This window comes from Rhizobium sp. 01T444 (assembly GCF_056398305.1).
In genome coordinates, this window is record NZ_JBFTPD010000008.1 from 57,672 (window position 1) to 115,342 (window position 57,671).

46 protein-coding genes (2 of these 46 cut by a window edge) are annotated in these 57,671 nt (G+C 61.0%); 23 read left to right on the forward strand and 23 right to left on the reverse strand.

Going from position 1 to position 57,671, the window contains the following annotated elements; all coding sequences use genetic code 11:
- Window positions 1–108, forward strand: partial view of a DUF4139 domain-containing protein gene (locus tag AC1DTN_RS13890; RefSeq protein WP_477921455.1) — the end only. It extends 1,776 nt beyond the left edge of the window; 108 of the gene's 1,884 nt are visible here — the last part of the coding sequence; its start codon lies beyond the left edge, outside the window; it ends in the stop codon at window positions 106–108.
- A 46-nt stretch (window positions 109–154) separates the two neighbouring features.
- On the opposite strand, the gene AC1DTN_RS13895 is transcribed toward AC1DTN_RS13890, so the two are convergent.
- The 11 genes from AC1DTN_RS13895 to AC1DTN_RS13945 form a co-directional block, all read right to left on the reverse strand.
- Window positions 155–1,192: an endonuclease/exonuclease/phosphatase family protein gene (locus AC1DTN_RS13895; RefSeq protein ID WP_477921456.1), complete on the reverse strand. Its 1,038-nt coding sequence runs from the start codon at window positions 1,190–1,192 to the stop codon at window positions 155–157.
- A 10-nt stretch (window positions 1,193–1,202) separates the two neighbouring features.
- Complete coding sequence (gene ugpC, locus AC1DTN_RS13900) at window positions 1,203–2,312, reverse strand: sn-glycerol-3-phosphate ABC transporter ATP-binding protein UgpC (RefSeq protein ID WP_310382296.1); 1,110 nt, start codon at window positions 2,310–2,312, stop codon at window positions 1,203–1,205.
- A gap of 13 nt (window positions 2,313–2,325) precedes the next feature.
- A complete protein-coding gene (locus tag AC1DTN_RS13905; protein WP_310382297.1) occupies window positions 2,326–3,240 on the reverse strand; it encodes an ABC transporter permease subunit in 915 nt (304 codons plus the stop codon).
- Between the two features lie 10 nt (window positions 3,241–3,250).
- Complete coding sequence (locus tag AC1DTN_RS13910; protein ID WP_439017464.1) at window positions 3,251–4,135, reverse strand: carbohydrate ABC transporter permease; 885 nt, start codon at window positions 4,133–4,135, stop codon at window positions 3,251–3,253.
- A 127-nt stretch (window positions 4,136–4,262) separates the two neighbouring features.
- Window positions 4,263–5,621, reverse strand: coding sequence for an extracellular solute-binding protein (locus AC1DTN_RS13915; RefSeq protein ID WP_477921458.1), 1,359 nt, complete (start codon window positions 5,619–5,621; stop codon window positions 4,263–4,265).
- A 523-nt stretch (window positions 5,622–6,144) separates the two neighbouring features.
- Entirely contained in the window at window positions 6,145–6,993 is an 849-nt protein-coding gene (locus AC1DTN_RS13920) for an HpcH/HpaI aldolase/citrate lyase family protein (RefSeq protein ID WP_477921459.1), read from the reverse strand.
- On the reverse strand, window positions 6,990–7,442 hold the full coding sequence (locus AC1DTN_RS13925) for a MaoC family dehydratase (protein ID WP_113320683.1): 453 nt from the start codon (window positions 7,440–7,442) through the stop codon (window positions 6,990–6,992). The genes AC1DTN_RS13920 and AC1DTN_RS13925 overlap by 4 nt, the downstream gene beginning before the upstream one ends.
- Window positions 7,442–9,307 carry an acetyl/propionyl/methylcrotonyl-CoA carboxylase subunit alpha gene (locus AC1DTN_RS13930; protein ID WP_477921461.1) on the reverse strand — a complete coding sequence of 622 codons (1,866 nt, stop codon included), beginning with the start codon at window positions 9,305–9,307 and terminating at the stop codon, window positions 7,442–7,444. Before AC1DTN_RS13930 ends, AC1DTN_RS13925 begins: the two co-directional genes overlap by 1 nt.
- Window positions 9,308–9,316: 9 nt before the next feature.
- Window positions 9,317–10,927, reverse strand: coding sequence for a carboxyl transferase domain-containing protein (locus AC1DTN_RS13935; protein ID WP_477921462.1), 1,611 nt, complete (start codon window positions 10,925–10,927; stop codon window positions 9,317–9,319).
- On the reverse strand, window positions 10,924–12,069 hold the full coding sequence (locus tag AC1DTN_RS13940; protein ID WP_477921464.1) for an isovaleryl-CoA dehydrogenase: 1,146 nt from the start codon (window positions 12,067–12,069) through the stop codon (window positions 10,924–10,926). The genes AC1DTN_RS13935 and AC1DTN_RS13940 overlap by 4 nt, the downstream gene beginning before the upstream one ends.
- Window positions 12,070–12,134: 65 nt before the next feature.
- Window positions 12,135–13,211, reverse strand: coding sequence for an AraC family transcriptional regulator (locus AC1DTN_RS13945; protein WP_477921465.1), 1,077 nt, complete (start codon window positions 13,209–13,211; stop codon window positions 12,135–12,137).
- Window positions 13,212–13,293: 82 nt separating this feature from the next.
- On the opposite strand from AC1DTN_RS13945, the gene AC1DTN_RS13950 reads away from it, so the two are divergent.
- Genes AC1DTN_RS13950 through lpdA form a run of 7 tightly spaced genes read left to right on the forward strand, consistent with a single transcriptional unit; the run spans window position 13,294 to window position 21,358 of the window.
- Complete coding sequence (locus tag AC1DTN_RS13950; RefSeq protein ID WP_439017470.1) at window positions 13,294–14,061, forward strand: 3-hydroxyacyl-CoA dehydrogenase; 768 nt, start codon at window positions 13,294–13,296, stop codon at window positions 14,059–14,061.
- A 23-nt stretch (window positions 14,062–14,084) separates the two neighbouring features.
- A complete protein-coding gene (locus AC1DTN_RS13955; protein WP_477921467.1) occupies window positions 14,085–15,272 on the forward strand; it encodes an acetyl-CoA C-acyltransferase in 1,188 nt (395 codons plus the stop codon).
- A gap of 16 nt (window positions 15,273–15,288) precedes the next feature.
- Entirely contained in the window at window positions 15,289–16,416 is a 1,128-nt protein-coding gene (locus AC1DTN_RS13960) for an acyl-CoA dehydrogenase family protein (RefSeq protein WP_439017472.1), read from the forward strand.
- Window positions 16,417–16,476: 60 nt separating this feature from the next.
- Complete coding sequence (locus tag AC1DTN_RS13965; RefSeq protein WP_439017473.1) at window positions 16,477–17,709, forward strand: thiamine pyrophosphate-dependent enzyme; 1,233 nt, start codon at window positions 16,477–16,479, stop codon at window positions 17,707–17,709.
- 1 nt (window position 17,710) lies between these two features.
- A complete protein-coding gene (locus AC1DTN_RS13970) occupies window positions 17,711–18,724 on the forward strand; it encodes an alpha-ketoacid dehydrogenase subunit beta (protein WP_439017474.1) in 1,014 nt (337 codons plus the stop codon).
- A gap of 3 nt (window positions 18,725–18,727) precedes the next feature.
- Window positions 18,728–19,957 (forward strand): dihydrolipoamide acetyltransferase family protein, encoded by a 1,230-nt coding sequence (locus AC1DTN_RS13975; protein WP_439017475.1) that lies wholly within the window; start codon window positions 18,728–18,730, stop codon window positions 19,955–19,957.
- Window positions 19,958–19,960: 3 nt separating this feature from the next.
- A complete protein-coding gene (gene lpdA / locus AC1DTN_RS13980) occupies window positions 19,961–21,358 on the forward strand; it encodes a dihydrolipoyl dehydrogenase (protein ID WP_439017476.1) in 1,398 nt (465 codons plus the stop codon).
- 28 nt (window positions 21,359–21,386) lie between these two features.
- Here lpdA and AC1DTN_RS13985 read toward each other — a convergent pair whose 3' ends face one another.
- Entirely contained in the window at window positions 21,387–22,454 is a 1,068-nt protein-coding gene (locus AC1DTN_RS13985) for a LacI family DNA-binding transcriptional regulator (protein WP_439017477.1), read from the reverse strand.
- A 342-nt stretch (window positions 22,455–22,796) separates the two neighbouring features.
- Here AC1DTN_RS13985 and AC1DTN_RS13990 point away from each other — a divergent pair, with 342 nt between their 5' ends.
- From AC1DTN_RS13990 to AC1DTN_RS14015, 6 genes are read left to right on the forward strand one after another with little or no spacing between them, the layout of a single operon-like run.
- A complete protein-coding gene (locus AC1DTN_RS13990; RefSeq protein ID WP_162747925.1) occupies window positions 22,797–23,903 on the forward strand; it encodes a mandelate racemase/muconate lactonizing enzyme family protein in 1,107 nt (368 codons plus the stop codon).
- 27 nt (window positions 23,904–23,930) lie between these two features.
- Complete coding sequence (locus tag AC1DTN_RS13995; protein ID WP_477921470.1) at window positions 23,931–25,529, forward strand: ABC transporter substrate-binding protein; 1,599 nt, start codon at window positions 23,931–23,933, stop codon at window positions 25,527–25,529.
- Window positions 25,530–25,562: 33 nt separating this feature from the next.
- Complete coding sequence (locus tag AC1DTN_RS14000) at window positions 25,563–26,498, forward strand: ABC transporter permease (RefSeq protein WP_477921472.1); 936 nt, start codon at window positions 25,563–25,565, stop codon at window positions 26,496–26,498.
- Window positions 26,498–27,406, forward strand: coding sequence for an ABC transporter permease (locus AC1DTN_RS14005; RefSeq protein ID WP_477921474.1), 909 nt, complete (start codon window positions 26,498–26,500; stop codon window positions 27,404–27,406). The genes AC1DTN_RS14000 and AC1DTN_RS14005 overlap by 1 nt, the downstream gene beginning before the upstream one ends.
- Complete coding sequence (locus AC1DTN_RS14010) at window positions 27,403–28,425, forward strand: ABC transporter ATP-binding protein (protein WP_477921476.1); 1,023 nt, start codon at window positions 27,403–27,405, stop codon at window positions 28,423–28,425. The genes AC1DTN_RS14005 and AC1DTN_RS14010 overlap by 4 nt, the downstream gene beginning before the upstream one ends.
- The gene (locus tag AC1DTN_RS14015; protein ID WP_477921478.1) at window positions 28,422–29,432 is read left to right on the forward strand and encodes an ABC transporter ATP-binding protein; all 1,011 of its coding nucleotides are present in this window, start codon (window positions 28,422–28,424) and stop codon (window positions 29,430–29,432) included. Before AC1DTN_RS14010 ends, AC1DTN_RS14015 begins: the two co-directional genes overlap by 4 nt.
- Here AC1DTN_RS14015 and AC1DTN_RS14020 read toward each other — a convergent pair.
- On the reverse strand, window positions 29,429–32,710 hold the full coding sequence (locus AC1DTN_RS14020; protein WP_477921480.1) for a GH36-type glycosyl hydrolase domain-containing protein: 3,282 nt from the start codon (window positions 32,708–32,710) through the stop codon (window positions 29,429–29,431). The two genes, AC1DTN_RS14015 and AC1DTN_RS14020, sit on opposite strands and share 4 nt — an antisense overlap.
- 1,440 nt (window positions 32,711–34,150) lie before the next feature.
- Here AC1DTN_RS14020 and AC1DTN_RS14025 point away from each other — a divergent pair.
- Window positions 34,151–35,161, forward strand: coding sequence for a ketopantoate reductase family protein (locus tag AC1DTN_RS14025; RefSeq protein WP_442207509.1), 1,011 nt, complete (start codon window positions 34,151–34,153; stop codon window positions 35,159–35,161).
- Window positions 35,162–35,282: 121 nt separating this feature from the next.
- Window positions 35,283–35,624, forward strand: a complete 342-nt coding sequence (locus AC1DTN_RS14030) for a hypothetical protein (protein ID WP_442207510.1) — start codon at window positions 35,283–35,285, stop codon at window positions 35,622–35,624.
- A 219-nt stretch (window positions 35,625–35,843) separates the two neighbouring features.
- Here AC1DTN_RS14030 and cysG read toward each other — a convergent pair whose 3' ends face one another.
- The 9 genes from cysG to AC1DTN_RS14075 form a co-directional block, all read right to left on the reverse strand.
- On the reverse strand, window positions 35,844–37,319 hold the full coding sequence (gene cysG / locus AC1DTN_RS14035; protein ID WP_442207511.1) for a siroheme synthase CysG: 1,476 nt from the start codon (window positions 37,317–37,319) through the stop codon (window positions 35,844–35,846).
- Window positions 37,291–39,945, reverse strand: coding sequence for a nitrate reductase (locus tag AC1DTN_RS14040; protein ID WP_442207572.1), 2,655 nt, complete (start codon window positions 39,943–39,945; stop codon window positions 37,291–37,293). The genes cysG and AC1DTN_RS14040 overlap by 29 nt, the downstream gene beginning before the upstream one ends.
- Window positions 39,945–40,274 (reverse strand): nitrite reductase small subunit NirD, encoded by a 330-nt coding sequence (gene nirD / locus AC1DTN_RS14045; RefSeq protein WP_007816845.1) that lies wholly within the window; start codon window positions 40,272–40,274, stop codon window positions 39,945–39,947. The genes AC1DTN_RS14040 and nirD overlap by 1 nt, the downstream gene beginning before the upstream one ends.
- 11 nt (window positions 40,275–40,285) lie before the next feature.
- Window positions 40,286–42,736: a nitrite reductase large subunit NirB gene (nirB, locus tag AC1DTN_RS14050; protein WP_442207512.1), complete on the reverse strand. Its 2,451-nt coding sequence runs from the start codon at window positions 42,734–42,736 to the stop codon at window positions 40,286–40,288.
- A 3-nt stretch (window positions 42,737–42,739) separates the two neighbouring features.
- On the reverse strand, window positions 42,740–43,537 hold the full coding sequence (locus tag AC1DTN_RS14055) for an ABC transporter ATP-binding protein (protein ID WP_113320400.1): 798 nt from the start codon (window positions 43,535–43,537) through the stop codon (window positions 42,740–42,742).
- Window positions 43,538–43,557: 20 nt separating this feature from the next.
- Window positions 43,558–44,439: a nitrate ABC transporter permease gene (gene ntrB / locus AC1DTN_RS14060; RefSeq protein WP_439018109.1), complete on the reverse strand. Its 882-nt coding sequence runs from the start codon at window positions 44,437–44,439 to the stop codon at window positions 43,558–43,560.
- A 59-nt stretch (window positions 44,440–44,498) separates the two neighbouring features.
- Entirely contained in the window at window positions 44,499–45,797 is a 1,299-nt protein-coding gene (locus tag AC1DTN_RS14065; protein WP_442207513.1) for a CmpA/NrtA family ABC transporter substrate-binding protein, read from the reverse strand.
- A gap of 360 nt (window positions 45,798–46,157) precedes the next feature.
- Window positions 46,158–47,435 (reverse strand): CmpA/NrtA family ABC transporter substrate-binding protein, encoded by a 1,278-nt coding sequence (locus tag AC1DTN_RS14070; RefSeq protein WP_442207514.1) that lies wholly within the window; start codon window positions 47,433–47,435, stop codon window positions 46,158–46,160.
- A gap of 43 nt (window positions 47,436–47,478) precedes the next feature.
- Window positions 47,479–48,066 carry an ANTAR domain-containing response regulator gene (locus tag AC1DTN_RS14075; protein ID WP_007816832.1) on the reverse strand — a complete coding sequence of 196 codons (588 nt, stop codon included), beginning with the start codon at window positions 48,064–48,066 and terminating at the stop codon, window positions 47,479–47,481.
- Between the two features lie 250 nt (window positions 48,067–48,316).
- Here AC1DTN_RS14075 and AC1DTN_RS14080 point away from each other — a divergent pair, with 250 nt between their 5' ends.
- Entirely contained in the window at window positions 48,317–50,620 is a 2,304-nt protein-coding gene (locus AC1DTN_RS14080) for an FdhF/YdeP family oxidoreductase (RefSeq protein WP_442207515.1), read from the forward strand.
- Here the strand turns inward: AC1DTN_RS14080 and AC1DTN_RS14085 are convergent.
- The gene (locus AC1DTN_RS14085) at window positions 50,583–51,626 is read right to left on the reverse strand and encodes a LacI family DNA-binding transcriptional regulator (protein WP_442207516.1); all 1,044 of its coding nucleotides are present in this window, start codon (window positions 51,624–51,626) and stop codon (window positions 50,583–50,585) included. The two genes, AC1DTN_RS14080 and AC1DTN_RS14085, sit on opposite strands and share 38 nt — an antisense overlap.
- Before the next feature lie 235 nt (window positions 51,627–51,861).
- Here AC1DTN_RS14085 and AC1DTN_RS14090 point away from each other — a divergent pair, with 235 nt between their 5' ends.
- The 6 genes from AC1DTN_RS14090 to AC1DTN_RS14115 all read left to right on the forward strand — a co-directional run.
- Complete coding sequence (locus tag AC1DTN_RS14090) at window positions 51,862–53,001, forward strand: sugar ABC transporter substrate-binding protein (protein WP_442207517.1); 1,140 nt, start codon at window positions 51,862–51,864, stop codon at window positions 52,999–53,001.
- Between the two features lie 78 nt (window positions 53,002–53,079).
- Window positions 53,080–54,618: a sugar ABC transporter ATP-binding protein gene (locus tag AC1DTN_RS14095; protein ID WP_442207518.1), complete on the forward strand. Its 1,539-nt coding sequence runs from the start codon at window positions 53,080–53,082 to the stop codon at window positions 54,616–54,618.
- Complete coding sequence (locus AC1DTN_RS14100) at window positions 54,615–55,610, forward strand: ABC transporter permease (protein ID WP_439018103.1); 996 nt, start codon at window positions 54,615–54,617, stop codon at window positions 55,608–55,610. Before AC1DTN_RS14095 ends, AC1DTN_RS14100 begins: the two co-directional genes overlap by 4 nt.
- Window positions 55,607–56,590 (forward strand): ABC transporter permease, encoded by a 984-nt coding sequence (locus AC1DTN_RS14105; RefSeq protein WP_113296602.1) that lies wholly within the window; start codon window positions 55,607–55,609, stop codon window positions 56,588–56,590. Before AC1DTN_RS14100 ends, AC1DTN_RS14105 begins: the two co-directional genes overlap by 4 nt.
- Before the next feature lie 260 nt (window positions 56,591–56,850).
- The gene (locus AC1DTN_RS14110) at window positions 56,851–57,024 is read left to right on the forward strand and encodes a hypothetical protein (protein ID WP_442207519.1); all 174 of its coding nucleotides are present in this window, start codon (window positions 56,851–56,853) and stop codon (window positions 57,022–57,024) included.
- A gap of 100 nt (window positions 57,025–57,124) precedes the next feature.
- Window positions 57,125–57,671: the 5' portion of a sugar ABC transporter ATP-binding protein gene (locus AC1DTN_RS14115; protein WP_439018102.1), read on the forward strand. Its footprint extends 932 nt past the window's final position; the window shows 547 of its 1,479 coding nt (coding positions 1–547); the start codon lies at window positions 57,125–57,127; the stop codon falls past the right edge of the window.

Genomic DNA, 57,671 nt, shown 5'->3' on the forward strand with positions numbered 1-57,671 from the left:
ACAGAGCAGGAGAAATCGATCAAGACGCTACGCGCACAGAGGGACGAGGCGCGCGTTCGACTTGAGAAGCTTCGCAAGGAGCTCGGGGAAGCGATAGCCCGCCTTTAGGCGGGCTGGGGCCACGCTGCTGCCGCGCCTCTTTGCCAGGGGCTGATCAGAGCGCGGAAAACCGCGCCTTGACCAGTTCGTGGTCCGAGATTGCAGCACCATCGGCATCGACAGCCGGAACGGTCACTGCTTCGCTTGCCGTAAGGCCGCGGGTAAACAGCCAGTCGAGCCGGGCGAAAGGCGGCTCAGGCGTGCCGTCCGGGCGCGTGCCCTGCGTGAGCGCGAAGTCGTTGGCAGCTTCCCAGTGATAGCCGGCCTCGGCAAGCAGGCCGAACAGCGGCTCGTGCGCTTCCGGTTGGTGCGTTCCGGCGGGAAGGGCATTGGTATTGAAGTCGCCGCCTATCACGACGGGCAGATCGCCGGCGAGCTTTTCTACCACCGCGATCAGCCGGCTTGTCTGCCTGGCGCGATCCTCGGCATCGGTCTTGCTTTCCAGATGCACGCTGACGGCGAGGATTGGGCCGACTGCAGTTTCGACCCGCGCAGCAATTGCCATGCGTCCGCCGATCCGGCCTTGACCATCCTTCGCATCCGTCCACCATGTGCCGCCCTCGTCGAGGCGGATCAGTGCGGCATCCGTGAGCGGCAGGCGGGAGAGCAGCGCATTGCCGTGGAAACCAACCGAATTCGTTTCGCCCTTGTGCCATTCGCGCTCGCGGGAATCCCCGAGGCCGAGCTCGATGAATTCCACGCCGAAGACATAGGACATACCGAGATCGCGGGCGAGATCGGCAACGGTATGGCGGTTGCCGGCGCGTGCCGTGCCGAGATCGGCCTCGGCCAGCAACAGGATATCGGCGCCGCTCTGGCGAACGAGTTCGACGGAGGGCGCTGGATACTTTAGCCGTTCGGCATTCCATGCGGCGACGACGAGGTCGTTGCCTATATGAGCGCCGCTCTCGATATGGACCACTTCGATCGTCGAAAGGGCGGGCTGGGTTGCCGCCAGCCGGTCATGTTCCGCCTGCGTCAGCAGTGCAGCCCGTGCCTCGGCGAAGAAGTCGGTTGACGGGGCGGTAAGCGCCTCCACGGAGACCGCAACGAGGTTGCGGTCTCCGGCGGCGAGATCGGAAAAGCTGTTCATGGCTGCAGGCTCAGGCGTCGACGGTCTTGGCGCCAGTGCGAGCCGGGGCGACGAGACCTGCGCCGGTATCGGCCGAATAGAGATGGATCGAATCCTGATCGATCGCGATGCCGATCCGGTCGCCGGTCTTCAGCGAGACCGAACCGGTCATGGCGACGGCGAAGGGCAGGCCATCGAAATCGGCATGCACGACGCGGCTTGCGCCCAGTTCTTCGATGAAGTCGGCCGTCGCAACGAGGGCACCCGGTGCATCCGGAGAGACGAGGCGGGCAGCTTCGGCGCGTACGCCGAGAACGACACGTTGGCCGGCGAGCTGCTTGCCACGCTCGGCCGGAAGGGCGACGGTACGGCCTTCATCATAGATGAAGGTGCCGTTTTCGTTGACGCGGCCTTCCAGCAGGTTCATCGCCGGCGTGCCGACGAAACCGGCTACGAAACGGCTTGCGGGAAAGTGATAGACCTCTTCCGGCGTGCCGACCTGTTCGACATATCCGGAGTTCATGACGATGATGCGGTCGGCAAGCGTCATGGCCTCGTTCTGGTCGTGCGTGACGAAGATCGAGGTGGCGCCGAGGCGGCGATGCAGGCGGCGGATTTCCGCACGCATGGCGATACGCAGCTTGGCGTCGAGGTTCGACAGCGGCTCGTCGAAGAGGAAAACCTTCGGTTCGCGGATCATCGCACGGCCCATGGCGACGCGCTGGCGCTGGCCACCCGAAAGGGCGGCCGGGCGGCGCTCAAGGAAGGGCTCGAGGCTGAGTGCTTTGGCGACGTCGGCGATGCGACGATCGCGTTCGGCCTTCGGCACGCCGGCGACCTTGAGCGCATAGCCGATATTTTCGGCAACGCTCATATGCGGATAGAGCGCGTAGTTCTGGAAGACCATGGCGCAGCCACGTTCACGCGGCTCGAGTTGGTTGACCACGCGGCCGTCGATCGCAATTTCGCCCCCGGTGATTTCTTCCAGGCCGGCGACCATGCGTAACAGCGTGGACTTGCCGCAGCCGGACGGGCCGAGGATGACGATGAATTCGCCCGACTGGATTTCGAGATCGACGCCATGAACGACGGCGTTCTTGCCATAGCTCTTTTTCACGCCACGGATGGAGATCGGTGCCAAGGGTCTGTTCCTTTCACTTCTCGGTGGAGATAAGGCCGCGCACGAACCAACGCTGCATCAGGATGACGAGGATCAGTGGTGGCGACATGATGATCAATGTTCCGGCCATTGCGACGTTCCAGTCAGGCAGGCCGAATTCGGAGGGGATGAGTGTCTTGAGCTGAGTGACGGCGATGCCGAACTTCGGATCGGTCGTGATCAGCAGCGGCCAGAGATACTGGTTCCAGGCCCAGACGAACATGATAGTGAAAAGTGCAATCATGTTCGGGCGCGACAGAGGCAACAGCACGTCCCAGAAGAATCGAACCGCACCTGAGCCATCCATCTTCGATGCTTCGGCAAGCTCATCGGGAACCGTCAGGTAGAATTGGCGGTAGAGGAAGGTACCGGTCGCGGTGGCGACCATCGGCAGCACGAGACCCGGATAGGAGTTCAGAAGACCCCATTCAAGCTTGATCTGGATGCCGGTGACCTGGGCGACAAGCCAGCTGATGCCGGTGACATCAAGGATCGCCTGGAAGGGCTGAAGCGCATTGGCGGCGATCGAATAGGTCGGCACGATGCGCACTTCCAGCGGCAGCATGAGCGTGATGAAGATGATCCAGAAGATCAGATAGCGGCCCCGGAAGCGGAAATAGACGATCGAGAAGGCGGCCATGGCCGAGAGGATGACCTTGCCGGCGCCGACCGTGGCAGCGAAGATGACGCTGTGAAACAGCTTGTTGCCGAGATCGGCGCGAACCCAGGCAGTCTGCACGTTCTCCCAGAAATGGCTGCTCGGGACCAGCGGCAGCGGCACGCGGTTGACTGTCTCGAGATCAAGCGTCGATGCGACGATGACGATCAGGAAAGGCAGGAGTGCGATCACCAGACCGAGTGCGAGTAGGGTGTAGCAGACGAAATTGAATATTGGCGTGCGTTCGATCATGTTTGCGACCTCACTTGTAGTGCACGCGCCGCTCGATGAAGCGGAACTGGAAAATGGTGAGCAGGATGACGAGCCCCATCAGGATCATGGATTGCGCTGCAGCGCCGGAATAATCGAGGCCCCTGAAGCCGTCGAAATAGATCTTGTAGACCATGAGATCCGTGGCGCGCGCCGGACCGCCCTGGGTCATCACGTCGACGATACCGAAGGAATCCTGGAAGCTTTCAGTGATGTTAATGACGAGCAGGAAGAACAGCGTCGGTGTAAGCAGCGGCAGCTGGATATCCCGCATGCGGCGCAGCGGCCCTGAACCGTCCATGGCGGCCGCCTCGATCAGCGAGCGTGGAATGCCCTGCAACGCCGAAAGGAAGAAGATAAAGTTGTAGCCGATATATTTCCAGGAAAAGGCGACAACGACGGCGATCATGGCATCCTTACCGTCGAGCGCCGGGTTCCAGAGGCCGGGCCAGACCTGGTTGATGACCGACAGAAGACCAGCCTCCGGCGCCAGAATGAATCGGAAGGCAAGGCCGAGAGCGGGAGCGGCAATCGCATAGGGCCAGATGAAGACCGACCGGTAGATTTTATGGCCGCGCAGTTCACGATCCGTCAGGAGCGCCAGGATGAGTGCCAGCCCCATGGCGATAACAGTCGAACTGAAACCGAAGATCATGCTGCGCGTGACGGAGTCCCAATAGATCGGGTCGCTCAGCAGCAGTTTGAAATTGTCGAAACCGACCCAGGCGTTACCGCCGCCCCATGGCTGCTCGAGCGTGAACGCCCAATACAGCGCCTGCGCGCTCGGCCAGTAGAAGAAGACGAAGATCAGCAGCAGCATCGGAAATGCGAAGAGAAGGCCGATCGTCGTCGAGGAGAAAGTGACGCGCTTTTCCATGAGTGGTCGTTTTCGTCCCGGTTTGGTTCTGGCGCGGGCGGCGATGTCGCTCCCGCGGCCGGTAGGGGAATGTGCAAAGACGCACCCGGCACGCCAAAGCGGTCCGGGTGCGTCTCATGTCAGTCGATTAGGGGAGCTGAACGCCCTTGTAGGTCTGCTGGAAGCGACGCAGGAGCTGGTTGCCGCGATCGGCAGCAGTGTCGAGCGAAGCCTGGACATCGGCATTGTTGACGAAGATTGCCTGCAGGCCGTTAGCGATTTCGGTGCGGACCTGGAGCAGGCCACCGAGACGGATGCCCTTTGCAGAGGTGTCGCCAGCCGGGGAAGCGGTCAGGCTCTGAATGGCGAGTTCGCGACCGGCATAGGGAGCCTTGTCGTAGAAGCCCTGCTTCTTCAGGTATTCGAAGCCGGAGTTACGAACCGGGATGTAGCCGGTAACGGTTGACCAGGTGAGGGCTTCTTCCGGCTTTGCGATGAAGTTGAAGAAGGCAGCAGCAGCCTTGTATTCGGCGTCCGAATGACCCTTCAGAACCCAGAGCGAAGCGCCGCCGACGTAGGAGCTGTGACGGGTCGCATCGCCATAGGTCGGGAGCATCGAAACGCCCCAGTTCATGCCCTGCTTGGCGGTACGGCCGACGTTGCCGTGGTCGCCAACCGAGGTCAGGATGACCTGGCAATCGCCAGCAGCGAAGGCTTCAACGAAGGTCTGGCCGACAGCCTTGTTCTTGATGACGGCGAGCTTATTGTCGTACCAGGACTTCAGGTCCTTGACGTAGCTGACGAGCATCGGGTTCTTGTTGAACACCAGCTCGGCGTCGAGGCCTTCAAAGCCGTTCTTCTTCGTAGCGATCGCTTCGCCGTTGACGGCTTCGAACTGCTCAACGTACTGCCAGACTTCGTTGTTGGAGATGTCGAAGCCGAGCGGGCAAGCATAGCCTGCGTCCTTGAGAGCCTTGAAGTCTTCGCCTGCTTCCTTCCAGGTTGCCGGAGCATGGTCCTTGCCGATCTTGGCGAAGGCGTCCTTGTTCCAATAGAGCAGAGCCGTCGAGGAGTTGAAGGGGAAGGAGTACATCTCGCCCTTCGACGTTGCGTAGTAGCCGGCGATACCGGAGAAATAGTCCTTCCAGTCAACATTGTAGCCCATGTCGCTCATGAGCTTGTTAGCCGGGTAGTAGGCGCCCGAAAGCATGATGTCGAGTGTGCCGGCATCCGAAACCTGAGCGATGGTCGGCTGCTTGCCGGCGCGGAATGCAGCGATCGTATTCTGCAGCGAGGCGTCGTAGGAGCCCTGGCTGGTGCAGACGACTTCGTAGTCGCCCTGGGACTGGTTGAAACGGTCGCACTGTTCCTGAACGCGCTTTGCGATGTCGCCCGAGTTACCGAACCAGAAATCAATCTTGGTCTTTTCGGCGGCGGCGGCAGGACCAGCAGCAAGGAAGGCTGTAGCGAGAAGGGCGCCTACGGCGCCGAGAAGCTTGGCTTGCATGAGAACCCTCGAAAAATAGGACGCGCCCCCTCTTGAGCGCACGCCCTATTAACTGGTTCAATTTGCGGTAACCAATGAAGTTTCTATGACATGAATAGAGTAGAAAGTTTCTGTCACAAAATATTCATGTGCAAATTTTGTGAACTTTTCATCGAACATCGATGCCTTACGTTCCCACTGTCCGCTGATGTGATCGCCTATATTCCATTTATATATGAAATATAGCTCGAACGATGAAAGCTGCCGTGCCTATTCAATTCTATTAATAGCCATTATTATTAGGCCGATTTCAAAAATCTCTCGAATGCTCGACCAGAAACAACCTGCTGTCGGGAGAATTCGACCTCGGAAATAGCTTTGCACAGCTGTGCGTTGAGCTGCAAAAATACGACATATGATATTCATTTTGCGACATTTTGATCATTTTGCCTATTTCTTGGGCGCTTTCGGTGTCGGTGAACCGCGTATCCAAGTTCCTGCGCCTGCCAGTTTCTCGCTATCGTCTGACTGGGCCAGAGGCCAGTCATCTTGCATGCGATAGTTTTCCGGCCTCCAGAATGCGTTTTGCGAGTTTCAGATGCGGCAGATCGAGCATGCGCCCGTCGATCTGAATGACGCCGGTGTCCGGTGAAGCGGCGAAGGCGCTCACGACTTTTTCTGCCCAGGCAATCTCCGCCGCGTCCGGTGTAAAGGCGCGGTTGATCGGTTCGACCTGGCTCGGATGGATTGCCATCATCCCCGAGAAACCGTCGCGCCGTGCGCGTGCAGCATAGGCCGCGAGACCGTCGAGATCGCGGAAGTCGGGATAGATGGTCTCGATGGCAGGAACCGCGGCGGCGTGCGCGCCAAACAGCACCAGGGATCGGGCCAGCTCATAGGGGGCGGTATAACGTCCGTCTACCTCACGGGCGGTCGCAGCGCCGATCGTGGCAGGCAGATCTTCCGCGCCCCAGGTCAGCCCGAAGAGATGAGAGGCGACATCTCTGTAGCTGCCGATCTCGAAGATGGCGGCCGGTGTCTCCGTCGCGATCGGCAGGATAGGGACAGCGGATGACAGGCGGCCTGCGAGCTGGCGTACCGAAGCTGCGCCTTCGGACTTCGGCAACATGATCGCGAAGGGATTGATATCGCCGAGCGCAACGAGATCGTCTTCACAGGCTGAGGTAGTGAGGGGATTGATGCGAATAATAAGCGTCGCATCAGTTGCGCGGCGTGCGACGAAGTCGTGTACGGCGTCTCGCGCCAACGGCTTGTTCCGCGCGGAAACCGAATCTTCCAAATCGAGGACGACGGCATCGACGCCGCAGGCGAGGGCCTTGTCAAAACGCTCCGGCCTATCGCCGGGCACGAACAGCAGCGAGCGCAGCCTCATGACGGCTTCACCTGCAGCATGGCCGTGCGCAGGCACTGGCAGACGATCTCGTTTCGCTGGTTCAGCGTGATATGCTTGAACGTGACGATCCCGGCATCGGGTCGCGAGTTGGAGCGCCTGAGCTCCGTCACTTCGGTTTCCACACGAAGCGTATCACCAATGAAAACCGGCTTCGGCATCGTCACCTTGTCGTAGCCGAGATTGGCGACCAGCGTGCCGAGTGTAGTGTCACCGACTGAGAGGCCGACGGTGAGCGCGAAGGTGAAGGTGCCGTTGACCACGATGCGGCCGAATTCCGTACCCGCCGCATAATCGGCGTCGAGATGCAGTGGTTGCGGATTATGGGAGAGCGTCGTGAAGAGCAGGTTGTCGGTTTCCGTGACCGTGCGGCGGATCTCGTGGGCAACCCGGTCGCCGACCGTCCATTCGTCGAAGTAGCGGCCGGCCATCAGTGCTCTTCCTTCATGACGTTGACCACGAGCTGGTTTTCCGAGACCCGGGCGCCCACGGAGACTGGCAGCTTGCCGACCAGGCCGTCAAAGGGTGCGCGCAGCGTATGTTCCATCTTCATCGCCTCAACCGTCAGCAGCCTGTCGCCTTTGACAACGTGATCGCCCTCCGCGACATCGACGGAAATGACGAGCCCCGGCATTGGCGAAAGGATTGCGCCATCGCCGGCGCCCTGATGCGCTTCGACTTCACTGGCGAGGGGAAGGCCGATCGGCCAGGCATTGCCGCCATTGAAGAGGACCGTCATATCGCCGGACTTGATGGCATTGGTGTCGAGACCGGAGCGGACATGCCCCCAATAGAGATGGTCGTCGATGCGAACACGCGCGCGGCTATCGCTTGCTCCCGATATGCGCAGGCCGGCGAGGGCCGACCAGGGATCGGTCCCTTCCTTTGCTGCCAAGGCCGTCGCCGCCCTGTCGATAGTCGTCTCGTCGGGCTCCTTCGGCAGCAAGGTCTCTCCGTGACGGTCGAGAAAGCCCGTATCGATCTTTGCCACGCGGAAATCCGCGTCGGCGGCAATGCGGGCGAGCAGGCCGGCATTGGATTTCACCGGCCAGACTTCGATGCTTTCGCAGGCCCTGGTGAGCCTGGCGAGGGCTGCGTCACGATTTGGGCCGTGAGCGATGATCTTGGCGATCATCGGATCGTAGAAGGCGGTGATCTCGTTGCCTTCCTCGACGCCGCTGTCGACCCGGACATTTTGGGGCAAGCGCAGATGATCCAGGCGGCCGATCGAGGGCAGGTAGCCGGCAGCAGGGTTTTCGGCGTAAAGGCGAGCCTCGAAAGCCCAGCCGTTCATGAGGATATCGTCTTGCTCCTTCGGCAGCCGCTCGCCGGCGGCGACCTTCAATTGCCAGAGTACCAGATCCTCACCGGTGATGGTTTCGGTGACGGGATGCTCCACCTGCAGCCTCGTGTTCATCTCCATGAACCAGATACGGTCCGGGCGCAGGCCCTCCGAGGCATCGGCAATGAATTCGATGGTGCCTGCCCCGATATAGTTCACCGCCTTCGCAGCCCTGACCGCCGCCTCACAGATTGAGGCGCGGGTGGCGGCGTCGAGGCCGGGAGCGGGGGCCTCCTCGATCACCTTCTGGTGCCGGCGCTGCAGCGAGCAGTCGCGTTCGAAGAGGTGGACGCAATTGCCGAAGCGGTCGGCGAAGACCTGCACCTCGATATGGCGCGGATTGGCGATATAGCGCTCGATCAGCACGCGGTCGTCGCCGAAGGACGAGGCCGCCTCGCGACGGCAGGAGGCGAGCAGTTCGGCAAAGTCTTGCCGCCGATCGACGCGGCGCATACCCTTGCCACCGCCGCCGGCGACAGCTTTGATGAGCACGGGATAGCCCGTCGCATCCGCCTCCGCAGCAAGCCTTTCTCCGCTCTGATCCGCTCCCATATAGCCAGGTGTGACCGGCACGCCGGCGGCCTGCATCATCTGCTTGGCAGCATCCTTCAGCCCCATGGCACGGATCGCGGCAGGTGGCGCACCAACCCAGATAATGCCGGCATTCTCGACGGCTTCGGCAAATTCGGCATTTTCCGACAGGAAGCCGTAACCGGGATGGATTGCGGCCGCGCTCGTCCTGCGGGCGGCCTCCAGAATACGCTTCTGTGAAAGATAACTCTCGCGAGCAGGCGCTGGGCCGATGGCAAGAGCCTCGTCCGCCTCTGCCACGAAGGGCAGGCCGGCATCGGCCTCTGAATAAACGGCAATGGTGCGGATGCCGAGGGCTTTCGCCGTGCGGATGATCCGACGAGCGATTTCACCCCTGTTGGCTATGAGCAAGCTTTCCATCATCGCGCCACCTCACATCCGGAAGACGCCGAAGCGCGGCCCTTTGGGGATCGGCGCGTTCAGGCAGGCGGAAAAGGCAAGGCCCAGCACATCGCGCGTCTGGCGCGGATCGATGATGCCGTCGTCCCAGAGACGTGCGGTGGCGTAGTAGGGATTGCCCTCGGCCTCGTAACCGGCGCGGATCGGCGCCTTGAAAGCTTCTTCATCTTCCACCGGCCAGCTTTCGCCGCGCGCCTCCATCGCATCACGGCGGATGGTGGCAAGCACGGAGGCCGCCTGCTCGCCGCCCATCACGCTGATACGGCTATTCGGCCACGTGAAGAGAAAACGTGGGCGATAGGCGCGGCCGCACATGCCGTAATTACCGGCGCCGAAACTGCCGCCGATGATGACGGTGACCTTGGGTACGGTGGCAGTCGCAACCGCGGTGACGAGTTTTGCCCCGTCCTTGGCGATGCCGCCTGCCTCATAACGGCCGCCGACCATGAAGCCCGATATGTTCTGCAGGAACAGCAGTGGCACGCGGCGCTGGCAGGCAAGCTCGATGAAATGCGCGCCCTTCAACGCGCTTTCGGAAAACAGCACGCCGTTATTGGCGATGATGGCGACCGGCATGCCCCAGATACGGGCAAAACCGCAGACCAGTGTCGCGCCGTAGAGCGGCTTGAATTCATGCAGTTCGGAACCATCGACGATGCGGCCGATAACCTCACGAACGTCATAAGGCGAGCGCACATCCTCCGGGATGATACCGTTGAGATCTTCCGGATCGAGTTTTGGCGGACGCGGTGCCCGAATGTCGATGTCGACTGATTTCACGCTGTTGAGGCTGGCGACGATATCGCGCACGAGAAGCAGCGCATGCTCGTCATTTTCGGCGACGTGATCGACGACACCGGAGCGGCGGCCATGGGTTTCGGCGCCGCCGAGCTCTTCGGCCGAGATGATCTCGCCCGTCGCGGCCTTCACCAGCGGCGGGCCGGCGAGGAAGATCGTACCCTGATTGCGAACGATGACTGTCTCGTCGGACATGGCAGGCACATAGGCGCCGCCCGCCGTGCAGCTTCCCATGACGCAGGCAATCTGCGGAATGCCTTCGGCCGACATCTGTGCCTGATTGTAGAAGATCGCCCCGAAATGATCGCGGTCGGGAAAGACCTCGGCCTGATGCGGGAGATTGGCGCCGCCGCTGTCGACAAGGTAGATACAGGGCAGCCGGTTCTGCATGGCGATCTCCTGCGCCCGCAGATGTTTCTTCACCGTGACAGGGAAATAGGCACCACCCTTCACCGTCGCATCATTGGCGACGATCATCACCTCGCGGCCGGAAACGCGGCCTATGCCGGTAATGATGCCGGCACCCGGCGCCTCGTCATTATACATGCCGTTCGCCGCCAGCGTGCCGATCTCCAGGAAGGGGCTGCCGGCATCGAGCAGCAACTGGATGCGATCGCGCGGCAGGAGTTTACCTTTGCCGGTGTGGCGCTCGCGCGCTGCCTGCGAGCCGCCTTCACGGGTCTTTGCTGAGCGGTCGTAGAGCTCGTCGATCAGTCCTTTATTGTTGATTGTGTTGGTCTTGAAGGTCTCGCTGCCGCGATCAATGTCAGAGGAAATCACCGTCATGATGCGATGAGCTCCCGGCCGATCAGATAGCGGCGGATCTCGTTGGTTCCGGCGCCGATATCGTAAAGCTTGGCATCGCGCAGGAAACGTTCGACCGGCCACTCCTTGGTATATCCGGCGCCGCCGAGCGCCTGGATCGCCTCCAGCGACACTTTCACGGCATTCTCGCTGGCAAAGAGGATCGCGGCCGCCGCATCTGTGCGGGTCGTGCGGCCGGCATCGCAGGCGCGGGCGACGGAATAGACGTAGGCGCGCGATGAATTCAGCGCGACATACATATCGGCGATCTTGCCCTGCATCAGCTGGAAGTCGCCGATCGCCTTGCCGAACTGCTTGCGCTCCCGCACATAGGGCAGCACCACGTCGAGGCAGGCCTGCATGATGCCAAGCGGACCGGCGGCGAGCACTGCACGCTCATAATCGAGGCCGGACATCAGGATCTTCACGCCGTCGCCTTCCCGGCCCATCAGTGCTTCTGCCGGCACCTCGCAATCCTGAAAGACCAATTCCGCCGTATCGCTGCCGCGCATGCCGAGCTTGGAAAGCTTTTTTGAAACGCTGAAACCGGGCATCCCTTTCTCGATGATGAAAGCTGAAATACCTTTCGGTCCAGCGGCCGGTTCGGTCTTTGCGTAGACGACGAGCACATCGGCATGCGGCGCATTGGTGATCCAGTACTTCGTCCCGTTAAGGAGGTAGCGATCACCCTTGCGTTCCGCCTTGAGCCGCATTGAAACGACATCCGAGCCGGAGCTGGCTTCTGACATGGCAAGCGAGCCGACATGTTCGCCGGAAATCAGCTTTGGCAAATAGCGTTGCTTCTGCTCCGGTGTGGCCCAGCGGCGGATCTGGTTGACGCAGAGATTGGAATGGGCGCCGTAGCTCAAGCCGACGGAGGCCGAGGCACGCGAGACTTCCTCCATAGCAACGACATGTTCGAGATAGCCGAGACCGGCACCGCCGAATTCTTCTTCCACGGTGATACCGTGCAGGCCGAGCGCACCCATCTGCGGCCAGAGCTGGCGTGGAAATGTGTTGCTTTCATCGATCTCCGCTGCGAGCGGAGTAATCGTATCGGCGGCAAATCGCGCCGTCGCCTCGCGGATCGCGTCCGCGGTTTCGCCCAGCGAAAAATCAAACATGGCATTCCTCCCGCTATAATATGTAGCGCGGGTTGCTGCCGCTTCAAAGCTCCCTCGAACGAAGCCTATTCCCACGGCGCCGATTTCGCCTCCTCGCGGCGGAAGGCGTCGGGGCTCTTGCCCATCCATTTCCGGAAGGCGCGAAAGAAGGCGCTGGGTTCGGAATAGCCGAGCTGCACGGCGATTTCGCCGATGGTCTTCGACGTGTTCAATAGCGCGTCGATGGCAAGGTCTCGGCGGATATCGTCCTTGATGCCGGCATAGCTCTGGCCCTCGTCATGCAGGCGATGGCGGAGCGTCGAGGATGGCAGGCGCATCTCGGCAGCGAGCGTCTGGAAGCTCGACCAGGCGGCGGGAGAGGTTTGCGAGAGACGACGGCGCACGGCAGCAGCAATGCCGGCATCATAGCGATAGCGCACGAGGATATTGGCGGGCGCGCCTCGCAGAAATTGCTTCAATGCCTGTTCGCTGCGCGAAATCGGCAGATCGAGCAAAGTGCTGTCGAAACCGAGCCGGCTGATCGGTTGCGAGAAACGTACCGGCGCACCGAAAAAGAGCCGATAGTCGGCACCCTGGTTTGGCTCTTCGCATCGGAAATCGACAAGGCGGATCGGGATACGTCGGCCGACAAGCCAGCAGATGATGCCATGCAGGATGATCCAGTAGGTACGATAGGCGAAGGCCGAGCGCGGCTCGCCTGCGTCGCGAAGCTCAATCTGAGCCAGCCCGTCGCGGATAACGAGCGTACCACGCGGATCGTCCAGCACCACGTCGAGGAAACGCAAGGCCCGCCGCAGGGCATGGCCGAGCGTGGGCGCGTGCAGCACGCAATGACAGAGCAGGGTGAAGCTGCCGCTACGCATCGGTCGGGCGCCCATGCCGAAGAATTCGTCGTCGAGTTCGGCGGCGATCGCTAGCCACAATGCACCATAGGCCTCAGCTGAAACCGGTTGATCGATCCGCTGCGGCAGGCCGAGCTTGGTCAGAAGAGACGCCGTCGGCTTCCCAAGGCGGCGCAGGCTGTCGAGAGCTTCCTCGACGAAGCCCGGTGCGATCATGCGTCGCTCGATTTCGGCCATCGCTGCTTCACTCCGGCAAACCATATGGCAAAACTGGCCGAAATAATGGGGCAATTCTGTCATCGCTTGCAATAGGGCGAGGGAATAGAATCTCTGTTCAGGCGGACTCTGGAGGAGATGTCCGCCGAGCAGGGAGGAGCGATCCGTGCAAATCCGCGGCGCAAGTTTCATTGTTACCGGTGGCGGCTCAGGGCTCGGGGCGGCAACGGCACGCATGCTCGTCGAAGCCGGCGGGCGCGTGACGATTGCCGATCTCAATCTCGATGCAGGCGAGGCGATCGCTCGCGAACTGGGACAGGATGCGCGCTTCATCAAGGCCGACGTGACCGATGAAGAGGACGGTGCGGCGGTGATTGCCGCGGCCGTGGATGCTTTCGGCCCGCTTCGCGGGCTTATCAACTGCGCCGGCGTAGCGCCGGCCGAGAAAGTTGTCGGCCGCGAGGGACCGCACCGGCTGGAGAGCTTTGCCCGTACGATCGGCATCAATCTCATCGGTACCTTCAACATGATCCGGCTTGCCGCCGCCGCTATCGAGGCTGTGCAACCGGATGCGGAGGGCGAACGGGGCGTGATCGTCAATACGGCCTCGGCCGCCGCCTTCGACGGACAGGTCGGTCAGGCAGCCTACGCCGCCTCCAAGGGCGGTGTCGCCGCGATGACGCTGCCGATCGCCCGCGAGCTTGCGCGTCACGGCATCCGCACCGTGTCGATCGCGCCCGGCATTTTCGAAACGCCGATGATGGCCGGCATGCCGGCGGAGGTGCGGGAAGCACTTGGCAAGAGCGTGCCTTTCCCACCACGTCTTGGGCATCCGGCGGAATTTGCCGCGCTGGTGCGTCATATCCTGGAAAACAGCATGCTGAACGGTGAGGTCATCCGCCTCGACGGCGCATTGCGTATGGGCGCGCGCTAAGCGCCTGGCCCGAAGGAGGAAACATGACCCTGCAGGATCCTATCGTCATCGTCGGCGCGGCCCGCACGCCGATCGGCAGTTTTCAGGGTGAACTCAAGGATGCTGCGGCCCCTGAGCTCGGCGCAACCGCAATCCGCGCGGCCCTGCAACGCAGTGGCGTCGAGGCGGATGCAATCGAGGAGGTCGTTTTCGGTTGCGTACTGCCGGCCGGACAGGGCCAGGCGCCAGCCCGCCAGGCGGCGATCCATGCCGGGCTGCCCTTTGCGACAGGGGCAAGCACCGTCAACAAGATGTGCGGCTCCGGCATGAAGGCGGTTATGATGGCCCATGACCTCATTGCGGTGGGAAGCGCTTCCGTGGCGGTCGCGGGCGGCATGGAAAGCATGACCAATGCGCCCTATCTCCTTGATCGTGCCCGTGCCGGTTACAGGCTCGGCCATGGGCGGGTCGTGGATCATATGTTCCTCGACGGGTTGGAGGATGCATATGACAAGGGGCGCTTGATGGGCAGCTTCGCGGAGGATTGCGCCGAAGCCTATCAGTTTACACGCGAGGCGCAGGACGCCTATGCGGTCACGTCGCTGACGCGGGCGCAGAAGGCGATTGCCGAAGGCTATTTTGACAGCGAAATCGTGCCCGTAACGGTGAAGTCCGGCAAGGCCGAGCACGTGGCAAGCCGTGACGAACAGCCGGGTAAGGCGCGGCCTGACAAGATCCCGACCCTGAAGCCGGCCTTTCGTGACGGCGGCACAGTGACGGCCGCCAATTCCAGTTCGATTTCCGATGGTGCGGCGGCGCTCGTTCTGATGCGGCGCTCGGAGGCGGATCGCCGCGACCTGAGGCCGCTTGCCACCATCCTCGGCCATGCCACGCATTCGCAGGCCCCCAATCTCTTCGCCACCGCGCCGATCGGCGCTTTGAAAAAGCTTTCGGATCGCACCGGCCTGCCGCTCTCCGAGGTTGATCTCTTCGAAATCAACGAGGCCTTTGCCGTCGTTGCTATGGCGGCGATGCGCGACCTCGACCTGCCGCATGAGAAGGTCAATGTACATGGCGGCGCTTGCGCGCTTGGCCATCCGATAGGTGCGTCCGGAGCCCGTATTCTGGTGACGCTTCTGTCGGCGCTGGAGCGTTACGACCTGAAGCGCGGCATGGCCGCACTTTGCATCGGCGGCGGTGAGGCAACCGCCGTCGCCATCGAGCGGCACTAGGGAAGGAGGAGGGCCAATGATCCTTTCCGAACTTCAGCAGCAGATCCGCGATCTTGCCCGCGACTTCGCCCGCGAGCGGCTGGCGCCGGGCGCGGCCAAACGCGACCGGGAATCTCTTTTCCCACGCGAAGAGTTGAGGGAGATGGGCGAACTCGGTCTGCTTGGCATGCTCGTGCCGGAGACCTATGGCGGATCGGATACTGGCGTCATCGCCTATGCTGCGGCACTGGAAGAGATCGCCGCCGGCGACGGACCCTGCTCGACCATCATGAGTGTGCACAGTTCGGTAGGCTGCGTGCCGATCCTGAAATTCGGCAATGAAGAGCAGCGGCAACGTTTCCTGCCGAAGCTTGCCAGCGGCGAGTGGATCGGCGGTTTCGCGCTGACGGAGCCGCAGGCGGGCTCGGATGCCTCGAATCTGAAAACGCGGGCGCGGCGCAACGGCCATCATTATGTGCTCGACGGCGCCAAGCAGTTCATCACCTCGGGCAAAAACGGACAGGTCATCATTGTCTTTGCCGTCACTGATCCGGATGCCGGCAAAAAGGGTATCACCGCCTTCATCGTGCCGACCGATACGCCGGGTTATGAGGTTATCCGCGTCGAGGAAAAGCTCGGCCTGCATTCCTCCGACACCTGCCAGATCGCCTTCACCGGCATGCGCGTTCCGGCCGAGCTCAGGCTCGGCGAGGAGGGTGAGGGCTATCGTATCGCGCTTGCCAATCTGGAGGGTGGGCGGATCGGAATTGCGGCGCAGGCCGTCGGCATGGCGCAGGCGTCTTTCGAGGCGGCGCGCAATTATGCTCGTGAGCGGACTGCTTTCGGCAAGCCGATCGTCGAACACCAAGCCGTGGCCTTCCGGCTCGCCGACATGGCGACGCGGATCGAGGCGGCGCGCCAGCTCGTCTTCCATGCGGCCTCGCTAAGGGAGGCGGGACAGCCATGCCTGTCGGAGGCTTCGATGGCCAAGCTCTTTGCCTCTGAGATGGCCGAGCGTGTCTGCTCAGATGCGATCCAGATCCATGGTGGCTATGGTTACACAGCCGACTATCCGGTTGAGCGGATCTATCGCGATGTGCGCATCTGCCAGATCTATGAGGGAACAAGCGACGTGCAGCGCATGGTGATCGCCCGCAACCTATAACGATAAGGTCCGGCTTCTGGAGGAGAGGAGCGGGGCCGATAGAGGGAGGAAAAAGACCACATGGTGGAATCTGCTCGTTTGAGCCTGCATGTCCCCGAACCCGCCGTCCGCCCGGGCGGCCATCCCGATTTTTCCAATGTCAAGATCGCCAAGGCCGGGTCGGTGCCGCGGCCGGAGGTCGATGTCGCGTCCGAAGACATCCGTGAGCTTGCCTATTCGATCATCCGTGTGCTGAACCGCGACGGCGAGGCGGTCGGTCCCTGGGCAGGGTCTTTGACGGACGAGGAATTGCTGACCGGGCTTCGAAACATGATGAAGCTGCGCGCTTTCGATGCCCGCATGCTGATGGCGCAGCGGCAGGGCAAGACCTCCTTCTACATGCAGCATCTCGGTGAAGAGGCGGTCAGCTGCGCCTTCCGCAAGGCGTTGCAAAAGGGAGACATGAATTTCCCGACCTATCGCCAGGCTGGCCTCTTGATCGCCGACGACTACCCGATGGTCGAGATGATGAACCAGATCTACTCGAACGAGAGCGATCCGCTGCGCGGGCGCCAGCTTCCCATCATGTATTCCTCCAAGGAGCACGGCTTCTTCACGATCTCGGGCAATCTCGCCACCCAATATGTACAGGCGGTCGGCTGGGCCATGGCCTCGGCGATCAAGAATGACAGCCGCATTGCCGCGGCCTGGATTGGTGACGGCTCGACGGCGGAATCGGATTTCCATTCGGCCCTGGTCTTCGCTTCCACCTACAAGGCGCCTGTTATCCTCAACATCGTCAACAATCAGTGGGCGATCTCCACCTTCCAGGGCATTGCCCGCGGCGGCTCCGGCACATTTGCCGCCCGTGGCCTCGGCTTCGGCATTCCGGCGCTACGGGTCGATGGCAACGATTATCTCGCCGTCCATGCCGTTGCTCGCTGGGCGGCTGAGCGCGCCCGGCGCAATCTTGGCCCGACGCTGATCGAATATGTCACCTATCGCGTCGGCGCCCATTCGACCTCCGACGATCCGAGCGCCTATCGCCCGAAGACGGAATCGGAAGCCTGGCCGCTCGGCGATCCCGTCCTGCGGCTGAAGAAACACCTGATCGTCAGGGGCGTCTGGTCAGAGGAGCGCCATATTCAGGCCGAAGCGGAGATCCTGGATGAGGTGATTGAGGCTCAACGTCAGGCCGAGGGGCACGGCACTCTGCATGACGGCGGCAAGCCCTCGGTGCGCGATATCTTCGAAGGCGTCTATGCCGAGATGCCGCCGCATATCCGCCGCCAGCGGCAGAAGGCGGGGTACTGACATGGCCCGGATGACGATGATCGAGGCCGTACGCAGCGCCATGGACGTCTCAATGGCGCGTGATGACAATGTCGTGGTTTTCGGCGAGGATGTCGGTTACTTCGGCGGCGTCTTCCGCTGCACGCAGGGCCTGCAGGCGAAATACGGCAAGACGCGCTGCTTCGACACGCCGATCAGCGAATCCGGCATCGTCGGCACGGCGATCGGCATGGCGGCCTATGGGCTGAAGCCCTGTGTCGAAATCCAGTTCGCCGATTATATGTATCCGGCTTACGACCAGCTGACGCAGGAAGCGGCGCGTATCCGCTATCGCTCAAACGGCGATTTCACCTGCCCGATCGTCGTGCGCATGCCGACCGGCGGCGGCATTTTTGGCGGCCAGACCCACAGCCAGAGCCCGGAAGCGCTCTTCACCCATGTCTGCGGCCTGAAAGTGGTGGTGCCGTCCAATCCCTATGACGCCAAGGGCCTGCTGATTGCCGCGATCGAAGATCCCGATCCTGTCATGTTCCTGGAGCCGAAGCGGCTCTATAACGGACCTTTCGATGGCCATCACGAGCGGCCGGTGACGCCATGGTCGAAGCATGATCTTGGCGAGGTACCGGAGGGACATTTTACGATCCCGATCGGCAAGGCTGAGGTACGGCGCAAGGGCTCTGCTGTGACGGTCGTTGCCTACGGCACGATGGTACATGTGGCGCTTGCCGCCGCCGAGGATGCCGGCATCGATGCCGAGGTGATCGATCTCCGGAGCCTTTTGCCGCTCGACCTCGATACCATCGTCAAATCCGTCGCCAAGACCGGGCGCTGCGTCGTCGTGCATGAAGCAACCCTGACATCGGGTTTCGGTGCGGAGGTCGTTTCGCTGGTGCAGGAACATTGCTTCTACAATCTGGAAGCCCCGGTCGTGCGCGTCGCAGGCTGGGATACGCCCTATCCGCACGCGCAGGAGTGGGACTATTTCCCCGGACCCGGCCGCGTCGGACGCGCGCTTGCCGAAGTGATGGAGGCCTGAACCATGGGCGAATTCATCATCAAGATGCCCGATGTCGGCGAAGGTGTCGCCGAGGCAGAACTTGTCGAATGGCATGTGAAGACCGGCGATCCCGTGCGCGAGGACATGGTGATCGCCGCCGTCATGACCGACAAGGCCACCGTCGAAATTCCCTCGCCCGTCAGCGGCACGGTGACCTGGCTTGCCGGTGAGATCGGCGATCGAATTGCCGTCAAGGCGCCGCTGGTGCGCATCGAGACGACAAGCGGAGCCGGAGAGGCGGAACCCGAAACGGTTCCTCAGCCGCGGCCCGCCGAGCCCGTGAAAGCAGAAGCTCCGAAACCCGTTCCGAAGGCACCGGCGCCGGCAGCTCCGCCGACCGAAAAGCCACTCGCTGCGCCATCGGTACGGCTGTTTGCCCGCGAGAGCGGTGTAGATCTAAGGCAGGTGCAGGGCACAGGGCCGGCCGGCCGTATCCTGCGCGAAGATATCGATCAGTTCCTAAACCAGGGGTTGGCGCCCGCTCCGGCGCGTACCGGCCTGGCAAAGAAGACGACGACCGAGGAGATCAAGCTCACCGGTCTTCGGCGCCGCATTGCCGAAAAGATGGTGCTTTCGACCTCACGCATTCCCCACATCACCTATGTGGAGGAAGTGGATATGACGGCGCTCGAGGAACTGCGCGCCACAATGAATGCCGACCGCAAGGCCGAGCATCCCAAGCTGACGGTGTTGCCCTTCCTGATGCGGGCGCTCGTCAAGGCGATTTCCGATCAGCCCGATGTCAACGCCACCTTCGATGATGATGCCGGCATCATCACGCGCCATAGCGCCGTGCATATCGGCATTGCCACGCAGACGCCGGCGGGGCTCACCGTGCCCGTGGTGCGGCATGCCGAAGCGCGCGGCATCTTCGATTGCGCAGTCGAAATGAGCCGGCTGGCGGAAGCGGCGCGTTCTGGTACCGCAACACGTGACGAACTGTCAGGCTCGACCATCACCATCAGTTCGCTCGGGGCTCTCGGCGGCATCGTTTCCACGCCCGTCATCAATCACCCGGAAGTGGCGATCATCGGCGTCAACAAGATCGCGATACGGCCGGTCTGGGACGGTGCGCAATTCGTGCCGCGCAAGATGATGAACCTCTCCTCCAGCTTCGATCACCGCATCATCGACGGCTGGGACGCGGCAACCTTCGTGCAGCGCATCCGCACGCTGCTCGAAACGCCAGCGCTCATTTTCATCGAAGGCTGAGCAATGAAAGAGATTGTCTGCAAGCTCCTCGTCATCGGTGCAGGTCCCGGCGGTTATGTCTGCGCCATCCGTGCCGGCCAGCTCGGCATCGACACTGTCATCGTCGAGGCCGGTAAGCCGGGCGGTACCTGCCTGACGGTCGGCTGCATTCCCTCCAAGGCGCTGATTCATGCCGCAGAGGAATTCGACGCCACGCAGAAAATGCTTACGGGCAAGAATCCGATGGGCATCCGCGTCGAGGGCGCCTCGATCGATCTGGCAAAAACAATCACCTGGAAGGACGGTATCGTCGGCCGGCTGACGAGCGGCGTCTCCGGCCTGTTGCAGAAGGCGCGCGTGAAGATCGTCCACGGCCGCGCTCATTTCCGCGATGGCAAGACGGTCGAGGTAGAGACGGAAACCGGCCAGCAGATCATTCGTGCCGAGACCGTCGTCATCGCCACCGGCTCCGATCCGGTTGAACTCCCGAACCTGCCTTTTGGTGGCCGCGTTATTTCTTCGACCGAGGCGTTGTCGTTGGGCGAATTGCCGAAAAATCTCGTCGTGGTCGGCGGCGGCTATATCGGGCTGGAACTCGGGACAGCATTCGCGAAGATGGGATCGCAGGTGACGGTGGTCGAGGCAACGCAGCAGGTGCTGCCGCAATATGATGCCGATCTCGTTCGGCCTGTCATGCGCAAGATGACCGAGCGCGGCATCCGCGTCTTGACCGGCGCGAAGGCGATCGGCCTTTCCGATGCCGGCGATGGACTTGTCGTCGAAACGCCTGACGGCCGGCAGCAGGCGCTTGTAGCAGACCGTATTCTGGTGACTGTAGGCCGCCGTCCGAGAACGGCGGGCTCAGGCCTCGAAGAGCTTGATCTCGACCGCGCCGGTCCTTTTCTCAGGATCGACGACCGCTGCCGCACGTCCATGCGCGGCATTTATGCCATCGGTGATGTTACCGGCGAGCCTATGCTGGCGCATCGGGCCATGGCGCAGGGGGAAATGGTTGCGGAGATCGTTGCCGGAAAGAAACGCGCCTGGGATAAGCGCTGCATTCCGGCGATCTGCTTTACCGATCCGGAAATCGTCAGCGCCGGTCTGTCCCCGTCAGAAGCACGCGCCCAGGGTTATGATATCAGGACCGGCCAGTTTCCCTTCAGCGCCAATGGACGGGCGATGACCATGCTTTCGGAGGAAGGATTCGTGCGGGTGGTGGCGCGGGCCGACACCAATCTGGTCCTTGGCGCGCAGGCGGTGGGGGCTGGGGTCTCCGAGCTCTCGGCGGCCTTCGCGCTTGCCATCGAAATGGGCGCGCGACTGGAAGATATCGCCGGCACGATCCATGCTCATCCGACGCGCAGCGAGGCGGTGATGGAAGCGGCGCTGAAAGCCCTGGGGAATGCTCTTCACATTTGAGCCGCCCGCGGCCTGCCGATAGTGGAGGCTACTCTGCGTTAGATTCCGCGCCGGTCGAGCGCCGTTCGATGAGTTCTCCCGAAAGGCGGATGGTCGTGGCTACCCGCAGCAATGCCGATGTATCTCCCTCGATCATTTCAACGACGACGCGCACGATCTCATCGACTGGCTGGCGAAAAGTGGTGAGGTTGTAGTGTGGCCAGCCGGCCATCGGGATGTCGTCGAAGCCCGCAACGAGGATATCGTCGGGCACGCGGCAGCCTGCCTCCTCCCTGAGGGCATCGATGCCGCCGATCGCCAGAATGTCGTTGGCAAAGAAGATCGCATCGGTGCTTTTCTTAGCGGCGATTTCAAGCGCGGCCTTGCGGCCGGCATAGTAGCTGTATTCCCGGCCTTCGACCTGGACGCTTAGCGTCATGCCAAGCTCCGCAATCCGTGTGACGAAACCGTTCTGGCGTTCGCGGTTGGTGGTCGTGTGACTGAGACCGGCGACATAGGCGACCCTGCGGGCGCCCTGCCGATGGAAATGATCGGCGATGGCGCGGGCACCCTCGACATTGTTACAGGCCACACAGCTCAGATTCGTGTCTTCGATGACGCGGTTGATCAGGATGGCTGGCCGGCCTTCCGTCGCCCAGCTCAGCGTCGAGCCTGACAAGATCGTCGCAGAAATGACGATGACAGCGTCCACGTTGTATCGCCGCAGTGCCGAAAGCTGCTCTTCGAGGTTCGATCCCTTGGTGATGTTGAAGAGAAGGCTCTGCAGGCCGATGCGTTGCAGCGAGCGCGAGAGTTTTTCGATCAGGCCCGGATAGAAGGGGTTCTGCATGTCGGAGACGACGATGCCGATAATGTTCGTGCGGCTCTTCGAGAGCATGCTGGCGATCGCATTCGGCTGATAGTCGACTTCTGCCGCATATTTCAGGATGCGTTCGCGCAGCTCGGCTGCGATGCTTGCGCCTGGTGTGAAGGCACGCGATACAGCCGATTGGCTGACGCCAAGCATGCGCGCAAGTTCGCGGGCGGTAATCGGCTTTCGGCTGAACGCTCCGCCGGACGGTTCTCCCTGCAAGGACGCCGATCCCTGTTTGCGCATGATCCATTTCCCCGGTTGCCACTACCTTTCCTACACTTTTTGCATTCGGATGCAACAATTTCAATTGCTGCTTATATGCAGTCGCCAAGTCGTCCATTGACAGTTCTTCCAACTCTTGAATCCAGGCGCCCGAGTGCGTCGCAGCATCTAAGAGCCAATGAAATAAGCAAATCTCCGATTTTGTATGCTCGATATCCAGCAGTGAACATTTTTGCAGATTTCGGCATAAAACCTGTTCCAATTTCAATTCAATCGCCGTGTTGCATACGGATGCAAATTGGAAGATGCTTTCCTCAACAACAACACCGGCGCTGAAAACGTCCGTTCTCCGAGGGAATGCCAGTGGGTACGATCATCAAGTCCGTCGAAGCTTTTCAGGTGAAATGGGAGCCCAATGAGCCGCCGGGTCGCCGCACGGCTCTCGTGCGCGTGACGACCGAAGATGGCATCGTCGGCCACGGCGAAGCCTCGCCGATGATGGGCGGCGAGCACTCGCTCGGCGTCGTCAGAGATTTCGCAGCCTCGCTCGTCGGTGCGGATGCGCTCGACCAGTCGGTCCTCTACGATCGGCTGCTGCATAAATATGTAAAGCTCGGCCCGGAAGGCGCCGTCACCGGCGCGCTTGCCGCCCTCGATATTGCCCTCTGGGACATCAAGGGCAAGCACTTCAACCAGCCAGTCTACAAGCTGCTCGGCGGCGCCTGGCGTACGGAACTGCCCTTCTATTCCTCGGTTGGCAACAATGCCGGCCGCACTGTCGATGAAACCGTTCGCGTGGTCGAGCAGCGCTGGAAGGCCGAAAAGCCGGCTGCCATAAAGATCCGCTGGGACGGCGACCGCACGCGTCAGGACTATGATATTCCAGGTGACATCGCCAAGGCAAAGGCCGTGCGCAAGCTGGTGGGCGACGATTTCCCGCTCGCCTTCGATGCCAACAACCAATATTCCGTCGGCGGCGCCATCCGGGTCGGCCGCGCGCTCGAAGAGCTCGGCTATGTCTGGTTCGAGGAACCGGTCCAGCACTATAACGTGCGCGCCATGGGCGAGGTTGCCCAGCGTCTCGACATCACGGTTTCGGCTGCCGAACAGTCCTATACCACCCAGGCTGTCGTCGACATGATCAATGCAGGCGTGCGCATGGTGCAGCCCGATATCATCAAGATGGGCGGCATTACCGGCCTCATGCAGTGTGCCGCGATCTGCTTTGCGCATGGCGTCGAGCTCGTTCCGCATCAGACCCAGCCGACCATCGCCCATGTGGCGAACCTGCATGTGCTTGCGACGCTGATGCACAATACCAAGCCCGCCGAATTCTCCGATCCGTCGACACGCATGCATGTCGGCTTTGCCAATCCGCCGATCCCGGAAGACGGCAAGTTCAAGGTTCCGTCCGGTCCGGGCCTCGGCCTGATCGTTGAAGATGCCGAGCTCGACAAGCGGCGAAGCTGAATATTCTGACAAGTGGGAGGAAATGACATGAACCTGAGAAGACGCCAGTTTCTGGAACTGACCGCGGCCACGGCTGCGATGAGCATGCTTGGATCCGCCATTGCGCGTGCAGCAAGCGATCCCGACACCATCCGCATCGGCATTGCCGCCAGCGGTCCCCGCAGCAGCGATCCGAACTATACGACGCAGGGCGGCGACAACTGGGCGACCGAGCAGATGTACGAACAGCTCGTGCGCCCCGATGACGGCACCTTCGCCACGACGCCGGACCAGTATCGGCCAACGCTCGCCACCGAGTGGTCCGCTTCGTCAGATGCCAAGACCTGGACCTTCAAGCTCCGTCAGGGCGTGCAGTTCCACAAGGGTTTTGGTGAAATGACGGCGGAAGACGTCGTCTTTTCGTTCAAGCGCGCCATGGCCGACGGCACGAACAAGCCGATCCTGTCGAATGTCGCCGATGTCGTCGCGAACGGCCCTTATGAGGTCGTCATCACGCTGAAGAATTCAGACGTGAACCTGCTCGGCACGACAATCTTCCTCAACAACACTTCGATTGTCTCCAAGAAGGCCTATGACCAGATCGGCGCGGACAAGTTCAAGACCGACGCCGTCGGCACCGGCCCCTACGAACTTACCCGCTTCGACAATCAGTGGGGCACAGCGCTGAAGCGCCATGAAACCTATTGGGGTGAAAAGGCGAAAATCGCCAAGGTCGAATCCGTCTATATCGCCGATACGACGGCCCGCACGCTCGCGCTGCTCTCTGGCGACGTCGACATGATCGAGGCCGTCCGCGCACCGGGCTGGGTCGATTCCATGCTGCAGCGCGACCCGACGCTGCAGTTCGACATGACGTCGCCGGGGTCGTTCAACACGCTGCATATCAACCTAAAGCGCAAGCCGTTCGACAATATCAAGGTGCGTCAGGCGATCATGTACGCCGTCGACCGCCATGCGGTCGGCAATGCGCTGAAGCCGATGGGCGGCTTTACGGCCGGCCTGCAGCCCGACTTCTTCCCCGGCGGCTTCAAGACCGAAGACCTGCCGCCGGAGCTTCAATACAATTACGATCCGAACAAGGCCAAGGCGCTGCTTGCCGAAGCCGGTTTCCCCGATGGTTTCGACTTCGACAGCAATGTCAGCCAGCGCGAGGACTATGCCTCCATCATGCTGATCGTGCAGGAGCAGCTGCGTTCCGTCGGCATGCGCATGAACCTGCATATCGGCGATCACACCGCCTATCATGCTGACAATCAGCACGACAAGAATACGCTGGCCCTGCATTCGTCCAGCTATCCGCCGATCCCGACGCAGCTCTACATCCAGCAGCTGTCGACCAAGGCGGAAGTCAAGCCGGATGGATCTGGTGGTATCAACTACAGCCATTACGGCGTGGTCATGCCTGGTATCGACGACCTGCTCGCCAAGGCACTGCAGGCGACCGACTACAAGGCCTATGTCGATTACTGCAAGCAGATCGAACTTCAGGTCCTGCGCGACCTGCCGTTGATCGGTATGTCGACGCTCTCCTTTACAGTTGCCCGCAATGCACGCCTCGACCTCGGCTACAAGGTGCAGAGCGGCTATGCGCGCTGGCGCTTCCACCACGCGACCAAGAAGGCCTGATTTCCAGGTCGCGATGAATGCGAGTGAATGAACATGGCTAGATATTTTCTCCTCCGGCTGGCGGATGCCATTCCGACAATCTGGTTGGTGCTCACGCTCGTGTTTATCGCGATGCGGATCCTGCCGGGTGATCCGGCGATTGCGGCTCTGGGAGACATGGCTCTCCCGGAGCAGCTCGCCGCCTTCCGCCACAAGATGGGGCTCGATGTGCCGCTGTGGCAACAGTACATCAACTTCCTGATCGGCGTGCTCAGCCTCGATTTCGGCCAGTCGTACATGAATGGCGAGCCGGTGCTGCGCCTGATCGTCGCCAATCTGCCTTACACGATCGAGCTGACGGTCGCGGCGATGATCATCGGCGTCGGTGCCGGTGTGCCTTTCGGCGTGCTAGCTGCGACCCATCGCGACCGGCTGCCGGATTCCGGCATGCGTCTCTTTTCGCTCCTTGGCTATGCCATTCCGGACTTTTATCTCGGCGCGCTGCTCCTGATCGGATTTGCGCTGAACCTCGGCTGGTTCCCGATCAATGGCGGCGGCGATGGTTTCGCGGATCGCATGTACCACATCGTGCTACCGGGGCTGACGCTTGCACTCGTCAAAGCCGCCTTCATCGGCCGGCTGTCGCGGACCGCACTTCTGGAAACGCTCGGTAAGGATTATGTCCGCACCGCCCGCGCCAAGGGTGCCCGTGAACCGCGTGTCATCTATCGCCACGGTCTGCGCAATGCGTTGCTGCCGCTTTCGACCGGCATGGGGCTCAGCCTGCTTGCAACGCTGTCAGGGTCGGTCGCCGTCGAGCTGGTCTTCAACAGGCCGGGCCTCGGACGTCTGCTCATCCAAGCGATCAACGAGCGTGACTACGGCATCATCCAGGGTGGCGTCGTTGTCTTTGCGCTCCTCGTCCTTCTCATCAATCTGGTGATGGATCTTCTCTACATCGTCATCGATCCAAGAATCCGGGTGAAATAATGAGCATCATCACGCAAACGCCGGGATCCCCCTTGCAGGCCTTTGAGCAGCCTTCGCTGGTCCCTGCGCCGGGCCTGCTGTCGCTTCTGTCCCGAACGCTGCTCCGGCGGCCCTCGACGCTTTTCGCGTTGGCAATCGCGCTCGTCTTCTTCGTGATTGCGGTCTTCGCACCGCTGCTTGCGCCCTATGATCCGCTGGCCCAAAGCATCCTCTCGATCAACAAGGCGCCATCGGCCGCCCATTGGCTCGGCACCGACCAGTTCGGGCGCGACGTTCTCTCGCGCATGATCCACGGGTCGCGCAACTCGCTGCTGTTCGGCCTGATTTCGCCTGCGCTTGCGGCGCTAGTCGGCACCGCGCTTGGCGTGACCGCCGGCTATTTCGGCGGGCTGATCGATCGCGTCATCAGCCGCTTCATCGACTTGCTGCTCGCTTTCCCGGAACTGCTGCTTGCAATCATCATCGCAGCCGTGCTCGGCGGCGCCTTCTGGAATATCATCGCCGTCATCACCGTTGCCTTCATTCCGGGTTTTGCCCGTGTGGCCCGCGCCTCGACACTGTCCGTCAAGCAGGAGCCCTATGTGGAAGCAGCGATCGCCGTGGGCGTGCGTACGCCCGTCATCATCTTCCGCCATATCATCCCGAATATCGCGGCGCCTATCGTCGTGCTAATGACGCTCTGGGTCGCCTCCGCCATCCGTCTCGAAGCGTCGCTGAGCTTCCTCGGCATCGGCGCCCGTGCTCCCAATCCGAGCTGGGGCAACATCATCCGCGATGGTCTCAACAATCTCTTCGGCTCGCCCTGGCCGATTATTGCCGCCGGCTTTGCCATCACCTGCGTAGTGCTCTCCTTCAACCTGATCGGCGATGCCGTGCGCGACATGCTGGACCCGGAGACGAACCAATGACGTCTAAACCACAGACACCATTGCTCAAGGTTGAAGGCCTCACCGTCGAATTCGGCCCGAAGGATTCTCCGATCCGCGTTGTGAACGGCGTCTCGTTCGAGATCGAGGCCGGCGGTTCGGTCGGCATCGTCGGCGAATCAGGTTCGGGCAAGTCGATCACGTCGTTGGCGATTATGCGGCTGATCCCCAATCCGCCTGGCCGCATCGCGCAAGGGCGCATCGAGCTTGAAGGCGTCAACCTTCTTGATCTGCCGAAGACGAAGCTGCCCGAGATCCGCGGCCGGGACATCGCGATGATCTTTCAGGAGCCGATGAGCTCGCTGAACCCGGTCATGACGATCGGCGACCAGATCGGCGAGGCGATCAAGCTGCATGAGAAGATGAGCCGCGGAGAGCGCCGCGCCCGCATCATCGAACTCCTGAAGCTTGTCGGCATCCCCAATCCGGAAGGGCGTCTCGATGCCTATCCGCACCAGTTTTCGGGCGGTATGCGCCAGCGGGTGATGATCGCGATGGCAGTTGCCTGCAATCCGAAACTTTTGATCGCCGATGAGCCGACGACGGCACTTGATGTGACCATCCAGGCGCAGGTGCTCGACCTGATGGCGAAGGTGCGCAAGACGCTGAACACGGCCGTGCTGCTGATCTCGCACGATCTCGGTGTCATCGCCGAGGTCTGCGATCGTGTCATCGTCATGTATGCCGGCCACGTGGTCGAGGATGCGGATGTCCGCTCGATCTTCAGTAACCCGAGCCATCCCTATACGCGCGGCCTGCTGCAATCGATCCCAAGGCTCGATGACGATCAGAAGCGGCTCTACCAGATCCCGGGTTCCGTACCGACCGCGGGCTCGGTGAAGGAGGGCTGTCCATTCTACGCCCGCTGTCCTTTGCATATCGACAAGTGCCGCAGCGAAATGCCGCCGATGTTTGCCTTCGGTCCGAAGCACAAGGCGGCCTGCTGGGTTACAGCCGAAAACAAGGTATCCCTCCCATCGATCGAGGAGCATATGCGATGAACGCAATCCTGCGGGCCGAAGGGTTGAGCAAGGTGTTTTCCGATGGCGGCATGCTGTCCTTCAAGCAGGAGAGTAGCGGCGTGCGCGCCGTCGATGATCTGAGCTTCGAGATCCTGCGTGGCGAAACGCTGGCGCTTGTGGGAGAATCCGGCTGCGGCAAGTCCACACTCGGACGCCTGCTGTTGCGGCTGATCGAGCCGACTGATGGCCGTGTTTTCTTCGAGGGCACCGAGCTGACGGCGTTGTCGCACGAGAAGATGCGCAGCATGCGGCGCAATGTGCAGATGATCTTTCAGGATCCCTATGGATCGCTGAGCCCGCGGCGCTCCATCGCCGAAATCATCGGCGAGCCGCTGGATGCCTTCGGCCTCATCCGCTCGAAGCGCGAACGGCGCGAGAGGGTCGCCGATCTCCTGACGCAGGTCGGCTTGCCGACGAGCGCCATGGACCGTTATCCCCGGCAGTTTTCCGGGGGCCAGCGGCAGCGCATCGGTATTGCCCGGGCGATCTCCCTCAATCCCGGCTTTATCGTCGCCGATGAGCCGGTCTCCGCACTCGACGTTTCCGTGCAGGCGCAGATCATCAACCTGATGCAGGACCTTCAGGAGAAGAAGGGCTTTTCCTTCCTCTTCATCGCCCATGACCTCGCCGTCGTCCGCCATATCGCTGACCGTGTGGCAGTGATGTATCTCGGCAGAATCGTGGAGATAGGTGACAAGCGGATGGTCTATTCGGCCCCGCAGCATCCCTATACGCAGGCGCTGTTGTCAGCGGCACCCGAGCCCGATCCGGACCGGAAAAGCCGCCGCATCGTGCTTGAAGGCGACGTGCCGAGCCCGTCGCGCATCCCTCACGGCTGTAGCTTTCACACTCGCTGTCCGATCGCGCAGGACATCTGTAAAGTCGAACGGCCCGCTTTGAGAGAGGTAGCGAACGGCCAGATGGCCGCCTGCCATTTCGCCGCTCCCAATCCGATCCCGCCTCGGGTACGCGAAGTTGCCGCTTAACCCTTTCGCTTTGGGCCCTGTAGCCGGCGCCAGGGTGCATGATCCGTCTTGATCGTGATCGAGGCGGAAGACGGCAGCAGCGGTTCGCGCTTGCGTCGTCCGAAGCGGCGTTTGAAGCCAAGGATGTTTTCGATGAAGCTGCGGGCATAGAGGCCGGGCCCGCTGGAATAGATGCGCCAGCCGCCGTCGACGTCGATCTCGCCCTCCTTGACCTGGTCCCAGTCGCTCATCGCCTGATAGCGGTCAGGGAAGGCGGCATCGCTGCTGCTGAAATAGGTGTTGCGCTGGCGCAGTGAGGCGTGTGGCAAGGCGTCGGTCACGGCGATCGGATTGACGAGACCGATCGTCTTCCAGAGCGCCTTTGCATCCTCAGCAATTGCCAGGGTCTCGCAATAGCGCAGATGCGCATGCACATACATGAGGCCAATCTCGCGGCCGAAGAAGGATGAAGATTCCGCACGCCGGAACAACGTCTCCGGACCGCCGGCATAGGTCGCAGGCTTCTCCATCAGGCGCACGCCGTCGGGGAAGAGCAGGTGCTTCTCGATCAGTTTCATGTGCTGTTGCCGCTGTTCTGGCGTGAAAAGTTTGCCGAGCATCGCCTGCGTCATCGAGATCAGCGAATAGTGCAGGCCGGTACGCTGGTCATCGGGATGCAGCAGCAGCTCGACGCCGTCATGGGTGGGATCGAAGATGCCGTAACCGGCGACCACGCCATCGCGGATCAGGTGTTTGTTGAAGTCGCGCCGCATGGCGGTGGCGATCTTGCGCAGTTCCGTGGCGTCAGCAGCCTGGCCGATGCGACGCAGGATAGCGGAATAACGCACGATCTGTTCATAGAGCAGGGAAACGGTCCAGCTGCTCACCATCCAGTCGCGCAGATGCGGATCGGCCGGCTGCAGGGAATCGTTCCAGTCGCCTTCGCCGTAGCGGATCAGATGCGTGCCGGGAATGAAGCGCTCGCGCACGGTAGCGAGAAGCTTGTCGACATGGACGGTGATCGTATCGGCCGGTGCCCTGCCCATGGTCTTGTCGTCGCGCCAGACCACCTTTTCATCGAGGACGGCGAGATCGCCAGTTGCCTCGATATAGTCGCAGAGCGCCTTCAGCGGCCAGACGACGATATCACCGTGGCTGTCGCCGGAGCGGATGTTGGCATAGGGTTCCAGCATGAACCATTGCGGCCAATCGCCCTTTTCCAGGTACTGCTCGCTGAAGACAGTCTTGACCACTTCCTTGGCTTCGCGGTCATGCTCGTAGGCGAGCAGGAATTCCACCGGCCCCTGGCAGGCATCGCGCGTGCCCCAGGCGGCGCCCGTATATTGCTCCAGCCCGTGCGGGACGCTGAGATGCACGATTGCATCATGTGCGAGCCAGGGCAGGATCGCGGCATGCGCCACCGCATCGGCTTTGGGCTTGTCGAGTGTCAGGCCGCGAATGGCGTGCTGCCAGAAACGCGAAGCTGGATCGAGCATCGCCTCCTGCGTGATGCCACCTGCGTAGCGATCGGCCAGACGCTCGGCCTCTGCCATGTCCGTCATCGAGCCGACGACGGCGAAGGCGAGCGATTGTGTCTCGTGGGAGCGCAGGGCAATGTAGGCGCCGTTGCGGGCCACGCCGTCTTCATAAAGAAACTCGTCGCCGCCAACCGCCTCGACGGCGCCAGGCGTGGAGCTCACCAGCCAGTAGCTGGCATCGGGAAAACGCTCGCCCCAGAGCCAATGCGGGTCTGGGCGGAAGCGGATGCGCTTGGCTTCTGCGTCGAATTCGGCATAACCGCTTGTGTCATATTCCCGCTCGCCGAGAACGAGATGGCCGAAGACCAGGAAGCGGCAGGGCTTACCCTCGACAGAGACGGCCCATTGCATGGCGGGATCTTCGCCTGACGCTGTCGCCGTGACGGTGATGGTGCGGTCGCCAAGGCGATAGATCCAGCGGCAATCGCTGAGGCCCATATCGAAGGCTGAAGGCACGCCGAGAAGCTGCCAGCCCTGACCGATATCAGCAAGGATGCGCAGCCCGCTGGCCCGCGTCAGATTGTAGGGATCGCGGGAGACCGAAAACAGTTTGTGGAAGGACGTATTGCCGATCGTCAGCTGCGCGGCAAATATGCCCTGCATCCAGCAGGTCGATGCCAGCGTCACGTCGTCGAGCAACATGTTCTGGCCGCTGCGTACGATCGCGCCGTGACGGCGCGCGACCTGCAGTTCCTTCTCCCGCAGAACCACATGGCGATTGAGGGCGCCCTCAGGCACGAAGAAGGACAGCAGCTTTCCGTCTGCGCGCTCTTCGAGCATACGATCGGGATAGAGGCGGGTAAGCGCCTTGTCGTCCAGCGTCTCCACCGTCAGCAGCCCGGCATCCTGCACGATGCTGCGCGGCGGTACTTGCTCGGCCGGACCAGCCACCGTCTTTTCGACGACTTTCAGATGATCGAGGCGGGAAAGATCGGCATTGTCGGAGGCTGCCTGATGATCGTTGAGGAACAAGCCGAAGAAGCTCGCAGTGACGCCTTCGGCCGAAACGGCAAGCGACTTCGACTGAAGGGCCGGGCAGGCCATTTCATGTTGCCGGCGCTGGCTTGGCAGATCCGTGCCGAAGGGACCGACGAGAAGATCGTCCTTGCCGGCGGTCGATTTGACCAGCTGGATCGCATCAGTAGCGTAAGCTGCAACACCTTCCAGGCAGCCCTGCGCGAGCCAAGGATTGCGCCCGCCGCCCTGCTTGAGGTTCTGCCGGTTCATCACCACTGGCCCGAAGGCCGGATGCTCGGCAATGTGGTGATCGACATATTGCGAGGCATAGGCTTCGCTGTTCATCAGGAAACCGCGATCGCCGAGGCCGATATCCTGAACCAGCACGAGATCGGCCGGCAGCTTTTCCGCGCCGGAATGTGCAAGCGCCACATGCCAGAACCATGTCGTCTCGGAAGGGGCAAGCACGAGGCTTACCTGATAGTTGATGTCGGCGACGTTGCCGCTCCAGGAGAAGCCCGCTTCGCTATGGCCGAACTTGCCTTTCGCCCTAGGCCCGACGATCTCGGCAACGGCAGGCTTCTTGCCGCCGATCCGCAGATAGAGCCGTCCGACACCGCCGGAAAGCGGCGATCCCTGGAGCTGATTGACCTGCACCGATCCGAGGCTGTCGGCGTAATCGATTGAGAACAAAGTGGCATTCGGCAGTGCGGATATGGAAAGGCCGGAGCCGTTGGCGATCGTCAGAAGGCCGAGGTTGTCGCGGCGGGGCATCTGCAATTTGCGATTCAGTCTCGAGGGCATGTGAGATCTCGTGTCGCCTAAAAGGGAATCGGAGAATGATGCAAAATGTTTGAGCGAAATACTACCTAATGTCACTGGTTAGATCGTGGCGCACAGATGACGAATGCACCTGAGCGAAGCGGTGAAGGGCCATCAGGGATGCTGCCGTCGACGCCCAGGAAAATCATCGCGCCTGTCAGCAGGTTGCCGTCCAGCAATGCTGAGGACGACTCCACCGAGAGCCATCGTCGCGAAAACGGGGGAGTTTGGGGGAAATTAGCTACCAGCGACACCCGCGATTCGAACCTCTATTCGCGTTCTGACGGTGACTGCGCTCAATCCGTGCACCGAACCAAGACTGTAAAGATACACGGGAACTGGCCTGGCGACCTTTACTGGCACCGAAGACGCAGCGCGGGGGCTTTCACCCGTCTCGCTTGAGGCAACGCTAAGCTCGAGCGAGGCCCATACCGCGAGGCAACAGGCGAAAGCGATAAAACACACGATGCCTGTCTCCAGAATGAAACATATTGGCGTGCCTGCTCTTTTATCCGGGTCTTGGGGCATGATTGGTGCAGTTCCATTGAATTGCGGTAACGATTTGGTCGTCAGCATCCGGACAGCGGCCAGGTCGGCCGCTTTTCTAAGAAGCCCTGCGGAATTTCCACGGTTTCCGCCTCCAAGGCCGACGCGGCGAAAGAGCCGGGTCTTGACTGGTTGCGTATGAGGCAAACCAATCGCATTGCTGCTTCTGACAGAGGCATTTCCTTAGGCCGTTACGCAGTTGTTAGAATACCCCTGATCAATGACCGCATGCATCTATACCGAGGTGTAGCGATGCCGGGACAAAGAGGTAGGTCGACCGACGCTGTATTCAAAAACGCGCTGGAGCTGTCCTCGCACTATCCGGTGCAGATGTGTGTCGATGGGCAGGCGCCAACGTCGAAAGCTGGTAACCTGCTGGTTGCCAATTTTCCGCTCGGTTTGGCAGATGGGCAGCCGAATGAGTGGACGAAACGACCCGTTATCTCCTCGTTGGGAGGATCCGAAGGAGCTGATAGGGCTAGCTCGCGGTTTTGGCTATACACCAATTGTAGGCGCTGGCTAGACCTCCGTATAGATGCGTAGACGACAGCGAAGTCATAACTTCTTCGTATCGGAATTGATCGGAACAAAGCATCTGGATCGAGGCCGACACGCAACGTTGTCGGAACCGTTGTCACCTCTCCCGACTGCTACTAACGCGGATCAGATAGCTGTCGAATCCGTCGGTAGGAGTCTGCATGTTCAACTCTTAGCCACGGAGCCGGCGGTAACATCCATTCGGCACTGTTCGCGGCCTAACATCTCACCATCAGCGTCCAGGAAGTCGCCAAATTCCGGCTAACCCGCGAAAAATCATGCCTAAAGGTTGACGCTGTCATTCTCGCGGCGTCACCGAAGTTCAGCAGGAGACACTATATGTCGCAACTTCTCGAAGAGAACGATCAGGTTCCATCGATTTGTGTAGCAGGCGCGGGCGCTATCGGCATCACGATTGCCGCAAGATTTTCGATCGTCGGTTTCCGCGTAAGGTTGATCGCTCGAGGCGGAAGCCTAGCCTCGATAAGGGAGAACGGGATACGGCTGCTGGACAAGGAAGGGGATCACCGCTCACAAGTGGAGGTTGGCCGGGCGGCAGACTTTGGCCCGCAACATATCTTATTCCTGTGCGCAAAATCTTACGACCTGCCGGAATTGGCCGCGTCCTTGCAGCCGCTCATTACCAGTGAAACGACGATCATCCCGGTCGTCAATGGTATCCCGTGGTGGTACTTCGACGGCGAAGGTGGGCTGTGGGACGGTCCAGTTGTTCGGTCTGTCGACCCAAAGGGCAACCTGAAGAAATTGATGCCATCGCGGCAAATCATAGGCACGACCACTGTCATAACGGCCGAGCGTTTGGGTTGGGGGACCGCGCAAACCTTCAATCCGTTGCAGATGACGATCGGGGAGCTTGATGACCGACTGTCTGCACGTGTCGGCGAATTGGCAGCGATTCTAAATACCGCAGGAATCGACGTCCGTGTCGCCACGCGCATTCGCGATGCCGTTTGGACGAAGGTCGTACGCAACCTTATCTCCAATCCGGTGACCGCAATAACGGGTGCGACGCTTCGTGAGAATTTCGGCAATCACTATCTCTCTGACGTCAGCCGACAGATGCTTCGGGAGGTCATTCCTGTCATCGAGGCCTATGGTGGCAAACTTGAGGTCGATCCCGATGCGATCATTGAATCCGGTCGAATGCTCGGAGATGTAAAGACTTCGATGCTCCAGGATTTCGAGAAAGGAAATCGGCTTGAGCTTGCCTCGATTTGCGATGCCGTCATCGAAATGGCGGAGCGGCAAGGAATAACAATGCCGGTTACGGAAGCCGTTACAGGGATCGCTCATTTCAGAAGCCAGGGCGAGCCGGCTAATGCAGCCTAGGGGACATTGCACGTAGTCCGCACATAGCTCCCGAATGTTCCGAGCTACCAAAGTGTTGCATAGCGACGCTGCTGCGGTGGCGCTACGGAACCCGCCGCGAGAGTTCACTGGAGACGTTAAGATGAAGAGCGAACAACCCCCGAGCATCACTATGCTCATCATAATACCTTTAGGCCTTTCGGCTGTCTTCTTACTGGACATCTTGGGACCGTACGACCCGGTCGTGGGCGTACTGTATCTTCCGTTGATATTGTTCTCGACCAGGGTGTTGTCCGGATTTGCAGTGGCCTATGTCGGGCTTGCTGCTGGCGTATTGACCTGCGCCAGTTTCGTGCTTGCGAACAACGAGGGCTTTGACAAAATAACCTACGACCAACGGGGAGCGATTTTGGCGGCAATCGCGGTAACGACTACATTTGCGGTTGTCTTATCCCGCCGCCGACAGGGATCACAAGCACGGTGATATGACGTGTTTGAGGTTTTCGGCGTGACCCGGTCACCCTTCATCGCCATTTTCTGTCGCAGCCCTTGTGGCAAAGCTTTGGGCTCCCGTCTCGACCCCTGGAGTCGGGGAGAGTGTGGTCCGCGTGGAAGTTGAAGCCGCAGCAAGCCGAGCTCCAGTTACGTGTATACATCCGACTTGAGACCCGATTTGCAGCGAGTTCTCCGACCCGGCCGGTCGTCAAGCCTGGGCCGCAACGGGGAGACCGGTTTCGGCCGTCAGACCGCAGGCGGCAAAAACCTCCCCGACGCCGATGAGTACGGGCCGGTCGAGGCCGATTCCGGCCATGGCCGAAGAAAGATGATCGAGCCTGCCGGTCCAGCGCCGCTCGTCGGCATTGGCAACCGAACTGACGATCACGACTGGTGTTTTTGCATCGAGGCCAGCCTTGATCAACCTGTTCTGGATCGCTCCGGCGGTGCGTCCGCCCATGTAGAAGATCGTCGTTTTTCTTGAGTCTGCGATCGCCTGCCAGTCGATCGTGTCAGGCAGGATGCCATGGCGCGAATGTCCAGTGACGAATTGAACGCTCTGCGCATGATCACGATGCGTCAGGGACACGCCGAGCCGCGAGGCCATGGCGCTGGCCGCCGTGATGCCGGGGATGACCTCGACCGGAATATTGTTCTGCCTCAGATAGGCAATCTCCTCTCCGGCGCGGCCGAAGATCATCGGGTCGCCGGATTTCAGCCGGGCAACGTTTTTGCCGGCCTTGGCGAAAGTCAGCATCATCTCGTTGATATCTTCCTGGCGGCAGCTCGTGCGCCCGCCACGTTTGCCGACGAGCAGGCGTTTTGCCTCGCGCCGCGCCAGTTCCAGAACCTCGTCCGACACCAGATCATCGAACAGGATGACATCGGCGGCCTGCAATGCCCGCACGGCCTTTAGCGTCAGATATTCCGCATCGCCCGGACCGGCGCCGACAAGCGCCACCCGCCCGACGAGGCGTGTCTGAGCGGGCCTTTCCATATCAGCAAGCATGTCGCGGGCGCTTGCTTCCGTCGGTTCGGCTCCGAAAGCGCGATCGACAAAACGCTCCCAGAAGGCGCGGCGCTCTGCGCCGTGTTTAAGACGAAGAGCAATCTCCTCGCGCAGTGACTGGGCAAGGACCGCCCAGGATTTCAGGGATGTCGGCAACAGCGTTTCGATGCGGCGGCGAATGGCCTGGGCGAGGATCGGTGCCGCTCCATCCGTCGAGATCGACACCACGACAGGCGAGCGGTTGACGATGGAGCCGAACTGGAACTGGCAGAAAGCCGGCTTGTCGATGATGTTGACGGGAACGCCGGCTCGCCGCGCCGCTTCGAAAAACGTTCGAGCCTCGGCCTCATCCTCGCAGTCCGCTATGGCAAGGGCCGCACCTGCAAAAATATCTTCGCGCCACGCCATTGGACGGTGGATGAGCGCGCCTTCAGGATGTGGCGCGCCGCGCTCGATGAGAGTGGCGCAGGCTTCGCCGAGGTGCTCCGCATGGATCTCGACCTTCGCACCGCAGGCGGCCAGCAGTTCCGCCTTCCAGGCACAGGCATCCGAGCCGCCAGCGATGATCACCCGTTGTCCGGCAAGCGACCAGAAGACCGGCAGCTTGGCAAGCGGCGCCATGCGAGCGGGCGCCCGGTCGGCAATATCATTCAGCAGCGTCTGCAACACAGGCATTGATGATCCCCCTGATTTCGGCGCGGCAAGAACCGCAATTGGTGCCGGCCTTGAGTTCGTTGCCGATCGCCTCGACGCTGCGGCAGCCGGAGCGGACGGCGGCGGCGATCTGGTTGACGCCGATGCTGAAGCAGGAACAGACCGTCGCACCCGGATCCGGTCTGTCGGCGCCCGGTCGGCCGGCGATGACGGCAAAGCGGCGACGCAGATTGCTGTGATCGGCAGTCAGCTGCGACACCGCCCAGTTGCGCGCGACGGCAACCGGCTCTCTTGCAAGGAAGAGCGCGGCAAGCAGCCTCTCTCCGTCGAAGAAGGCGATCCGCCGGTCGCCGGATTGCTGGTCGGCATAACCCAAGGGCTCGATATGGTCGGCAATGCCGAAGCTTTTTCGACACCAGGCCATCCAGTCTTCGATGCCGTTATGGAACGCAAGCTCCAGCCGCCATCCGCCATCGGCTTTGGCGAGTGCCCAATAGTCCGCGTCCGCCACATCAGGCTTTGCCACGCTGACAGCGAAGCCATAGATGGCAGCGCGATAGCGGCTGACGGCAACCGCGACATTCTTCGAGGCGGGCTGACCCGAAACAGGGTCCGTTGCGGGTTTGACGACGGCGCCGATCCGCGCCTCAGCCGAATTCTGGTCGCTCCAGTGCATCGGCACGAAGACGCTGCCGCGTGCCTGCCGGTCGGTTACCAGCGCGCGGATGATGGCCTTGCCATAGCTGCTTTCGATCTGCACGAGGGCGGCATCGGCCACGCCAAGTTCCATCGCGTCGCGCGGATGGATTTCCGCGAAAGGCTCGGCGATATGGGATGACAGCCGCGCGCTCTTTCCCGTCCGTGTCATGGTGTGCCACTGGTCGCGAATGCGGCCCGTATTCAGAGTGAACGGATAGGCTGAATCTGTTCTTTCGGTTGCCGGCGCTTCGACGGCAATGAAGCGCGCCTTGCGATCGGTGTGGAAGAAACCACCCTGGGCAAAAAACCGCGTTTCCCTTTCCTCTGCTCCGAAAGGCTGCGGCCACTGAAACGGTTTCAGCACATCATAGGCTGGCGCCTCCGTCTCGGCATAGGCGCCGATGTCGAAGTCGCGGCTGCCATCATTCTCGAAGGCGGAGAGTGCCGCGTGTTCGGCGAAGATGTCGGCCGGAGACGTGTAGTTGAAGGCGTTAAAGCCCATCCGGCGGCCGACTTCTGCCATCTGCCACCAGTCGGCGCGCGCCTCTCCCGGCAGAGCGAGAAAGGGGCGCTGCCTCGATATGCGGCGTTCCGAATTGGTGACCGTTCCGTTCTTCTCACCCCAGCCGAGCGATGGCAGCAGCACATGCGCGTACCGGGTCGTATCGGTCTCGCGCAACATGTCGGACACCACCACGAAGGGGCAGGCAGCAATCGCAGCCTCGACACGACGTGCATCCGGCAGGGAAACGACGGGATTGGTCGCCATGATCCACAATGCCTTGATGCGGCCTTCTTCGACGGCGCGGAACAGATCGACTGCCTTCAGGCCGGGCTTGGCGGCAACCTCAGGCGCATTCCAGAAGCGCTGCACCCGGTCGCGATCGTCAGCGCTTTCGATCGCCATATGGGCTGCCAGCATATTCGCGAGTCCGCCGACCTCGCGCCCGCCCATGGCATTCGGCTGTCCCGTCAGCGAAAACGGCCCCATGCCGGGGCGGCCGATGCGGCCGGTTGCCAGGTGGCAATTGATGATCGCGTTGACCTTGTCAGTGCCCGACGTGGACTGGTTGACGCCCTGGCTGTAGCAGGTGACGACCTTCTCGGTCGTCTCGAACAGGCGAAAGAATTCCCTCACCTGCATGGCCGGCAGGCCGGTGCGCTCAAGCAGGTCGTCTACCGATAGCGCAGCGGCAGCGGCGAAAGTCGCACCAAAACCTTCCGTATGGGCGCCGATATAGTTCTGGTCGATAGCAGGGCTTGCCGCGAGGTGGGCCAGAAGCCCCATGAAGAGCGCCACGTCGCCGTCGGGACGGATGGCAAGATGCAGATCGGCAATATCGCAGGTCATCGTCCGGCGCGGATCGATGACGACGATCTTCAGGCCCGGCCGGGCCGCTTTGGCGGCAGCCAGCCGCTGGTAGATGACAGGATGGCACCAGGCGAGGTTGGACCCGGTCAGTATGACGAGATCGGCAAGTTCCAGATCCTCGTAGAGACCGGGAACCGTATCCGAGCCGAAAGCGCGGCGATGGCCGGCGACCGAGGAAGACATGCAGAGGCGGGAATTGGTGTCGATATTGGCGGAGCCGATGAAGCCCTTCATCAGCTTGTTGGCGACATAATAATCCTCGGTCAGAAGCTGACCCGAGACATAAAAGGCGACGGCATCAGGGCCATGTTGGGCGATGGTCTCGGAAAATCTGTTGGCGACGAGAGCGAGAGCTTCATCCCAGCCTGCCCGTCTGCCATCGATTTCGGGATGGAGCAGCCGACCGTCGAGATCGATGGTTTCGGCAAGCGCCGAACCTTTGGAACAGAGCCGCCCGAAATTGGCCGGGTGCTCCGGGTCCCCCTTCACGGTCACGGTGCCGGCCTCGTCCACCCGAGCGATCACGCCGCAGCCGACACCGCAATAGGGGCAGGTGGTCCTGACCTCCGCTCCCATCATTCGGCCGCCATAACGAGGCTTTCGAGCGCGATATAGAGCCTGCCGCCCTCGTTCCTGAGCGGGATGGTACGCACCGCGCCGTCATCGGCGCCGAGTGCCTTGCCAGTCTCCAGCGAAATCACCCAATTGTGTAGTGGGCAGGTGACGGCATTTCCATGCACGATGCCCTCGGAAAGCGGCCCGCCCTTGTGCGGGCAGCGGTTTTCGATCGCATAGACCTCGTCCTCGCCCGTGCGGAAGACGGCGATATTCATATGCGGGGTCTTCACGCAGCGGGAGCCACGCAAAGGAATATCGGAGATCTCGCCGATCGGGTGCCAGTTCATGGTTGATCTCCTCACTCTGCCGCCTGATTGAAGCCGATGGTCGCCATCGGCCGGAATTCGTGCTTGTCCTTGCCCGAGACGCGCTCCGACCAGGGGTCGACCTGGGCGAACTTCTGGGAAAAGACGAAGCGCTCGTAATAGGCCTTGCGCTTGTCGTGATCCTCCATGATCTGCCGGCGGATCTCATCGAGGCCGATGCGCTTGGCCCATTTGTAGATGCGCTCGAGATAGCGGCCCTGTTCGCGATACATCTGGGTCAGCGCCACGATATGTTCGAGCGCTTCGTCCTCGGTCTTCACCAGGCCGAGCACTTCCGTGCCCTTGATGTCGAGACCTGCAGCCCCGGCGAAATGGATCTCGAAGCCGGAATCCACGCAGATCACGCCGATATCCTTGCAGGTAGCCTCGGCGCAGTTTCGCGGACATCCGGACACTGCCATCTTCAATTTGGCCGGTGTCCAGGAGCCCCACATGAATTTCTCGATGCGGATGCCGAGGCCGGTGGAATCCTGCGTGCCGAAGCGGCACCAGTCGGAACCGACGCAGGTCTTCACCGTGCGCAGGCCCTTGGCATAGGCCTGGCCGGAAATGAAGCCGGCCTTGCCGAGATCGGCCCAGACAGCCGGCAGGTCTTCTTTTTCGACGCCGAGCAGGTCTATGCGCTGGCCGCCGGTCACTTTGACCATCGGGATCGCGAACTTGTCGACCACATCGGCGATAGCACGCAGCTCGCCGGAATTGGTCACTCCGCCCCACATGCGTGGCACGACGGAATAGGTGCCGTCCTTCTGGATATTGGCATGGACGCGTTCGTTGATGAAGCGCGACTGATAGTCGTCGGCATATTCGTCCGGCCAGTCACAGACGAGATAGTAGTTGAGTGCCGGGCGACATTTGGCGCAGCCGCCGGATGTCTTCCATTCCAGCTCCTGCATGATGGCGGGTATGGTCTTCAGCTTTTTCGCCTTGATCAGGCGGCGCACATCATCATGGCCGAGTTCCGTGCAAGTGCACATAGGCTGCACGGCTTTCGGATTATAGGCATCACCCAGCGTCAAGGACATGAGCTGCTCGACAAGGCCGGTGCAGGAGCCACAGGAGGCCGAAGCCTTGGTGTGGGCGCGCACATCATCGAGCGATGTCAGCCCCTTGGCCGTGATCGTTGAAGTGATTTTGCCCTTGCAGACGCCGTTGCAGCCGCAGATTTCCGCATCATCCGGCAAGGCTGCAACGGCCGCCATAGGGTCCAGCGGGGACCCTCCCTGATAGGCCTGGCCGAAGATCAGAGTGTCGCGCATCTCGGAGATGTCGACCGCCTTTTTCTTGAGATCGTTGAACCATGCGCCGTCGGAGGTTTCGCCATAAAGCACCGTGCCGATAATGCGGTTGTCCTTCAGCACCAAGCGCTTGTAGACGCCCGCGGTTGCATCGCGCAGCACGATTTCCTGCCGGTCATCACCGTCGGTGAAATCACCCAGAGAATAGAGCTCGATGCCGGTAACCTTGAGCTTGGTCGGCGTATCGGAATGCACGAAGCCCGGCTTGGTATCGCCCGCAAGATGGGAGGCTGCCACACGGGCCATCTCGTAGAGCGGTGCGACAAGGCCATAGACCATGCCGCCGACTTCGGCGCATTCGCCGAGCGAGAAGATGTCGCCATCGGAGGTCTGCATGCCAGCATCGACGACGATGCCACGATTGACGGCAAGCCCGGCTTCCTTGGCAAGATTGACGTTCGGGCGAATGCCCACCGCCATGACGACGAGCGTAGCCGGAATGATCGTGCCGTTGTCGAGCTCGACGCCTTCCACCTTGCCGTTGCCGATGATCTGCTTGGTATTGGCCTTGCAGATGACTTTGATGCCGCGTTCCTCAACGGCCTTCTGCAAGAGGTAGCCGGCGGCGGGATCAAGCTGGCGCTCCATCAGCGTCGGCATGACGTGCAATACGGTGACATCCATGCCCCGCTGGGCAAGCCCGGCGGCCGCTTCGAGCCCAAGCAAGCCGCCGCCGATGACGATCGCCTTTTGCCGCGACTGGGCGGCGAGCAGCATGGCTTGCACGTCATCGAGGTCGCGGTAGGTGATGACGCCGGGCAGATCCTTGCCGGGAACGGGAATGATGAAGGGCACAGAGCCCGTGGCGATGACGAGCTTGTCATAGCTCTCGGTCACACCATGATCCGAGGTGACTGTCTTCCTGTCGCGGTCGATCGAGACGATCTTGTGGCCCTTGTAAAGGGTGATGCCGTGGTCGATGTACCAGCCATCGCCATGGATGACGATCTGCTCGTAGGTCTTTTCGCCCGAGAGGACCGGCGAGAGCATGATGCGATCGTAATTGACGCGCGGCTCGGCGTTGAAGATCGTAACCTGATAACGGCCCGGCGCCTGTTCGAAGAGGTGTTCCAGCATGCGCCCAGGCGCCATGCCGTTACCGATGATGACGAGTTTTTCGGTCATGGTTTACTCCGCGGCTTCGACGAAGCGGTGACGTTCGTAGAGGAACTTCAGCACGGCTTCGCGGCATTTGAGGTAGGTTCGGTCGGAGGCGAGCTCGATACGGTTGCGCGGTCGGGCGATGGGCACGTCGAGCACTTCACCGATGCGGGCGGCGGGGCCGTTGGTCATCATCACGATGCGGTCGGAAAGCAGTACGGCCTCGTCGACATCATGGGTGATCATGACCATCGTATTGCCGAGGCGGGCGTGGATTTCCATCACGGCGTCCTGCAGATGCGCACGGGTCAATGCGTCGAGAGCGCCGAAGGGCTCGTCGAGCAGAAGGATCTTCGGCTCCATCGAGAGTGCCCGGGCAATGCCGACGCGCTGCTTCATGCCGCCCGATATTTCGGAGGGGCGTCTGTCTTTCGCATGAGCCATCTGCACGAGATCGAGATTGGCCATGACCCAGTCGTGGCGCTCGGCCTTGCTCTTCTTATTGCTGAAGACCTTCGAGACGGCGAGATTGACGTTTTCATAGACAGTCAGCCAGGGCAGCAGCGAATGGTTCTGGAAGACGACGGCGCGTTCGGGGCCGGGTTCATTGACCTCGCGGTTTTCGAGCAGCACGGCTCCGTTTGACACAGGCGTCAGGCCGGCGATCAGGTTGAGCAGCGTGGACTTGCCGCAGCCGGAATGGCCGATGATCGAGACGAATTCGCCCTTGTCGATGACGAGGTTGATGTCCTTCAGCACCTCGGTGCGGGCGCCCGCGCGGTCGAAATGCTTGTCGATGTGGTCGAGTTTCAGATAGGCACTCATGGTCGATCCCCTCAATTGGCCTAGGCGCCGCGCGTGACGAGTTTGCCGATGGCGGACACGAGCTTGTCGAGGGCGAAGCCGACGACGCCGATATAGGCAAGCGCCACGATGATGTCGGGCAGGCGGGACGAGTTCCACGCATCCCAGATGAAAAAGCCGATGCCGACGCCGCCGGTCAGCATTTCGGCTGCGACGATCGCCAGCCATGACAGGCCGATGCCGATGCGCAGACCGGTGAAGATGTAGGGGGCTGCCGAGGGCAGCATGATCTTGAAGAAGAACTCGAACTGGTTGAGCCGCAGCACTTCGGCGACATTGCGGTAATCCTGCGGAATGTTGCGCACGCCGACGGCGGTATTGATGATGACCGGCCAGATCGAGGTGATGAAGATCACGAAGATCGCCGAAGGATTGCTGTCCTGGAAGGCCGCGAGCGACAGCGGCAGCCAGGCAAGCGGCGGCACGGTGCGCAGCACCTGGAAGATCGGATCGAGGCCGCGCATCGCCCAGATCGACTGGCCGATAACCGCACCGATGACGATGCCGGCTACGGCTGCAAGGCCGAAACCATAAGCAACCCGCTGCAGCGAAACCAGTACGCGCCAGCCGAGACCGATATCCTGAGATCCGTAGTTGAAGAAAGGATAGGCGATCAGATCATAGCTTTCCTGCCAGACCTGATGCGGCGATGGCAGCGAGGCGTTCGGCGAGGAACAGAGGATCTGCCAGAGGCCGAGAATGATCGCGAGAACGATCAGCGGCGGCACGATATTGCGGGCGGCAGCGACCGAAAGGAGCTGCAAATCGATCTTGCGCGCCGGCTTCTTTGCGAGATGGACGACATTGGCCGTCTTCGGCGCAACAGCCGCCTTGATGGGTTCATTCTTTGCAAGCGCTGACATGCGTTCGCTCCTTCATGGAATAAAAGGCCGGCGCGCGCCTCACGCGCCGGAGGCGGGGATTACGAAGCGGCCTTGATGGAGAGGCTGTCGAGATAGGCAGAGGGGTTCTCCGGATCGAAGACCTTGCCGTCGAAGAAGGTTTCCTTGCCGCGCGACGTCGTGGCCGGAATGTCGGCCACCGCAACGCCGAGGTCCTTTGCGGCCTCGCGCCAGATGTCCTCGCGGTTCACCTTGTCGACCAGCGCCTTGATATCCGTATTCGCCGCGAGTTTGCCCCAGCGGATATTCTCCGCCATGAACCAGGTATCGTGGCTCTTGAAGGGGTAGGAGACGCCGCCGGCCCAGAACTTCATGTAGAGATCGGTCCCATGGGCGACGCGGCCATTGCCGTAGTTGATGTCGCCTTTCAGGCGGCCGAGCACATCCTTCGGCGGCACATTGAACCATTGCCGCTTGCCGAGGATGGTCGCCATCTCCTCCTTGTTGTCCATGCTGTCGCACCATTGCTGGGCTTCCATGATGGCCATCAGCAGGGCCTTGGCGGCATTCGGGTTCTTTTCCACCCAGTCGGCGCGCATGCCGAGGGCCTTTTCCGGATGGCCTTTCCAGAGCTCGCCGGTCGTTGCCGCGGTGAAGCCGATGCCCTGGTTGACGAGCTGTTCGTTCCAAGGCTCGCCGACACAGAAGACATCCATGTTGCCGACCTTCATGTTCGCCACCATCTGCGGCGGCGGCACCACGATGGTGGAGACGTCCTTGTCCGGATCGATGCCGCCGGCGGCGAGCCAGTAGCGGATCCACAGGTCATGCGTACCGCCGGGGAAGGTCATGGCGGCTTTCACCTCCTTCCCCTCGGCCTTCTTCTTCTCGAAAGCGGCTTTCAGCTTGGAGGAGTCGAGTTCGACACCGGTATCGGCATATTCCTTGGCGACCGAGATGCCCTGGCTGTCGTAGTTCAGACGTGCCAGCAGTGCCATCGGCACCGGCTGGTTGTTCTGGGTCACCTTGCCGGTGTGCATGAGATAGGGCAGCGGCGAGAGGATATGCGCGCCATCGATGCCATTGGCCGCACCGCCGAGAACCAAATTGTCACGCGTTGCCCCCCAGGAGGCCTGCTTCGCCACATCGACTTCAGGAAGGCCGTGCTTTTCGAACAGACCCTTTTCCTTGGCGACGATGAGAGGCGCCGCATCCGTCAGGGCGATGAAGCCAAGCTTGACGCCGGTCACCTCAGGTGTGACCGCAGCAGCGAAAGCGCCTGAAGGAAATGCCGTCCGAACGGCGCTCACGAGGGCGGCGGCGGCGGTGGTCTTCAGCATGCTGCGACGGCTGATCGCGGTCGTGAAAATCTTGGTCATGCGCGGGCTCCTCTGGGTGGCTGCCGGATTTTTCGGAATAAAAAAACGCCGCTCGGAGATTGCGTCCTCGGGAAGGGAGAAGTCCCGGACAGCAAAAACCTTGCGACGTCGATGTCTGTTGTAAGCGCTTATTCCGCGCTCATCCTGCACCTGGTCGCCGTTGACCGGTGCGGTTTTAGCCTTGCAAGCGCCGTGCCAATTTGTTTTCGTTGTTGCAAACTATTGAAATAAAAGGAAAGTTCTTCTGTTTGCGCCAGTTGCTGTTTTTCAAAGCACGAAATCGCTCTGCAAAACTTTTGTGCGATTGCTCAGTCGCGGGTCGAAAATGCTGCAAGTGATTTATGCAATGCAGCAACCTTTTCAGGTTTCATCAGGATGCGGAATGAAGGGCAGGGCGCTCTTCACCGCAAAACCCGCAATATAGTCAGGCAGTTTCGATGGATCGAAAACATGGCCGTCCATAAAGCGGTCGGTTTCGTCGGCGCCTTCGATGCGCACGTCAGCATCGATAGGTGCGCTGCCCTCGCCTAGGGCCGTGCGATAAAGGTCCGGGCGATAGGCGGAAGCGGCTGCGCGTGCGGGGTTGAGTCCGAGTTCGGTCTGGCCCCAGCGGATCATCTGGCTGTAGATCCAGAGCGCCTGGCTCGTGCGCGGATAATTGGCAAAGCCCGAATGGAACATGAAGTAATTGTCGATGATGCGCCGGTTCCCCTTTGCATCGAGGCTGAACTCGCCGGCCAGCACATGGCGGATGATGTGGACAGGTGCTGCGATGTAGCGGGCATCCGCCAGGGCCTCGGCAAGCGCATCGTGGTTTTCCGGCCGGTCGCACCAGCGTGCCGCTGCGTCGAGAGCGACAATCAGCCGGGAGACCGTTTCCGGATGGCTGTCCGCCCATTCCGGGCGCATGCCGACCACCTTTTCCGGTGCGGATGGCCAGATATCCTGTTTGGTAGCGACGATACGCCCGACACCGCGCTCGGACGCCACCATGTTCCAGGGCGCGCCGACGCAAAAGCCGTCGATCGCGCCGGCGGCCAATGCATCCGAGGTCAGCGGCGGCGGCACGACGACGAGTTTGACGTCCTTGTCCGGATCGATGCCGCCGGCGGCGAGCCAGTAGCGGAATTCGTAATTATGCGAGGAAAAAGGATAGGTGACGCCGAAGGTTGGCAGCGACTCGCCATTTGCCTTCATTTCCGCCAGGACCGTTGAGAGCGCCTTGGCGTTTTCGAGTGCGCTGGCAGTTTCGGAAAGCCCAGTCGCATTCCGCATCCTATCGAACAGGCGGATCGAGAGCGTGATCGCATTGCCGCCGCGCCCGAGAGAGAAGGGCGTAATCGTCGGCGACGGATTGGAGCCGAGGCTGAGCATGGAGGCAACGGGCATCGGCGAGAGCATGTGGGCGATATCGAATTGCCGGAAAGCGAGGCGGTCGCGAACGTTCGCCCAGGAGACGTCCTTGACGAGATCGAGCGTCAGGCCCTCCCGCTCAGCAAAGCCGAATTCCGCTGCGGCGATGAGCACGGAAGCATCGACGAGCGGAATGAAGCCGGCCCTCAGCGTTCTGGAGCCTTCGCCGTTGGCGCGGGCGGGCGCGGGCAGGCCGGCATCGGGATCGAGGCTTTTCGTCATCATGTTCACTCCGGCTTCCTCCGGACAGTCGCAACCAGACCGGCCATCACATTAAAAGTCCTGCCGCGGTCACGACGCTCTGGGCGATGTCGGACATTTTCTTCTTCTCGTTCATTGCCGTCTGACGAAGCAATGCAAACGCTTCCTCCTCCGACAGGCCGCGCATCTTCATCAGTATGCCCTTGGCGCGTTCGACGACCTTGCGCTCCTCCAGGGCCGACTTGGCATCGGCAAGTTCGCGCTGCAGCCGGCTAAAGGCATTGAAACGGCTGACCGCCATGTCAAGAATGGGTTTGACGCGCTCCTTCTTCAACCCGTCGACAATGTAAGCTGATACGCCGGCATCCACCGCGGCCTCGATGGAGGCCGTGTCGGAGCGGTCGACGAACATGGCAATCGGCCTGCCGACTGTACGGGTCAACTGGAACAGATGCTCCATCATGTCGCGATTAGGGTTCTCGATATCGATGATGATGACGTCTGGCCGCAGCGTATCGATGATGCGCGCCACGCCTTGGACCTCATGGATGACCGTCACGCGCGCATGCCCCGCCTCTCGCAGCCCCTCTTCGATGATGGAGGCGCGAATGGTGTTTTCATCGATCACAAGGATGGTCAGATCGAGCCGGCTCATGCATCATTTATGACGCAATGCAGCAAAGCGGACAAGCTAAAAAGGCAATTTATTAGGCATTTGGTAAAAATGATGAAATAATGAGCCATTTGCTTGGTATATGTGCAGTGCCTCTACTGCGTTGGGAGTTTCGAAAAAAAATTGCGACATCCATGCCGTTGTCGGCGGCTGCGCTACCTATGCCTCAGTATAATGCACCGCCCGGACACTCGCTGTTATCGTCGGGCCATCTTGAAGACGGAGAGCGAAGATGAGCGACAAGCGTCCGGAAGGCGTTGAGGCATACAGTCACCCCGCAGGCGGATGGGATGCGCTGAAGGCGGTGGCGAAAACGCTTAAGCATCAGCAGATCGTTGCGCAGGGAAGTACGACCCTGCTCAAGGCAAACCAGCCCGAAGGCTTCGACTGTCCCGGCTGTGCCTGGCCCGATCCCAAACACACGTCTTCCTTCGAGTTCTGCGAAAACGGCGCAAAGGCAATCACCTGGGAATCGACCGCCCGCCGTGTCGCGCCGGAATTCTTTGCCGAACACACGGTCTCTGAGCTTTGGGGATGGATCGATCACAAGCTCGAAGACCAGGGCCGGCTGACGCATCCGCTGAAATACAATAGCGCCACGGATAAATATGAAGCGATCGATTGGGATGATGCCTTCAGCCTGATCGGTGCGGAACTCAACAAGCTCGCAAGTCCGGACGAAGCCGAGTTCTACACGTCCGGGCGCGCGTCCAACGAGGCGGCTTTCCTTTATCAGCTTTTCGTGCGGGCCTATGGCACGAACAATTTTCCCGATTGCTCGAACATGTGCCATGAGGCGACGAGTGTCGGCCTGCCGCTGTCGCTCGGTGTCGGCAAGGGTACAGTGACGCTCGAGGATTTCGATCATGCCGATGCAATTTTCAGCTTCGGCCACAATCCCGGAACTAATCATCCCCGCATGATGACGACCTTGCATGAGGCGTCCCGTCGCGGTGTTCCCATCATCGTCTTCAACCCGCTGAAGGAGCGGGCGCTTGAGCGTTTCGCCGCGCCGCAAAACCCGGTGGAAATGGTGACCCTATCCTCGACACGCATTGCATCGGCCTACCATCAGCTTCGCACAGGCGGCGACCTCGCTGCCCTCAAAGGGCTGATGAAGCTGATCTTCGCGCGCGACGAGGCCGATCTCGCAGCCGGCGGCGAAGGCGTCCTCGATCGGGCCTTCATTACCGAACACACTGTCGGCATCGATGCCCTGAAGGAGGATCTCGCCAATGCCGGCTGGGCCGATATCCTCAGCGTGTCCGGCCTTACCATGGAGGCGCTGAACAGCGCTGTCGATGTCTATCTCAATGCCCGCAATGTTATTCTCTGCTACGGCATGGGGATCACGCAACATGCCAATGGAACGGCGAATGTCCAGCAGCTTGCCAATTTCCTGATGCTGCGCGGCAATATCGGCCGCCAGGGCGCGGGGCTCTGCCCGCTGCGTGGCCACTCCAACGTGCAGGGGGACAGGACTGTCGGCATTACCGAAATCCCGAACAAGGCGCTGCTCGACGGTATGGAACGCGCCTTCGGTTTTCGGCCTTCTGCAGAGAAGGGCCATGATGCGGTCGAGTCCATTGAGGCAATTGCGGCCGGCAAGTCCAAGGCGCTGATCTGCCTCGGCGGCAACCTGGCTGTCGCCATGTCCGATCCGGACGTCACCTTTGAGGCGATGCGCAAGCTCGATCTTGCCGTCCATATCGCCACCAAGCTCAACCGCTCGCATCTCCTGACGGCAAAGACCTCGATCATCCTTCCCTGCCTCGGGCGGACCGACCTCGACACGCAGGCATCAGGCCCGCAGTCCGTAACGGTGGAAGATTCCATGTCGATGGTGCATGCCTCGCGCGGCTTCCTCAAGCCGCCGAGCGAGTTTCTGAAATCCGAACCCGCCATAATCGCCGGCATTGCGATGGCCACACTCGGTACAAAATACGGCATCGACTGGAACGGGCTGATCGCCAATTACGATCGAATCCGAGAAAAGATCGAAGTGGTCTTTCCGGATTTTCACGAGTTCAACAGTCGCGTCCGGCTCCGCGGCGGCTTCCGGCTCGATGTTCCGGCTTCCTATCGCGTCTGGAAGACGGCGAGCGGAAAGGCGAATTTCCTTGTCGCCCCCGGTCTCGACGAAGATCCCCGCCTGAAGGACCCAACGATACTGGTGCTGACGACGCTGCGCAGCCACGACCAATACAACACGACCGTCTATGGCCTCGACGATCGCTATCGCGGTATCTTCGGCCGCCGTGACGTCATCTTCATGAGCAGTCGGGATCTTGCTGAACGAGGCCTGCGTGACGGAGACCGGATCGATATCCGTTCAGCCACCGGCAACGGTGGCGGGAAAACCGTTATCGGTTTCACGGCTGTCGAGTATAATATCCCCGTCGGTTCGGTGGCCGGCTATTATCCGGAAATGAATGCGGTGATTGCCCTTGATCACTATGACCGCAAGTCAGGCACGCCGAGCTACAAGGGTGTTCCGGTCACGATCGCCAAGAGCGAGGCCCAGGCTGCTGCCTGATGGTCACGCCCGTGCTTTCGCGGGCGATGACCTCGAAGCCAAGGTCGATCTGGCTCGGCGGCTGGCGGCTCGTCGAATTGAGGGCCGCCAGTACCTTTTCGGCGGCAAGCTTGCCCGTCTCGAAACGCCTCGTCACGATCGATGAGAGGGATGGTGACGCACAGGCAGAAAATTCCAGATCATGAAAACCGATGATGGCGATATCATCAGGCACGCGGATGCCGCGCTTGCGGCACTCCTGCATGGCGCCGAGCGCCACGTTGTCGTCGGTGCAGAAGATCGCTTCCGGGCGGTCGCCACGTTCATGCATGAGGGACAGGAGATCGGAGCCGAGCGCAACCGAGCTGTGCCGCGGCCGCTGGGTGACGATCTCAAGGTTCTCCAGGCCCGCTTCCTGCATCGCCAGGCGATAGCCGTCGAAGCGGGACTGGGAACGATGGTCGAGATTGCCCGCCAGAAAGGCAATACGCTTGAAGCCACGGTCGATGAGATGCTGCGTTGCTGCCTGCCCGGCGCGATCTTGCAGCATGCCAATATTGAGGTCGATCGGATCGGGCGATAACTCGAATGTCTCGACAACGGGCAGATGCGCCCGCATCAGAAGCTGATGGGCAAGCGGCGTATGATGAATGCCGGCGATGATGATCGCTTCGACCCGTTGGCCGAGCAGTACCTTGACGGCATTTTCCTCTTCCTGTTCGGAATACCGGCTATTGACGACGATGACCTGAAAGCCCGCCCCGACTAGCACGTCGTGCAGAGCGAAGAGATATTCCGCAAAGATCACGTTATAGAGGGTTGGCACAATGACGCCGATTGCATGCGTGCGCGACGAGGCAAGCCGGCTGGCCGCAATATTCGGCACATAGCCGAGTTCCTGGACGGCGGCATTGACACGCCGCCGCAGCGCCTCCGACACCGCATCGGGTTTGCGAAGTACGCGTGAAACTGTGATCGGGCTGACGCCGGCCAGAGTTGCCACGTCATCCAAAGTTACTCTTCGCATTGTCGTCTCGCTTTATACTGAAAATTCATGCCGATCTGTAATTTATCTCGCAATTGCGAAATATTTCCTCACGATAGTTACAGTTGACAGCGCTAGCAAATCCGATTTGACAGCGCTGTCAACTATGTTAGGCTCAAATTGCACCGGAAAAGGATGGGATGGAGCCTTCCGGGATCAGCATGCCAATAAGATTTTGTGGAGGGGCGGCCTGGTCCGCCTGAGGAGGAGACATTCAATGCTTAAGGTGAAGAAAGCGAAGATGGCCCGTATCGCCGCGTTTTCCGCGTCGGCGTTTGCTCTGCTCTGCAGCACGGCCATGGCGGCGCCAAAGGTCGTGTCCGGCCCCGCCGCCGATCCGAACTGCATGGTTCCGTGGTCGGCCGAAACCCAATTCCTGCAATATCCGAAGAAGGATGGTCCTTACCGCATCGCGCTTGCAAACGGCTATATCGCCAATACCTGGCGCATCCAGATGGTGCAGACGGCAAAGGCCTATGCCGCCCAGCCGGACGTCGCCGCCAAGCTGAGAGAATTCAAGGTCGTGTCGACAGGCGAGGACGTTCCGGCCCAGATTTCGGCGATCAACAACTTCATTGATGCCGGCTATGATGCCGTCGTTGTCAACGCCCAGAACCCGACAGCCTTCGGTCCGGTCATCAAACGCGCCAAGGAAGCCGGCGTCGTTCTTGTCGCCTTCGACAATATCCTCGACACCAAGGATGCGATCAACGTCAACGTCGACCAGAAGGGCCTTGGCGTCATCTGGGCCGATTGGCTGGTGAAGCACCTGCCGCAGGGCGGCAAGATCCTGGAAGTGCGCGGCGTTGCCGGCACCTCCGTCGATACGGATCGCCATAGCGGCATTCATGAAACACTGGACGCTTCCGGCAAGAAGTTCACCGTCACTGAAGTCGTCGGCAAGTGGGATGATGGCGTAGCGCAGAAGGCAACGGCCGATGCGATCGCCACCAATGGCCCGTTCGATGGCATCACCGCGCAGGGCGGTGACACCGGCGTCGTGCAGGCGATGATCGATGCGAAGCATCCCTTCGTGCCCTTCGGCGGTGAGACGGAAAATGGCTTCCGTAAATTCTGCGCGGCCCATGCGGGGGATGGCCTGAAATGCTCGTCGGCAGGCACCGGCCCAGCACAGGTCGCTGTTGCCATCAAGACGGCCATCGCAGCTCTTGAAGGCGAGGTCGTTCCGCAGGCCGTCAAGCTGCCGACGGCCCTCGTTTCGGATCCCAATTTCAAGGAAGGTGAGGATTATTACCCCACCCAGTCCGACAACTTCTTCGTCGGCAACTCCTTCCCGACCTGCGGCATCAACTTCTCCGCACAGGAAATCATGGGGCAGACCAAGGAAAACCAGTAAGCACCACCATCCGGACCTGGCTACGGGCGCTCGCGCCCGTAGCCTCGATCTCGACAAGACCGAATGGAGGCTGGATGCATGACCCTTTCCGAACCGCTTCTGCGCCTGGAAGGCATATCGAAGCGCTATGGCGGCGCGATTGCGCTGAAGGAAGCTAATATCGCTGTTCGACCGGGCGCGATCCACGCCGTGCTCGGCGAAAACGGGGCCGGAAAATCGACCCTCATCAAGATCATGGCCGGTGTGGTGGCGCCGGATGAAGGGCGCATGCTGCTGGACGGAAATGAAGTCTCGTTCGCCTCGCCGGCCGCCGCCAATGCTGCCGGTATCGTCTGTGTGTTCCAGGAACTGTCGCTCATTCCCGATCTTTCGGTGGCCGACAACATCGTCATCAGCAATCCGCCGCTGCGTTTCGGCATGATCGACCGCAAGAGGCAGCGCCAGATTGCCGAGGAAGCACTTGCCCGCGCCGGCGCTGCCGATATCCATCCATCATCCCTGGTGAAGGATTTGCCGCTTTCTCGCCGGCAGATGGTAGAGATCGCCAAGGCGCTTGCCCGCAAACCGCGTCTGATGATCCTCGACGAGGCGACCTCGGCGCTGACCCAATCGGATGTCGAGAAGGTCTTTGATGTGCTGAAGCAACTCAGGGCCGAGGGCATGGCGCTGATCTATATTTCGCACCGCATGCATGAGATCACAGAGCTCGCCGATGACTGCACGGTCTTCAGAAACGGCCGCAGTATCGAATCCTATCCCGCCGGCACCAAGACCGACCAGCAGGTAGTGGAGCTGATGATCGGACGCGAATATACCAACGTCTTTCCGCCCAAGCCGCTGCAATCGAGGGCGGACGCGCCGGTTCTGTCCTGCCGCGACCTCTCCTGGGGAGATCGGCTCTCCGGGATCAATTTTGATGTGCGCCCTGGCGAGATTATCGGTTTCGGCGGCTTGGACGGGCAGGGGCAGCGCGAATTGCTGCTGGCGCTGTTCGGCGTGCTGCGAGACCTCAAGGGAGAGGTGGCAGTCGATGGCAGACCGGTCAGATTGAAGAGCCCGGGCGCGGCGAAATCGGGCGAGATCTCCATGGCGCTGATCCCGGAGGACCGCAAGACCGAGGGGTTGATGCTGCCGATGACGGTGCGCGAAAACCTGTCGATCGCAGCCCTTGATCGTGTTTCGCGCAATGGCGTGATCGACCGCGCAGCCGAGCTTCGGGAGATCGACGAACTTCTGAAGCTGCTGGCGATCAAGGCCGCGACGATCGACATGCCCGTCGCCTCGCTGTCCGGCGGCAACCAGCAGAAAGTCGTGATCGCCAAATGGCTGATGAACCGGCCGCGCATCATTCTGCTCAACGATCCGACACGCGGCATCGATGTCGGCACCAAGCAGGAAATCTATGCCCTGCTGCGCAAGCTTGCCGATGCGGGTGCGGCCATCATCTTCTATTCCACCGACTATGACGAACTGGTCGGTTGCTGCGACCGCGTGCTCGTCATGTATGATGGGAGCATCATCCGCATTCTCGAGGGAGACGAGATCAACGAGCGCGAGCTGGTGAGTGCCGCCCTCAACATCGGCGCCGCTGAGGCGCAGCAAAGGATGGCCCAATGAGCAGACAGGCGACTGGTGAATGGCGCTACCGGTACGTTCAGCAGAAGGGCACGCTCTTTGCAGCGCTCCTCTTCATCCTGATGTTCATCATCTATGTTTCGAACCATCCCGCCGGCTTCACGCCCAATGTGGTGCAGACGGCCGCCAACAAGGCGACATTGCTCGCCTTCGTGGCCATGGCGCAGTGTTTCGTGGTCATAACGGCGGGCATCGACCTTTCGGTCGGCATGATCCTGATCCTGTGCAACTGTCTCGCCTCGTGGCTTGTCGTCGGCACGCCGCTGCAGACGGGGCTGGGTGTCGTGGCCGTACTTTTGACCGGTCTCGCCTGCGGCCTTCTCAATGGGCTCGTCATCATCTTCGGGCGGTTGCAGCCGATCGTCACCACGATTGCGACCAGTGCGGTCTTTTACGGACTGGCACTGCTGTTGCGGCCCACACCCGGTGGCTCGGTCAATGAAGATCTCGCCGATGCTTTTACCTCGAAGCTTTTCGGCGTCATCCCGGCAAGCCTTGTCGTGCTCGCGCTTGTCGTCCTGGTGATCTGGGTGCCGTTCAGCCGTTCGGTGCTCGGCCGCACCGCCTATGCAGTGGGCTCGGCCGAAAACGCCGCCTATATGTCCGCCATGCCGGTGAAGCGGGCAAAGCTTGCTGCCTATGCATTGGCTGGTCTGCTGTCAGCGATTGGCGGGCTTTATCTGACGTTCTTTTCCTATACGGGTGAGGCTGCCTTTGCGAGCGGCAACGCCTATACACTCTATTCGATCGCAGCAGTGGTGCTCGGCGGTGTTTCACTTGCGGGTGGTAAGGGAAGCGCTGTCGGCGCCGTTTTCGGTGCGCTGGCCTTCCGCACCATCGGCGACCTGTTGTTCGTCTTCGATCTCGATCCGCTCTGGCAGCCGCTCTTCCAGGGCGTGGTGCTGATGCTGGCAGTCAGCATCGGCTGCATCGGCCTGTCGCGCGTTCGCAATCGTCTGGAGTGGTTCCAATGAGCGAGGATGCTTCCACCATGCGGCAAATTCCTGTGCCCGCCCGGCTGCGCGGCGTCGATCCGGCTGTGGCGATCGCCTTCGGCTGCATCATCCTGCTGCTTCTCGGCGGTTCGCTCTATTCCTCCAATTTCCTGTCGCCGGATTACCTGCTGCAGCAATTGAAGGTAGCTTCCTTCCTCGGCGTTATCGCAACGGGCATGATGGCGGTCATCCTGCTTGGACAAATCGACCTGTCTGTGCCCTGGGTGGTGACGACAGGGGCGATGATGGCCTGCGCCGCCACTGCTTACGGAACGACGGGTGCGGTCCTCGCAATCCCCTTCGGTATTCTCTGCGGTGCCGCGATCGGCCTCGTCAACGGCATCGCAGTCGCCTATCTGCGCATTCCCTCGATGATCATCACGCTTGCGACCAATGCCGTCGCGCAAGGGTTGATGGTCGTTTACACAGGCGGTTTTTCGCCACAGGATTCGGCCTCTGCCGCCATGCGCTTTCTGGCAACTGGTTACGCCATACCCGGGCTTCCGAATGGCGTTCTGGTGTGGTTGGCCGTCGGCCTGCTTGCCGTCTTCCTGCTCACGCGCACCACCTTCGGCCGGGCGCTCTATGCGATCGGTAATCGTGAGCGCGCTGCGTACATGTCCGGCATCAACACCCGTAGGATCACCCTGCTGGCCTTCATCATGTCAGGCGGGCTCAGCGCGCTCGGTGGCGTGCTTCTCGCCGGCTACGCCTCGAAGGCGTCTCAATCCATGGGCGACGCCTATCTCTTGCCCTCGATCGCCGCCGTGGTGCTTGGCGGCACACATGTGCTCGGTGGCAAGGGTTCCTATCTCGGAACCGTTGCCGGCGTCATCCTGATTACCCTTCTCCAGTCGATCCTCTCGGTCATGCAGATCGAGGAGGCCGGCCGCCAGCTCATCTATGGCGCGGTCATCATCGGCATGCTGCTGCTTTACGGTCGGCAGAAGGTCTCGTGACGAAACTCAGTGTTTTGCCTAGTTCTGGCCGTCGATTGCCCTGACGTTTCGACCGATAGACCATTCGGGCCGAAGCTGGCGGGCGAGATAGGTATCGACGATCGCTTTGGCGAGTTCGGGCCGACCACGCATGCATCAACGGTGATGATGACTTGGTGGCGTGCTCGGCAGAATAGGCATCGTCAGTCAACGCCGCACGGATGCGTGTTGGCAGAAATCGACACGCCAGTGACCGTTGCTCAGAAGAGCTGGGCCCGATCATGCTCGCCGTCGATAATCTCTTTGCGCCACGTCGGCATGATGTTCCACACGCCCTCATTTCCGCCGCGCTGTCGCTCTTCGCCCTGAAATTGCTGGCTTTTTCGGCGCCGTTCCTGGCTCTCGGATACCCTGACATTTACGTGATTGTGCGTCGCTTGACATTTGTCGAATAGCAATCGAATATTGTCAGCATCGATATTCGGGCGGAGGTTTCCGGATGTCGAATGGCGCGCTGAAACGTGCTCGCCAGACGCATGCGTGGAGGAGACGGACGTGGAATTTCTGCTGGAAGTGGAGGGGCTCAAGAAGTCCTTTGGCGGCGTCGCAGCCCTGCGCGACGGCCGCTTCCAACTTCGCGCTGGCTCGGTCCACGCGCTGTGTGGCGGCAATGGTGCGGGCAAGTCGACCTTCCTGAAAATTCTGATGGGCATTCACAAGCGCGATGCTGGCTCGATTCGTCGGCGGGGCCGGGGGGTGGATTTCTCCAGTCCGGCTGATGCGCTCGCATCCGGTATTGCAATCATCGAGCAGGAGCTGAGCCCGGTTCCGCACATGACGGTCGCCGAGAACATCTATCTTGGCCGTGAGCCGTCAGCCCGTTTCGGTGGCATCGATTTCCGCACCATGAACCGCGCGGCACAAAAGCTGCTCGATGGACTGGAATTCGATATCCGCGCAAACCAGTACATGATGAGCCTCTCGGTCGCGCAAATGCAGTTGGTGGAGATCGCCAAGGCGCTGAGCCACGATGCCGAAGTCATCTTCATGGACGAGCCGACATCGGCGATCGGCGAGCGTGAGGCCCAGCAGCTCTTTGCGG

Bases quoted from the DNA above. Each gene is read 5' to 3' on its own strand.
- cysG (WP_442207511.1), bottom strand. From the start codon at position 37,319: ATGCCTGTGTTGCAGACGCTGCTGAATGATATTGCCGACCGGGCGCCC.
- ntrB (WP_439018109.1), bottom strand. From the start codon at position 44,439: ATGTCAGCGCTTGCAAAGAATGAACCCATCAAGGCGGCTGTTGCGCCG.
- AC1DTN_RS14010 (WP_477921476.1), top strand. From the start codon at position 27,403: ATGACGTCTAAACCACAGACACCATTGCTCAAGGTTGAAGGCCTCACC.
- AC1DTN_RS13930 (WP_477921461.1), bottom strand. From the start codon at position 9,307: ATGATGGAAAGCTTGCTCATAGCCAACAGGGGTGAAATCGCTCGTCGG.
- AC1DTN_RS14065 (WP_442207513.1), bottom strand. From the start codon at position 45,797: ATGACCAAGATTTTCACGACCGCGATCAGCCGTCGCAGCATGCTGAAG.
- AC1DTN_RS14085 (WP_442207516.1), bottom strand. From the start codon at position 51,626: ATGCGAAGAGTAACTTTGGATGACGTGGCAACTCTGGCCGGCGTCAGC.
- AC1DTN_RS14025 (WP_442207509.1), top strand. From the start codon at position 34,151: ATGTCGCAACTTCTCGAAGAGAACGATCAGGTTCCATCGATTTGTGTA.
- AC1DTN_RS14090 (WP_442207517.1), top strand. From the start codon at position 51,862: ATGCTTAAGGTGAAGAAAGCGAAGATGGCCCGTATCGCCGCGTTTTCC.
- AC1DTN_RS14055 (WP_113320400.1), bottom strand. From the start codon at position 43,537: ATGAGTGCCTATCTGAAACTCGACCACATCGACAAGCATTTCGACCGC.
- AC1DTN_RS14015 (WP_477921478.1), top strand. From the start codon at position 28,422: ATGAACGCAATCCTGCGGGCCGAAGGGTTGAGCAAGGTGTTTTCCGAT.
- AC1DTN_RS13985 (WP_439017477.1), bottom strand. From the start codon at position 22,454: ATGCGCAAACAGGGATCGGCGTCCTTGCAGGGAGAACCGTCCGGCGGA.
- AC1DTN_RS14105 (WP_113296602.1), top strand. From the start codon at position 55,607: ATGAGCGAGGATGCTTCCACCATGCGGCAAATTCCTGTGCCCGCCCGG.
- AC1DTN_RS13970 (WP_439017474.1), top strand. From the start codon at position 17,711: ATGGCCCGGATGACGATGATCGAGGCCGTACGCAGCGCCATGGACGTC.
- AC1DTN_RS14080 (WP_442207515.1), top strand. From the start codon at position 48,317: ATGAGCGACAAGCGTCCGGAAGGCGTTGAGGCATACAGTCACCCCGCA.
- AC1DTN_RS14100 (WP_439018103.1), top strand. From the start codon at position 54,615: ATGAGCAGACAGGCGACTGGTGAATGGCGCTACCGGTACGTTCAGCAG.
- AC1DTN_RS13955 (WP_477921467.1), top strand. From the start codon at position 14,085: ATGACCCTGCAGGATCCTATCGTCATCGTCGGCGCGGCCCGCACGCCG.
- AC1DTN_RS14040 (WP_442207572.1), bottom strand. From the start codon at position 39,945: ATGGGAGCGGAGGTCAGGACCACCTGCCCCTATTGCGGTGTCGGCTGC.
- AC1DTN_RS13925 (WP_113320683.1), bottom strand. From the start codon at position 7,442: ATGGCCGGCCGCTACTTCGACGAATGGACGGTCGGCGACCGGGTTGCC.
- AC1DTN_RS14070 (WP_442207514.1), bottom strand. From the start codon at position 47,435: ATGATGACGAAAAGCCTCGATCCCGATGCCGGCCTGCCCGCGCCCGCC.
- AC1DTN_RS13895 (WP_477921456.1), bottom strand. From the start codon at position 1,192: ATGAACAGCTTTTCCGATCTCGCCGCCGGAGACCGCAACCTCGTTGCG.
- AC1DTN_RS13915 (WP_477921458.1), bottom strand. From the start codon at position 5,621: ATGCAAGCCAAGCTTCTCGGCGCCGTAGGCGCCCTTCTCGCTACAGCC.
- AC1DTN_RS14030 (WP_442207510.1), top strand. From the start codon at position 35,283: ATGAAGAGCGAACAACCCCCGAGCATCACTATGCTCATCATAATACCT.
- AC1DTN_RS13945 (WP_477921465.1), bottom strand. From the start codon at position 13,211: ATGACAGAATTGCCCCATTATTTCGGCCAGTTTTGCCATATGGTTTGC.
- AC1DTN_RS14020 (WP_477921480.1), bottom strand. From the start codon at position 32,710: ATGCCCTCGAGACTGAATCGCAAATTGCAGATGCCCCGCCGCGACAAC.
- nirB (WP_442207512.1), bottom strand. From the start codon at position 42,736: ATGACCGAAAAACTCGTCATCATCGGTAACGGCATGGCGCCTGGGCGC.
- AC1DTN_RS13995 (WP_477921470.1), top strand. From the start codon at position 23,931: ATGAACCTGAGAAGACGCCAGTTTCTGGAACTGACCGCGGCCACGGCT.
- AC1DTN_RS13940 (WP_477921464.1), bottom strand. From the start codon at position 12,069: ATGTTTGATTTTTCGCTGGGCGAAACCGCGGACGCGATCCGCGAGGCG.
- AC1DTN_RS13905 (WP_310382297.1), bottom strand. From the start codon at position 3,240: ATGATCGAACGCACGCCAATATTCAATTTCGTCTGCTACACCCTACTC.
- AC1DTN_RS13910 (WP_439017464.1), bottom strand. From the start codon at position 4,135: ATGGAAAAGCGCGTCACTTTCTCCTCGACGACGATCGGCCTTCTCTTC.
- AC1DTN_RS13965 (WP_439017473.1), top strand. From the start codon at position 16,477: ATGGTGGAATCTGCTCGTTTGAGCCTGCATGTCCCCGAACCCGCCGTC.
- nirD (WP_007816845.1), bottom strand. From the start codon at position 40,274: ATGAACTGGCACCCGATCGGCGAGATCTCCGATATTCCTTTGCGTGGC.
- AC1DTN_RS14075 (WP_007816832.1), bottom strand. From the start codon at position 48,066: ATGAGCCGGCTCGATCTGACCATCCTTGTGATCGATGAAAACACCATT.
- AC1DTN_RS13960 (WP_439017472.1), top strand. From the start codon at position 15,289: ATGATCCTTTCCGAACTTCAGCAGCAGATCCGCGATCTTGCCCGCGAC.
- AC1DTN_RS14005 (WP_477921474.1), top strand. From the start codon at position 26,498: ATGAGCATCATCACGCAAACGCCGGGATCCCCCTTGCAGGCCTTTGAG.
- AC1DTN_RS14110 (WP_442207519.1), top strand. From the start codon at position 56,851: ATGCTCGCCGTCGATAATCTCTTTGCGCCACGTCGGCATGATGTTCCA.
- AC1DTN_RS13975 (WP_439017475.1), top strand. From the start codon at position 18,728: ATGGGCGAATTCATCATCAAGATGCCCGATGTCGGCGAAGGTGTCGCC.
- AC1DTN_RS13920 (WP_477921459.1), bottom strand. From the start codon at position 6,993: ATGAGGCTGCGCTCGCTGCTGTTCGTGCCCGGCGATAGGCCGGAGCGT.
- lpdA (WP_439017476.1), top strand. From the start codon at position 19,961: ATGAAAGAGATTGTCTGCAAGCTCCTCGTCATCGGTGCAGGTCCCGGC.
- AC1DTN_RS14095 (WP_442207518.1), top strand. From the start codon at position 53,080: ATGACCCTTTCCGAACCGCTTCTGCGCCTGGAAGGCATATCGAAGCGC.
- AC1DTN_RS13935 (WP_477921462.1), bottom strand. From the start codon at position 10,927: ATGACGGTGATTTCCTCTGACATTGATCGCGGCAGCGAGACCTTCAAG.
- AC1DTN_RS14000 (WP_477921472.1), top strand. From the start codon at position 25,563: ATGGCTAGATATTTTCTCCTCCGGCTGGCGGATGCCATTCCGACAATC.